Source organism: Helicobacter pylori, from assembly GCF_014498195.1.
GTDB classification, from domain to species: Bacteria; Campylobacterota; Campylobacteria; order Campylobacterales; family Helicobacteraceae; genus Helicobacter; species Helicobacter pylori_DO.
In genome coordinates this window covers 1-57,671 of record NZ_JACTGH010000001.1, presented here as the reverse complement: position 1 = coordinate 57,671, position 57,671 = coordinate 1, and the positions used below count along the sequence as shown (strand labels likewise).

Here is a 57,671-nt window from a genome sequence, read left to right as displayed (position 1 = left end):
TCTTAAATATCAGCAAATTAACAGGGGAATTTAACGTGCAAGGCAACACGCAAGGCGCGCAAATTGGTGCTGTTAATAGTCAGATTGCAAGCATTTTAGCGAGTAACACTACCCCTAAAAATCCTAGCGCTATTGAAGCTTATGCGACGAATCAAATCGCTGTTCCTAGCGTGCCAACAACGGTTGAAATGATGAGCGGTATCTTAGGCAATATTACAAGCGCAGCACCAAAATACGCCCTAGCTCTACAAGAGCAACTGCGTTCTCAAGCAAGCAACAGCTCAATGAATGATACAGCCGATTCCCTTGATAGCTGTACCGCTTTAGGTGCGCTTGTTGGCTCATCAAAAGTGTTTTTCAGTTGCATGCAAATTTCTATGACGCCCATGAGTGTCTCTATGCCCACTGTTTATGCCAAATACCAAGCGTTAGCCACTAATGCCCTAACTTCAGGCGTTAATCCTATGACCACCCCTGCATGCCCTATTGGGGACAAGGTTCTTGCCGTTTATTGCTATGCTGAAAAAGTAGCAGAAATTTTGAGAGAATACTATATAGAATTTGTGAAAAACAATACCAATTTGTTGCAGAACGCTTCTCAAATGATACTTAATCAATCAGGATTAGCTACTAGCACCTATGACACTCAAGCGATTTCTAACATAAGCTCGCTATATAATTACAATATAGTAGCGAATAAATCTTTTTTAAAATCGCATTTGACTTACCTTGATTACATCAAAGACAAGCTTAAGGGGCAAAAAGATAGCTACTTAACAGAAAGGGTGCAAACTAAAATAATCGTGAAGTGAGGAAAGAGATGTGAAATGTTTTTTAAGCATATTTTCTTTCTTGACTTTTTGTGGTTTGTCTCTGAATGGTGCAGGGGCAGTAATAACGCTTGAACCCGCCTTAAAAGCCATTCAGGCGGACGCACAAGCCAAACAAAAAACCGCTCAAGCCGAATTAAAAGCCATAGAAGCTCAATCTAGTGCCAAAGAAAAAGCCATTCAAGCGCAAATAGAGGGAGAATTGAGGACTCAGCTTGCAACCATGAGCGCTATGTTAAAAGGGGCTAATGGCGTTATTAATGGTGTCAATGGCATGACAGGGGGGTTTTTTGCAGGTTCAGACATCTTGCTTGGCGTCATGGAAGGGTATTCAAGTGCGCTTAGCGCATTGGGGGGGAATGTCAAAATGATCGTGGAAAAACAAAAAATTAACACCCAAACAGAAATCCAAAACATGCAAATCGCGCTCCAAAAAAATAACGAAATAATCAAGCTCAAAATGAATCAGCAAAACGCTCTCTTAGAAGCGTTAAAAAACAGCTTTGAACCGAGCGTTACTCTAAAAACACAAATGGAAATGCTTTCTCAAGCTTTAGGAAGTTCTTCTGATAACGCTAAATACATCGCTTACAATACGATTGGTATCAAGGCGTTTGAAGAAACCTTAGAAGGTTTTGAAACATGGTTGAAAGAGGCTATGAAAAAAGCGACCCTTATTGACTATAATTCCCTAACAGGTCAGGCTTTGTTTCAAAGCGCCATCTATGCGCCTGCTCTTAGTTTTTTTTCAAGCATGGGCACACCATTTGGAATCATTGAAACATTCACTCTAGCACCCACAAAATGCCCCTATCTTGATGGGCTAAAAATTTCAGCATGCCTTATGGAACAGGTTATTCAGAATTACAGAATGATTGTAGCCCTTATTCAAAATAAACTGAGTGATGCAGATTTTCAAAATATCGCTTATTTGAATGGGATCAATGGAGAAATCAAAACCTTAAAAGGATCAGTAGATTTGAACGCGCTCATAGAAGCTGCTATCTTAAACGCAGAAAATCATTTAAACTATATAGAGAATCTTGAAAAAAAAGCCGACCTTTGGGAAGAACAACTGAAATTAGAGAGAGAAACGACAGCAAGAAACATTGCTAACTCTAAAGTTATTGTCAAATGAAAACACTCGTGAAAAATACCATATTTTCTTTTTTGCTATTGTCTGTTTTGATGGCAGAAGATATAACAAGCGGCTTAAAGCAACTGGATAGCACCTACCAAGAGACCAACCAACAAGCGCTCAAAAACTTAGATGAGATTTTTTCGACCACTAGCCCTAGCGCTAATGATAAAATGGGTGAAGAAGATGCTCTAAACATCAAAAAAGCGGCCATTGCTTTGAGAGGAGATTTAGCGTTATTGAAAGCCAATTTTGAAGCGAATGAGTTATTTTTCATCTCAGAAGATGTGATTTTTAAGACTTATATGTCTAGCCCTGAACTTTTATTAACCTATATGAAAATCAATCCCTTAGACCAAAAGACTGCTGAACAGCAATGCGGAATATCCGATAAAATTTTAGTTCTTTATTGTGAGGGGAAGCTGAAAATCGAGCAAGAAAAACAAAATATAAGAGAGCGTTTAGAAACTTCCCTAAAGGCGTATCAGAGCAACATTGGAGGTACAGCTTCTTTAATCACTGCTTCACAGACGCTTGTAGAAAGCCTAAAGAATAAAAATTTCATCAAAGGAATCAGAAAGCTTATGTTAGCTCACAACAAGGTCTTTTTAAATTATTTAGAGGAGTTGGACGCATTAGAAAGATCCCTAGAACAAAGCAAGCGACAATACCTACAAGAAAGGCAATCAAGTAAGATCATTGTCAAATGATTTTCTGAGATGACAAGCTATGATTTCTAATTTTTGGGATTTGTTTCTCTAGTTGTTTTTTGAGCTAATAATTTGGATCGCTATTTTTTTCCATGAGCGATGCTTTGTTCTATTTGATTAATGACGCTATTGGGCAGTTCGGATTTAGAGCGATTGTTTGAGAATGTTGCATCTTTTGCTTCATTTTCTTTTGTATCAGTAGCTCCAAACTCGCTTGCATTTGTAGTATCTTGGTAGTTATTTTCTTGCTCCATTTCTTTTTTTCTCTTCTCACAAATAGCGCACGAAGCTATAAGAAAGGTTCTATTGTTGCTGTTATTAAGAGCGAGTTTTAAACCACTCAAGTGTTGTCTAGAAAACTTGTTATTTTCTGTCTCTATTTCTTGAATTTTTTCTAATAAGGGGGCAAGAATTTTTTGATCCTTGATGCCTTTGATCAAACACTTTCTTAACCCATCGTAATCGTTGCTTGAAATAATACACTTATTGATAACGATTTCAATTTCAGGTGTTCTCCACTCATTAGGCACAAGCGGAGCAGCAGGTTTCACAAAAGCTTCATTCACCTTATTGATCATCTCATCAAAGTTATCATCTTTATTAGATTTAGTTTCAGTGGAAGAATTGCTATTAGGGTTGTCATTCAAAGGGTTAGCGTTAATTTCGTTTAATTCTTGTAATCCTCTGTGCTTAGCCGCTTTTTTTTGAATAGAAGAGTTGTTCTTTTTTTCAAACGCTTCAATATTCTTTTGAATTTGCTCTGCTCTCGCCCTATCATTCCGTAATTTTTCTCTCAAAGCGTTAGTGGCGAATTCTTTTTCCTCTTTTGTAACTTCTTCGTCGTCATGTCTTTGATGGAGTGTTTTGATTTTTTTAAAGCCTAAAGCCACCAATTTTTTGTATTCACTCGGTAATAATGCTGTATTGATAGCATTTAAGCCCCCATAAATAACCAAAGAATAAAAAGCGACAGAACCTAATTTTTTGAAGATACTTTTCAAGATTATCTCCTTTCCTATTCAAAGGGGTTATTCTTGGCAACATTGTTCCGGTATGCAGAAACCACTGTTTTAAAGAAATTAAATATCTTGTAGTGTTCTTTTTGCATAGTTGTTTTGTCGCTCATCATAGGATCGCTATCTACGAAGATATTGTATTCATTAGTCTTTTTTAATATAGATTTTTTGGATTGGGTATCAAGATTGAAGCTGTCTAAAACCAACAAACACAATTTTTGTTTTTGTGCGAAACTCAATTTTTGATTGGTGAAGTTTTTAGTCAGAGTATTCAATTCCACATCATCTTTGACATTTTTCAACAAGTTAGAAAAAGCCTCATAGCCCCTTAAGTATTTCTCATTGATCTTATCAATCGCCATGCTAAACGCCAAGCGTTCCGAGTTAAAAATAAGCGTGTTGGTAGCTTTTTGAGCAATATCTTTTGCTTTGGAGTCAAATTTGTTTCTTTCAAGCTGCAAGTAATAATCTATATTATCCAATTCTTTTCTGCTCAACAGATTAGAAATATTATTGGAATATTCTTCAATCGCTTGCTTGTAAGATAAAGCTAATCGGCTCGCTTTTTTGTTTTGTTCTTCATCTAAAGAAAACACACCCATTTGAAGCAAAGCCTGAGCCTTATCTTTAGTGGTAGCGGTAGTTTTTTTAAAAATACTGCTCGTTTTCACCTGGGGGTAGTAATAACTCAAACGCTCCTTATCTTCTTTGGTGAATGTTTCTTGGTTTAAAACATAGGCATAAGGGTTAGGGAGAAGTTTCTTATAGAGAGGGTTATCTTTTAAGGCTTGCTCTAGATCACCATAAGCCTTTGACTTAGCAGTAAGGATTTTACCTCTTGTCTCTTTCTCTAGAGCCTCTTTTTCTTTTTTGTATTTGTTTTCTAAATCTAAAAGAACTTTAGCTCTGTAATCCACAAGCTCTTTGATTTTTTGTTTTCTAAAAACCAAGTCTTCTAAGAAATCATGCGTATTGTTTAAGAGCTTCTTACGAGCCTTAAGAGCGTCTTCTTTTGCAGCCACTTCTTCTTGTTCTTTTTTTATCTCGTTGAAAAATGAACCAAACTGCTCCACATTAGCCGACAAAACTCCAAACGCAACCAACGAGCTAAAAACGATTTTTGCAAGCATCTTATAGTTTTTGTAACCTTAAATTTTCAAAAAATATCAATATATTCTACCACAATTTCCACAAAACTATGGATTAAAATTTTTCCATATTCAAAAGGTAAGTAAAGTCTAGGTCTTATAGTGTTATGTTTTGCTTGCTCATATGTGGCTTGTTGGTATTTTTTAAGTTTTTCTTAAGGTTGTTTTTATACAATGGACTTGTGTTTTTTGGATAGAAATTCCTTTATTCCTTGATAGGTTTTTTCTGTTCTTTGTTTGACATTAAATAAACAAATCGTTGGTTTGTGTTATATCACATGTTAGTGTCAGCGTAGTAGGGTATTCTTTGGGATTTTGAGCTAGATTAAGGTGGTTTTGTAAAATACTTATTATTTCCTATGCTCCTTTGCTCCTTTATAGGTTCACCGCCTTGAACTAGTTCTTTCAAAACCAAAATGAAACGACCGATTAGCAAATTAAAACAAAACTTTTTACAATTCAAACATTCTTTCAACAAACATTTAGATAAGTACAGCCTTTATTATAGGCTGTTCAATATCAGTTCTATCGTCATAGGTTTTTTAATAGCGCTTTTTTCTTATGGGGCAGGGGTGATTTTAGTTTATCCGATATTATTCTTGTTTGCTCTTATAATAAAACCTAGCTTTTTTTATTACACTACTTATCTTTTGCTACTCGTTTCTCTCAGTATAATAAGCAAATACTATCTCTTAAGCCACGCAAAATTCACAATGAAGCTAATCATGCTTATGACTCAATGGCAAAATTGGTTCTTATGATTCGTTCAAAAATTTCTCAAGACTTGATTTAGAGAAATTTCTTTATTTCCACACATTAGTATAAAACCTTACTAACTAAAAACTAAAATCTTTTTAAGCGCATGCGCAAAGCTAGCTTATTTGAAAAAACCAATCGATTTTTGGTATTCAAATCCTAAAACCCCATGATTTTAAATTTAAATGAGCGTTTTTTAAAAATAATTCTGCATCTAGTGTGTTAGTAATTTGTTTTTGATATGGTGGTGGTTTTCCAAATTAATATTGAGAAAAATTTGCTATAATTAGGAGATAAAAACAAAAGGGATATGGCTTGTTTGGTGGCAAAATATTTGATTTGTTTGCGATTGGTGGTTGCTTACCGCTTGATTTCATGAGTAATCTTAGATTCAAGAATTTTCTTATTAGCTTTAGGTATGCTATTGTGAAATGCTTCCTACTAAAACACGCATTAGAGATCCGAACAAGCAATAACTTACACAACCAAAAATAAAAGGACTGAGTATGGGAAAAATTTTAGCTTCTTTGTTGGGTGGTGGAACAAATCTTTTTACAGGTTTATCCAGTGATTTGTTTTCTATGATATTAAGTTTTTTGTTCTTTCTGATGTTAATGATGGGACTTAATGAAATATTAGGGAAAAAATTCAACTTGCCTATGGACAATATCAAAAATTTTATGGCAGAAGTGCTGAAGAATGGATTCGATAGTATCAAAAACATGGGATCTGCTTTGGTTGGTAATGGTTTTGGTAGTAGCAAATCAGACAAAACCACTAATAAAATGAGTGTCTCTCAAGTAAGACTCTAGTGGTGTATTAACTATCTAAAGATGGAATTTTTTCATCTTTCATGCAGAGCTTTGTTTGATCAATAAGGCAATAGATTACTAGCTGAATATTATGATTTTATTACTTAAGACTCCTTTTTGAAAATGAGTTATCTTGACCCTTTATTTTAGTTGTAACGCATTTTTACGACCGATCTTGCTTTTTAAAAATAATATATAATATTAAAACTTTTTAAATCGGTTTTTAGGGCTATTTGTGAAAGCGTTTTTTGTAGGTTTTGAAAAATAGATATAAGAGTGATTGAAACAATATTTTATGGTTAAAAAAATAGTTTTTTGCTCTTTGAATTATGACCGCTCTGAAATTTTCACACAACAGATATTGTATAATTTCAATATAAACCTTTACGATCTGAACAATCTAAAGAGAAACCAAATCCATTGAAGGGATCAAGAGCGATATGAGTAATAACATGCGAAAACTCTTCTTAATGATTGCCAACTCAAAAGATAAGAAAGAAAAACTTATTAAGAGCTTGCAAGAGAACGAACTTTTAGGCACTGATGAAAAAAAGAAAATCATGGATCAAATAAAAACCATGCATGATTTTTTCAAGCAGATGCATACAAACAAGGGAGCGTTAGATAAGGTTCTAAGAAATTACATGAAAGATTATCGCGCTGTTATCAAAAGCATTGGTATTGATAAATTTAAAAAGGTTTATCGTTTGCTTGAGAATGAGACTATGGAACTGTTGCATGCGATTACGGAGAATCCTAATTTCTTATTCTCCAAATTTGATCGATCAATTCTTGGAATATTTCTGCCTTTCTTCAGCAAGCCCATCATGTTTAAGATGAGTATTAGAGAAATGGACTCGCAAATAGAATTGTATGATACTAAGCTCCCACTATTGAAATTGTTTGTGATGACAGATGAAGAAGTGAATTTCTATGCTAATCTAAAAACCATTGAACAATATAACGACTATGTTAGGGATCTGCTGATGAAATTTGATCTTGAAAAATACATGAAAGAAAAAGGAGTGCAAAATGCTTGATGTGGAAAACGAACAAAAAATCTCGGTGTAACTAACAAAATTCAGTTTGAAAAGTATTCGTCTCAGGCAGAGACAGGATTAAAAAATGATGAGTGCTTCAACTTACTTGATCGCCTTACTTATCAAGTAAAGCTAACGCCCGTTGGCGTTTCTCTCTACCCTTATACTCTCTCCCTTTTTTCTTCCAATCACTTACCACTGAGCAAACTCCTGATTTGATTGCGCAAGTATTCATTCTCTCTTTCTTCTTGTAGCTTCTCCCTAACTTCTTCCTCTTTGGCTTGCATGTTCAAGTTGCCATTCTTAAAAATCTCAGAACTAATCACATTCTGCCTCATTTGATAACCTGCACGATTACTCAATGTTTCTAAAATTTCTCGTTGGTTATTTTTCCTAGTGGTATATTCTTGTTCCTTGTCTTGCAAGAGAGTCTTGTAATACTGATTGATTTTTTCTAGCTGAGCTTTTTCTCTTGCCACTTCATTGATCACTTGCTTGTTGTTTGCTCCACTCACATCATAGCCATGCAAGTTTTTTGTGTTAGCTCCTAGCATTGGCTGACTTCCTTGCAACACATCAAAGGTCTGCGGTTTTTCTTTGTTGTTGGGATTATCATTGTAGTTACTCGCTATCATCACCACACCCTTTTGATTCAAAGTGGGTTGCAAGTAAAAATCAATGTCGGATCTTGCCCCGTTAGCTTGGAAGTAATTCTTGTATTGAAGGATCTTATTGGCATCGCCTATGAGCGTAATCTTTTTAGAATGATGAACAAGTTTGAAAGTTAGTACAACTTGTTTATTATCCAACAAATAGTCCTTGTAATTTGGCAACTTCACTTGCACCATGAATGGTGTGTCTTTGAGTTTGTCATTTAAGGGGATCTCACTATACTTTTCTATCAGTTCATTATACACAGGCGTATAAACATGGTTCTTTTGTTTCACCACTTTTTTCGCATAGTTACTGCACGCGCTTAAAATTAAGCACAGAATTGCCGCACCGATTAAAACACTTGCTCTCCGTTTCATTGTTGTTTCTCCTTATTGCTCTCGTTTCACTAGTTTCATTCTGCACCGCCTTGTTTCTTTGAAGTGAAAAGACCATTGATAAAATTTTTTATACCAATAACTTTAATAACTTTATAGATCAAATAGCCCATACCTATGAAGCAAATGTTTTTCAAAACAAAGAGCACCTTGTCGTTAGTGCTACCAATTCCTAAGATATATAGTTCATAAATCGATCTAATTGTCTCTAATCCAAAAAACAAAACCGCACCCACACCAAAGGCATAGTAAAAATACTGAAGTTTTAGTTTTGTTTTTAGACTTTCCACCAAATCCACATTTTTGCTAGTTCTTAAAAATACAAAATAGACTGCAAACAAAACAAATATCCCACCCATACACAATCCTAACAGATGCTCTAGTCCCCCTATATATCCTAAGAATGAATGAGCGTATGCCTCCATTATTTTCTGTTTGGCTTGTCCTATCTGCATCAGAAGTTCATACCTTTTTTCTTGCGGTAGCTTTTCTATTTCTATCAGGATATTTTTCAACTCTTCTTGATTCTTTAAAGCTTCGTGAAATCTTTGCTCCCCTAAACTCCCTTTGGGATATAACGAGTCTAGCAAATTTAAAAGATCATTGCTCTGTGAGTTGCTAGGTGGTGGGGCGTTTAGCGGATTAGGTCCATGATGCTCTGTTGTATCGTTCATGAAACTCCTTTCAAGAATTAAATTGAGAAATTATTTTGATATTATACCATTCTCTCTATGAGTTGCGATTGTCTCATCTCTTTGAATTAGGCGCTTCTAAAATTTCATTATTGAGTTACGACCGCTTGCTCATCGCTCTTACTTTTTGAGTTGCATCGTGTTTCATCTTGCTTCTTGTTTGAAACAAGTCGTTGCTTACATTGATTATCAAGGAATCTTTGCTCAACGCCTTATCCAAAAAGGTTTTTGTTAAAGGTTTTTCAAATATATATTTTTACAGAAATTTTGCTATAATTAGGGTTATTTTAAGGAGTTTTTAATGAAAAGATCTCTCAAATTTTACAACCAACAAACCAATAATTAAACAATAAAGCTGTCGCATGTTAGGGAAAAAAAACGAAGAAGTCTTGATTGATGAAAATTTGGTTGGGGGTGTGATAGCCCTTGATAGATTGGCAAAACTCAATAAGGCCAATAGGACTTTCAAAAGGGCTTTTTATCTCTCTATGGCACTCAATGTCGCTGCTGTAACGAGTATTGTGATGATGATGCCTTTGAAGAAAACGGATATATTTGTTTATGGCATTGATCGATACACAGGAGAATTTAAAATTGTCAAACGCTCCGATGCTAGGCAAATTGTCAATTCTGAAGCTGTTGTGGATAGCGCAACTTCAAAATTTGTCTCATTGCTGTTTGGTTATAGTAAAAATTCTTTGAGGGATCGCAAGGATCAACTGATGCAATATTGCGATGTGAGTTTCCAAACCCAAGCAATGAGAATGTTCAATGAAAATATCAGACAATTCGTAGATAAAGTCCGAGCAGAAGCTATCATTAGCTCTAACATACAAAGAGAAAAAGTCAAAAATAGTCCCTTAACGAGATTAACATTTTTCATTACCATCAAAATCACACCTGATACAATGGAAAATTATGAATATATTACTAAAAAACAAGTAACTATTTATTATGATTTTGCTAGAGGTAACTCTTCTCAAGAAAATCTTATCATCAATCCTTTTGGCTTCAAAGTGTTTGACATTCAAATCACGGATTTACAAAACGAACAGACAGTAAGCGAAATTTTGAGAAAGATTAAAGAAGTGGAAGCGAAAAATAAGGCATTAGAGAAATAAGAGCATGTTTAATCTTAAAAGGACTTTTTTAATAACGATCATGAGTTTTTTTCTCATTGTTCCTAATTGGTTGAAAGCTATTGATTTGCCCATTGTTTCAAATCTCAAAATTTACCAAACAGTTTATTGCATGCTGATACCAAGTTATGTTTTAACCAACAAGAGTTTTGCAGATATTTTGACAGGCTATACATCTATTGGTGCATCAGGGAGTGGAAAGAGTTCAGGGCAGGGTGTGATCGAAGCGCTTAGCACACCATTAGCCACAAGTTTAGCCGCTAGCAATCTGGTGAAATATTTGAATACTTTAGGTCCTTTATGGGGATCGGCATGGGCAAGTGTTGCTACAGCTATACAAGGTTTTGCTCTAACGCCATCAAGTGGCTGTAATTTTGGTTGGAACGCATTGATAAATAAAAACATAGATGTATCCATGGATAGCGTGCTAGACAATTTGAGCAACAAGATTCAGAATTTTACCAAAGGCGGTGTTGAGGACAATGTGAAAGGCAATATTCTTTTACAAATAATTGGCTCAATAACCGCTCAAGCTTCTACGAATATTACAGCTGATGGTTTAATTTGGCTGATTGGTAAAGAATTCACTGCAAATAAACTGCAAAACAACACTACAGCCATGCTTGCTTTTGCCGCATTAGAATCTGTTGTCAAAGGAGCGGACGCTGCTGTTCTTCCTGCATATGGTGTAGTCAATCTGCCTGACATTATCATAGGGCAAGGGTCATATCTTGATTTTGTTTCTTACCTGATTTATATTGTTTTTGGGATTTTTGTTTTTATTTCTTTTATGAAATTGAGAGATATTTCAAGTAACATTCAGATTAACATAGGTTTTGAATACATGCGATTTATTGGGGGGACATTATTCAAAATGGCGATGGTCTCTTTTATCGCCTATGCAGGTTTTGGTTATCTTTATAAAATCTCTTATTCTATTTATTTTGGTTTAGCAGGCGCTTTTGGGCTGAATCAAGTTCTTTTTTGGGCTTTAGATTTAGTGCTGAATTACACTGTTAATTCAATTTTACCTGCAGTAAGAGCTGTTTTTTCTAATGTTGGCAACAACGCTCCTAGTTTGTTACAAGGCTTGCAAGTGGCAGGTATTTCTTTATTCGCCATTTTTATGCAAGTAACTATCATTATGAGAATAAGCACTGTGGTTGTGAAACCTTTGATAGCTGGGGCTTTTAGCGGTATTGTGTTCCCTATTGCAGTATGTTTGATCGTGCTAGATTGGTTCAAAGATTCCATGAAAAACATATTGATATGGTTTATTAATAATTTGTTTATCTTGGTTCTAGCTATTCCTATTTTACTTTTTGGTGTTTTGGCATTATTGGCATTCAATTTGACCATAACGCCCTCTGTTGCTATACAAAACATCAATCAAGGGGGACTGGGTATCGATTCAACTATTGCGAGTTTGATCACTCTATTTATTTTAAAAGGTTTCATAGAGACGATTATTGAGAGTGTCAATGCGATCGTTAATACCATTTTCAGCTCTGTCTCTATGGATGGCAGCAGGATGGATAGAGAAAGAGATGCCTTAATGGTAGGAAGAGTTGGTGGATCTATGTTTAAAGGATAAGCCACTTTATTCTTGTGTTACAATTACAAATATTTTTTAAGAGGAATTGTTGATGGAGCAGGCATTTTTTAAAAAAATTGTTAACTGTTTCTGTCTTGGTTATTTATTTTTATCTAGCGTAATAGAAGCAGCACCTGACATTAAAAATTTTAATCGTGGCAGGGTGAAAGTGGTGAATAAGAAGATTGCTTATTTGGGAGATGAAAAACCCATCACGATTTGGACTTCATTAGACAATGTTACTGTGATCCAACTTGAAAAAGATGAAACTATTTCTTACATCACAACAGGTTTCAATAAAGGTTGGAATATTGTGCCTAATTCTAATCACATATTCATTCAACCTAAATCGGTAAAAAGTAATCTCATGTTTGAAAAAGAAGCAGTGAATTTTGCCCTAATGACAAGAGATTACCAAGAATTTTTAAAAACAAAAAAACTTATCGTAGATGCGCCTGACCCCAAAGAATTAGAAGAACAAAAAAAAGCTCTAGAAAAAGAAAAAGAAGCTAAAGAACAAGCGCAAAAAGCGCAAAAAGATAAAAGAGAAAAAAGAAAGGAGGAGCGTGCAAAAAATAGAGCCAATTTAGAAAATCTCACTAACGCTATGAGTAACCCACAAAATTTGAGCAATAACAAAAATCTTAGCGAATTGATCAAGCAACAGAGAGAAAATGAATTAGACCAAATGGAACGACTAGAGGACATGCAAGAGCAGGCTCAAGCTAACGCGCTCAAACAAATTGAAGAACTCAACAAGAAACAAGCTGAAGAGGCAGTTAGGCAAAGAGCCAAGGATAAAATCAGTATTAAGACAGATAAATCTCAAAAAAGCCCCGAGGATAACTCCATAGAATTATCTCCTAGCGATAGTGCTTGGAGGACTAATCTTGTTGTGCGGACCAATAAAGCCTTGTATCAATTCATTTTGAGGATAGCTCAAAAAGACAATTTTGCTTCAGCGTATCTAACGGTCAAATTAGAATACCCACAAAGACACGAAGTCTCTAGCGTTATTGAAGAGGAATTAAAAAAGAGAGAAGAAGCAAAGAGGCAGAGAGAATTGATCAAGCAAGAAAATCTCAACACCACAGCCTACATTAATAGAGTAATGATGGCGAGCAATGAACAGATTATCAACAAAGAAAAAATAAGAGAAGAAAAACAAAAAATTATACTAGATCAAGCAAAGGCGCTAGAGACCCAATATGTGCATAATGCGTTAAAAAGAAACCCTGTGCCTAGAAACTACAATTACTACCAAGCGCCTGAAAAACGCTCTAAACATATTATGCCCTCTGAAATTTTTGATGATGGCACATTCACTTATTTTGGTTTCAAAAACATCACTCTCCAACCTGCTATTTTTGTGGTTCAACCTGATGGGAAATTGAGCATGACTGATGCCGCCATTGATCCTAACATGACCAATTCAGGATTGAGATGGTATAGAGTTAATGAAATTGCAGAGAAGTTTAAGCTCATTAAAGACAAAGCCCTTGTAACAGTGATCAATAAAGGCTATGGGAAAAATCCATTGACAAAAAATTACAATATCAAAAACTATGGTGAATTGGAGCGTGTGATTAAAAAGCTCCCTCTTGTCAGAGATAAATAAAAAGGCGTTAAGACATGAATGAAGAAAACGATAAACTTGAAACTTCTAAAAAAGCCCAACAAGATTCACCCCAAGATCTATCTAATGAAGAAGCAACGGAAGCCAATCATTTTGAAGATCTTTTAAAAGAAGAAAGTTCAGACAATCATCTTGACAACCCCACAGAAACTAAAACCCATTTTGATGAAGACAAGCCAGAAGAAACCCAAACTCAAATGGATTCTGGAGGTAATGAAACTTCAGAATCTAGCAATGGCAGTCTAGCAGACAAGTTATTCAAGAAAGCCAGAAAATTAGTTGATGATAAAAGACCTTTCACTCAGCAAAAGAGTTTAGATGAAGAAGCCCAAAAACTGAACGAAGAAGACGATCAAGAAAATAATGAGCATCAAGAAGAAACTCAAACGGACTTGATTGATGATGAAACTTCTGAAAAAACCCAACAAGATTCACCCCAAGATCTATCTAATGAAGAAGCAACGGAAGCCAATCATTTTGAAGATCTTTTAAAAGAAGAAAGCTCAGACAATCATCTTGACAACCCCACAGAAAGTTCAGACAATCATCTTGACAACCCCACAGAAACTAAAACCCAAGAAACTAAAACCCATTTTGATGAAGACAAGCTAGAAGAAATAACTGACGACTCTAACGATCAAGAGATTATCAAAGGAAGCAAAAAGAAATACATTATTGGCGGCATTGTAGTCGCTGCTCTTATCGTGATTATTTTATTTTCTAGAAGCATTTTTCACTACTTCATGCCTTTGGAAGATAAAAGCTCTCGTTTTAGCAAAGACAGGAATCTTTATGTCAATGATGAAATCCAAATAAGGCAAGAGTATAACCGATTGCTGAAAGAACGGAATGAAAAAGGCAATATGATCGATAAGAATCTTTTCTTCAATGACGATCCCAATAGAACCTTATACAACTATTTGAATATTGCAGAAATTGAGGACAAAAACCCATTGAGAGCCTTTTATGAGTGTATTAGTAATGGTGGTAACTATGAAGAATGTTTGAAGCTTATCAAAGACAAAAAACTTCAAGATCAAATGAAAAAGACTCTAGAGGCTTATAACGACTGCATCAAAAATGCCAAAACTGAAGAAGAAAGAATCAAGTGTTTAGATTTAATCAAAGATGAAAACCTGAAAAAAAGCTTACTGAACCAACAAAAAGTTCAAGTAGCTCTAGATTGTTTGAAAAACGCTAAAACCGATGAAGAACGGAAAGAGTGCCTAAAACTCATAAATGACCCTGATATTAGAGAGAAATTCCGTAAGGAATTAGAGCTTCAAAAAGAGCTTCAAGAGTATAAGGATTGTGTCAAAAACGCCAAAACAGAAGCTGAAAAAAACGAATGCTTGAAAGGCTTGTCTAAAGAAGCTATAGAAAGATTGAAACAACAAGCGCTAGATTGTTTGAAAAACGCTAAAACCGATGAAGAACGAAACGAGTGCTTGAAAAATATTCCCCAAGACTTGCAAAAAGAACTACTAGCTGATATGAGCGTCAAGGCTTACAAGGACTGCGTTTCAAGAGCTAGGAATGAAAAAGAGAAAAAAGAGTGTGAGAAATTACTCACCCCTGAAGCGAAAAAAAAGTTAGAACAACAAGTGCTAGATTGTTTGAAAAACGCTAAAACCGATGAAGAACGAAAAAAGTGTTTGAAAGATCTCCCTAAAGACTTACAAAGCGATATTTTAGCTAAAGAGAGCGTTAAAGCTTATAAAGACTGCGCATCTCAAGCCAAAACTGAAGTTGAGAAAAAAGAGTGTGAGAAATTACTCACGCCTGAAGCGAGAAAACTTTTAGAAGAAGAAACCAAAGAGAGCGTTAAGGCTTATTTGGATTGCGTATCTCAAGCCAAAACTGAAGCTGAGAAACAAGAATGCGAGAAATTACTCACCCCTGAAGCGAAAAAAAAGTTAGAAGAAGCTAAAAAAAGCGTTAAGGCTTATTTGGATTGCGTATCTCAAGCCAAAACTGAAGATGAGAAAAAAGAGTGTGAGAAATTACTCACCCCTGAAGCGAAAAAACTTTTAGAGCAACAAGCGCTAGATTGTTTGAAAAACGCTAAAACCGAAGCTGAGAAAAAAAGGTGTGTCAAAGATCTCCCTAAAGACTTGCAGAAAAAGGTTTTAGCCAAAGAGAGCGTTAGGGTTTATTTGGATTGCGTATCAAAAGCCAAAAACGAAGCTGAAAGAAAAGAATGCGAGAAGTTACTCACGCCTGAAGCGAGAAAACTATTAGAAGAAGCTAAAGAGAGTGTTAAGGCTTACAAAGACTGCGTTTCAAGAGCTAGGAATGAAAAAGAGAAAAAAGAATGCGAGAAATTGCTCACGCCTGAAGCGAGAAAACTTTTAGAAGAATCTAAAAAAAGCGTTAAGGCTTATTTGGATTGCGTATCAAAAGCCAAAAACGAAGCTGAAAGAAAAGAATGCGAGAAGTTACTCACGCCTGAAGCGAGAAAACTTTTAGAAGAAGCTAAAGAGAGTGTTAAGGCTTACAAGGACTGCGTATCAAGAGCCAGGAATGAAAAAGAGAAACAAGAATGCGAGAAATTACTCACCCCTGAAGCGAGGAAACTTTTAGAGAATCAAGCGCTAGATTGTTTGAAAAACGCTAAAACCGAAGCTGAGAAAAAAAGGTGTGTCAAAGATCTCCCTAAAGACTTACAGAAAAAGGTTTTAGCCAAAGAGAGTGTTAGGGTTTATTTGGATTGCGTATCAAAAGCCAAAAACGAAGCTGAAAGAAAAGAATGCGAGAAATTACTCACCCCTGAAGCGAGGAAACTTTTAGAAGAAGCTAAAGAGAGTGTTAAGGCTTACAAGGACTGCGTATCAAGAGCTAGGAATGAAAAAGAGAAACAAGAATGCGAGAAATTACTCACCCCTGAAGCGAGGAAACTATTAGAGCAAGAAGTTAAAAAGAGCGTTAAGGCTTATTTAGACTGCGTTTCAAGAGCTAGGAATGAAAAAGAGAAACAAGAATGCGAGAAATTACTCACGCCTGAAGCGAGAAAATTTTTAGAGAATCAAGCGCTAGATTGTTTGAAAAACGCTAAAACCGAAGCTGAGAAAAAAAGGTGTGTCAAAGATCTCCCTAAAGACTTACAGAAAAAGGTTTTAGCCAAAGAGAGTGTTAAGGCTTACAAAGACTGCGTTTCAAGAGCTAGGAATGAAAAAGAGAAAAAAGAATGCGAGAAATTGCTCACGCCTGAAGCGAGAAAACTTTTAGAAGAATCTAAAAAAAGCGTTAAGGCTTATTTGGATTGCGTATCAAAAGCCAAAAACGAAGCTGAAAGAAAAGAATGCGAGAAGTTACTCACCCCTGAAGCGAGGAAACTTTTAGAAGAAGCTAAAGAGAGTGTTAAGGCTTACAAGGACTGCGTATCAAGAGCTAGGAATGAAAAAGAGAAACAAGAATGCGAGAAATTACTCACCCCTGAAGCGAGGAAACTATTAGAGCAAGAAGTTAAAAAGAGCGTTAAGGCTTATTTAGACTGCGTTTCAAGAGCTAGGAATGAAAAAGAGAAACAAGAATGCGAGAAATTACTCACGCCTGAAGCGAGAAAATTTTTAGAGAAACAGCGCCAACAAAAAGATAAAGCGATAAAAGATTGCTTGAAAAACGCCGATCCTAACGACAGAGCGGCTATCATGAAGTGTTTGGATGGTTTGAGCGATGAAGAGAAGCTCAAATACCTGCAAGAAGCCAGAGAAAAGGCTGTTTTGGATTGTTTGAAAACGGCTAGGACCGATGAAGAAAAAAGGAAATGCCAAAACCTTTATAGCGATTTGATCCAAGAAATCCAAAATAAAAGGGCGCAGAACAAACAAAATCAATTGAGTAAAACAGAAAGGTTGCATCAAGCAAGCGAGTGCTTGGATAACTTAGATGACCCTACTGATCAAGAAGCCATAGAGCAATGTTTAGAGGGCTTGAGCGATAGCGAAAGGGCGCTAATTCTAGGAATCAAACGACAAGCTGATGAAGTGGATCGGATTTATAGCGATCTAAGAAGCCGCAAAACCTTTGATAACATGGCGGCTAAAGGTTATCCATTGTTGCCAATGGATTTTAAAAATGGTGGCGATATTGCCACTATTAACGCCACTAATGTTGATGCGGACAAAATAGCTAGCGATAATCCTATTTATGCTTCCATAGAGCCTGATATTACTAAACAATACGAAACAGAGAAAACCATTAAGGATAAGAATTTAGAAGCTAAATTAGCTAAGGCTTTAGGTGGCGATAAAAAAGATGACGATAAAGAAAAAAGTAAAAAACCCGCAGTAGAAACTAAAGCAGAAAGCAATAAGATAGACAAAGATGTCGCAGAAACTGCCAAAAATATCAGCGAAATCGCTCTTAAGAACAAAAAAGAAAAGAGTGGGGATTTTGTAGATGAAAATGGTAATCCCATTGACGATAAAAAGAAAGAAGAAAAACAAGATGAAACAAGCCCTGTCAAACAGGCCTTTATAGGCAAGAGTGATCCCACATTTGTTTTAGCGCAATACACTCCCATTGAAATCACTCTGACTTCTAAAGTAGATGCCACTCTCACGGGTATAGTGAGTGGGGTTGTAGCCAAAGATGTATGGAACATGAACGGCACTATGATCTTATTAGACAAAGGCACTAAGGTGTATGGGAATTATCAAAGCGTGAAAGGTGGCACGCCTATTATGACTCGCTTAATGATAGTCTTCACTAAAGCCATTACGCCTGATGGGGTGATTATACCTCTAGCAAACGCTCAAGCAGCAGGCATGCTAGGTGAAGCAGGGGTAGATGGCTATGTGAATAATCACTTCATGAAGCGCATAGGCTTTGCTGTGATAGCAAGCGTGGTTAATAGCTTCTTGCAAACCGCGCCTATCATAGCCCTAGATAAACTCATAGGCCTTGGCAAAGGCAGAAGTGAAAGGACACCTGAATTTAATTACGCTTTGGGTCAAGCTATCAATGGCAGTATGCAAAGTTCAGCTCAGATGTCTAATCAAATTCTAGGGCAACTGATGAATATCCCCCCAAGTTTTTACAAAAACGAGGGCGATAGTATTAAGATTCTCACAATGGACGATATTGATTTTAGTGGCGTGTATGATGTTAAAATTACCAACAAATCTGTGGTAGATGAAATCATCAAACAAAGCACCAAAACTTTGTCTAGAGAACATGAAGAAATCACCACAAGCCCCAAAGGTGGCAATTGATTCAAGAGAAAGGATAAAATATATTCATGTTATTAAACTCGGTTCTTTACCAAATAAAAGACAAAACCAACTAGGCTCTTCTAGAGAATATAGTGGCAGAAAAAACCAAGCAAAAACAATGAAAGGAAACAGCAATGGAACTAGGTTTCAATGAAACAGAAAGACAAAAGATCTTAGATAGCAACAGCTCTCTTATGAGAAATGCGAATGAAGTAAGGGATAAGTTTATTCAAAATTACGCCACTTCTTTAAAAGATAGCAACGATCCGCAAGATTTTTTGAGAAGAGTTCAAGAGTTAAGAATCAATATGCAAAAGAATTTTATTAGTTTTGATACTTATTACAACTATTTAAACAACCTTGTGTTAGCCAGTTACAATCGTTGCAAACAAGAAAAGACTTTTGCAGAAAGCACGATCAAAAATGAACTAACGCTTGGGGAGTTTGTTGCAGAAATTTCTGACAACTTCAATAATTTCATGTGTGATGAAGTGGCAAGAATTTCAGACCTAGTGGCTTCTTATCTGCCAAGAGAGTATTTACCGCCATTCATAGATGGCAATATGATGGGCGTGGCGTTTCAGATTCTAGGGATAGATGATTTTGGGAAAAAGCTCAATGAGATTGTCCAAGATATAGGGACTAAATATATTATTTTGAGCAAAAATAAGACTTATCTCACTTCTTTAGAAAGAGCTAAATTGATAACCCAATTAAAATTAAATTTGGAATAAGAACATGACTGAAGACAGATTGAGTGCAGAAGATAAAAAATTTCTAGAAGTAGAAAGAGCTTTAAAAGAAGCGGCATTAAATCCTCTAAGGCATGCTACTGAAGAACTTTTTGGTGATTTTTTAAAAATGGAAAATATCACTGAGATTTGTTACAATGGGAACAAGGTTGTATGGGTTTTAAAAAATAATGGCGAATGGCAACCATTTGATGTGAGAGACAGGAAAGCCTTTAGTCTGCCTCGTTTAATGCATTTTGCTCGGTGTTGTGCAAGTTTTAAGAAAAAAACAATAGACAACTATGAAAATCCTATTTTGAGTAGCAATTTAGCGAATGGTGAAAGGGTGCAGATTGTCCTTTCCCCTGTTACAGTTAATGATGAAACCATTTCCATATCCATAAGGATACCTAGCAAAACAACCTATCCTCATAGCTTCTTTGAAGAACAAGGTTTTTATAATCTACTAGATAACAAAGAACAAGCGATCAGTGCGATTAAAGATGGTATTGCTATTGGTAAGAATGTCATTGTTTGTGGTGGCACAGGAAGCGGTAAAACGACTTATATCAAAAGCATCATGGAGTTTATCCCCAAAGAAGAAAGGATCATATCCATTGAAGACACCGAAGAGATTGTATTCAAACACCACAAGAACTACACGCAGCTCTTTTTTGGTGGGAATATCACCTCTGCTGATTGCTTAAAGTCATGTTTGAGAATGCGACCTGATAGAATCATTTTAGGGGAACTCAGAAGCAGTGAGGCATACGATTTTTATAATGTGCTTTGTAGCGGTCATAAAGGCACGCTAACCACTCTGCATGCAGGGAGCAGTGAAGAAGCGTTTATTCGTTTAGCCAACATGAGTTCATCTAATAGCGCAGCAAGGAATATCAAGTTTGAAAGTCTCATTGAAGGCTTTAAAGATTTGATTGATATAATTGTTCATATCAACCACCACAAACAGTGTGATGAGTTTTATATCAAACATAGGTAGTAGGCACAATGGAAGACTTTTTGTATAACGCCTTATACTTCATAGAGGATTATAAGTTGGTTGTTATTTTTAGTTTCATAGGGTTAATAGCGTTGTTTTTCCTCTACAAATTCATAAAAACTCAAAAAAAGGTTTTTAAAGATAAAGCTAACCAGCCTCAAAAGAAAAAAAGCTTTAAAGAAATCATTATAGATGGGCTGAAAGAAAGGGTTAAAACCTTTGGCTTTTGGTTGCAAGCGATACTATTACTATCCTATTCTTTTATCACATCAGGGTTATTTTTCTTGATTCTCTTAGGTAATTTTTATGATGATAATAAATTGCCTGAGAGCGATGATGATCTTTTTGATATATGGGTCTATGCGATACAAGATTTTCCTAATTACTATTTTAAGGCGCTCACTTTTAGCTCGCTCAAGATTTATGGGTTCAATATATCCTTAGTCGTATATAGTTCTATTTTATGCTCTTATATCTTCATTACCTTTTTTGTGTGGTTCTTAAAATACTTAACTCGGACTAGAGATATAGGAGCGAATAAAAAAGTTGATGATCTCTTTGGTAGCGCGAGTTGGGAAACTGAAGAAAAAATGATCAAAGCCAAGCTCATCACACCCAACAATAAAAAACGCGCCTTTGACAAACGAGAGGTTATTGTAGGCAGGCGTGGCTTAGGGGATTTTATCGCTTACGCAGGACAGGCGTTCATTGGACTCATTGCCCCTACTAGGAGCGGTAAGGGGGTGGGTTTCATCATGCCCAATATGATCAATTATCCTCAAAATATCGTTGTGTTTGATCCTAAGGCTGACACTATGGAAACTTGCGGGAAAATCAGAGAAAAACGCTTCAACCAAAAAGTGTTCATCTATGAACCTTTCTCCTTAAAAACACACCGATTTAATCCTTTCGCTTATGTGGATTTTGGTAATGATGTGGTTTTGACTGAAGACATACTCTCTCAAATTGACACACGCTTAAAAGGGCATGGCATGGTGGCTAGTGGAGGGGATTTTTCCACTCAAATCTTTGGATTGGCTAAATTAGTGTTCCCTGAAAGACCTAATGAAAAAGATCCTTTTTTTAGCAATCAGGCGCGAAACCTTTTTGTCATCAATTGCAATATTTACAGGGATCTCATGTGGACTAAAAAGGGATTAGAGTTTGTCAAAAGAAAAAAAATCATCATGCCTGAAACCCCTACGATGTTTTTCATAGGTTCTATGGCAAGCGGGATCAACCTGATTGATGAAGACACAAACATGGAAAAAGTCGTGTCTTTAATGGAATTTTTTGGAGGTGAAGAAGATAAGAGTGGCGATAATCTAAGAGCGCTTAGTCCTGCCACTAGAAACATGTGGAATAACTTCAAGACAATGGGTGGCGCTAGAGAAACTTATAGCTCTGTTCAAGGGGTATACACTTCAGCCTTTGCTCCTTATAATAACGCAATGATCAGAAATTTCACGAGCGCTAATGATTTTGATTTCAGGCGTTTAAGGATCGATGCAGTGAGTATTGGTGTGATCGCTAATCCTAAAGAAAGCACTATTGTTGGACCGATATTAGAGCTGTTTTTCAACGTGATGATTTATAGCAACCTTATTCTACCAATCCATGATCCACAATGCAAAAGAAGTTGCTTAATGCTCATGGATGAATTCACTTTGTGTGGCTATTTAGAGACCTTTGTTAAAGCGGTAGGGATCATGGCAGAATACAACATGCGCCCTGCTTTTGTGTTTCAAAGTAAGGCGCAATTAGAAAATGATCCCCCACTTGGTTATGGTAGGAATGGCGCTAAGACTATTTTAGACAACCTTTCTTTGAATATGTATTATGGGATCAACAACGATAACTACTATGAACATTTTGAAAAGCTTTCTAAAGTGTTAGGGAAATACACAAGGCAAGATGTGAGCCGAAGCATTGATGACAATACGGGTAAGACCAACACTTCTATCAGCAACAAGGAGCGGTTTTTGATGACCCCTGATGAATTGATGACTATGGGCGATGAGCTTATTATTTTAGAAAATACGCTCAAACCCATCAAATGCCACAAGGCGCTTTACTACGATGATCCTTTCTTCACCGATGAACTCATTAAGGTGAGTCCAAGCTTGAGCAAGAAATACAAATTGGGGAAAGTGCCTAATCAAGCAACATTTTATGATGACTTGCAAGCCGCTAAAACCAGAGGCGAATTGAGCTATGACAAGTCTTTAGTGCCTGTGGGTTCAAGCGAACTGTGATTTTAGTTTCTAATCATTAGTTTCGTTTTGGAAGTCTTTCAAAATCAGATCAGGTGCTTCTTTGCTAAAAAATATGATCTTTGTCTTGCATGAAGCGTTTGAGTTTTCCTATATCTTTAATGGAATTTTCACTCATCAAAAGCTTGTGTGTTCTTTGTTTTGCCAACCATCGCTCTAGTGATTGTTGCATGCGCTAGGTTAAAATTCATCAAGCCATTCTTACAGCACCCATGCTCAGAGAAAATGGTGCGAATTGGAAGAATTCTTACGCTATATGTTCTTATAAGGAAAGCAAAAGCCTATTCCAAAAAATAAAAAGACAAAATATCTTAACAAAAAGAAGCAAAATATATTTTAAAAAGATTAAAAGATAATGATGCAAATGATATTATTATAAATTTGTAAGATAGTAGGAGTATACCACCAAGATTGCTTGTAAAAATTATAAAGATTCAAAATAAGTTAATTCTAGCATGCTTTATTCGTTGTATCGCACTTGCGAATAAATACAACGAAACTTCTTCACGTAAGCGCCATTAGGGTTGTGTTTCATTCCCCCATTGTAAGCGCCTATGGCCATTTCTACTAATTGATACACGCTTTTGTTGGGGTGTTTTTGGTGGTAATAATCAAAATTTTCTTTTAAAATTTGTTTGGCTAATTGGATCGCAAAACCCACATCGTTTAACAATTTGGTTTTGAGAAGCGTTTTAGAATAGGTAGGGTAGAACTTTTTAGCGGTGTTTAGGGTGATATGAAACATGGAGTAAGAAGTGTCTTTAAGGGATTTTTCTCGCTTGTTGTTCAACCCTAGAGAGCTTTCTAGTAAAGCGATAGAGATGAGCGTTCTGCACACCACTTCATTGTTGCAACCTTTTTGATGGATATGGATAAGATTTTCGTATTGCTTGAAACTAATGCTTACCTTTTGGCATGGATAGCCTAAGGAACTAAGGAGTAAGGTCAGACCAATCCATTTCTCAAACAAAACTTTAACTTACTTTGAATCTTTCAGTAACGCTTTTTGTAACTTCTGCTTGTCGTATTTGAGCTTGTCCCTTAGTGGTGAAAGCAGTTTTTGAACGCTCTCATAACCACACAGCATTCCCTCTTTGTAGGGATCATTTTTGATTTTTACATAGAGGCTAATGCCATTAGCGTAACACAAGCCATTAGACTTGATATAGTAGCTCTTAATTTCTTCTTCTAATCTTCTCAAGTCCTCAAGGTTGATGGGTGTTTTTTTGCTGTAAGAATTTTCACTGATCAAAGTCCCCTCATAGCTTCTTTTGATCGTGGTCTCTTTATCCACTAATAATCCATTATAGTTTTCTTTTTCTTTGATAACTCTCATTGTTTCATCAGAATCACTTGTTTTAGGAGAAATAGGCACTTCCACTACTCTAGGTTTCTTAGCGTTTTTCTTTTTCAACTCTGCTTCTAAAGCTTTTAGTTTTTTTTGATTTTCTAAGTCTTTGAGTTTGTATTTAGCCAATTCAGTCTCTTGTTTTTCTTTTTCTGCTAAGAGTTTCTTTTCCCTCTCTTCTTCATTGGCTATGAGTTGGGAGTTGGCGATTAGCTCTTCTATGAGCTTCTCTTTGCTGTTTTCAGGAGCGGTTTGAGTGGCATAAGGTGATGGTTGGGCTTCATTGGCGTTATTTGCCTCTTTTAGTCTATACAGGCTATAAGGAGCAATGATATTGGGTTTTTGAGTAACGCTATCGTTAGTGGGCATAGCTACCATTTCATCTCTTAGGGGCGAACACACTTCATCGTTGGGTCTGCAGATCACATCGTTGGCGTAGTTGAAATACATTTTCTTTTGTTGTTCAAAAAGCTTGCTTTCATCAATTGACGCTCCCTTATCAAGCGTGTGGGCGTTGGGATCGCTTCTTTTTGGCACTCTCAAAAAAGTCGCTTGAGCATAAGGCAGTTTGTCATTGATTTTTAACACAAACTTGGCGTTGCGTTTGTTGAGCGCTTTTAGAATATTGTAATACCCATTGACTTGTTCTAACGAACCTGTGATGATAATCAGATCCGCATAAGTCCCCATCGCTCTTGTTTTGATAATAGGGTTTTCTATGGATAAGTAGTTGTTATAATCCAATAGATCCATAGCGTAGAGATAAGTTTTGTCTTTCAAAGCGCTATTACCAAACCAATCCCCAAAGCTTTTGTCATTCACGTTCAAGGTGTCGTATATATCAAAAAGCGCTTGAGTTTTTGTGTCATCAACAGAGACATATTGAGGTTTCTTATTATCAGGGATCTGTTGGCGCTGTTTAGCTTCTTTTTTGAGGCGTTTAGCCTCTTTCTTGGTCTCTTTAGTTTCTTTAGTGGCCTTAATGACCTTATCGGCTTCACTTATTTCTTTAGCATAAAGAGCGTTGGAGATTAGTAAGCCCATGAGCGATACAGAGGTTGCTAGTTTTCTAAACATTGGTTTCCTTTTTTTTCAGATTAATATGGAGACAAAATTCTATTGCATTTAAGGTAAGCGATGTAGCTGTAAAAAACTCATTGTTTTTGAAATTCTTTTTTCTTTTCATTAATCTGTTGCATTTGAGACATTTAAGATCTTGTGAATCCATACTAGCAGTCCATTCGCACTTAGGATAATTTTTACATCCTAAGAAAAAAGAATTTTCTTTAATATTAGCTTTTACACCAGCCAAAATGAAACGCTCAAGGCGTTTGATTTTTTGCTTTTCAGTCTTATTAAGCAATTCTTTTTTTTCTTTTTCTAAATCTTTTTTTCGTTCATTTTGTTTTGCAAGATCGATAAAGTAAAACTTCCTGTTGCAATTCTTACAAGCGTAAGCTCCTCCCCTACCACTTTCTACTTTTTCCATTATGGGCGTGTTTTTACAATGCAAGCAGACCATTTTCATTGAGCCATTTATTTCTCGTAAAACGCCCTTACAGTCGCCTTTATTTGCATAATCAGAGCAACCATAAAATGAGATACCATTCAATCCTCTTTGTATCATTTTAGGTGTGTTACAAACAAGACAAATCAAATATCCTCTGACTCTCTTAATATTGAACTTAGAAAAATTATTACTCACATTGTAACTCGTAGCTAGACTCATATTGCAAATAACTACTCTTAAATCTAAAAAAAGAATTTATAGGTTGCTTGTGCAAGTCATGCAGTGAGTAACAAACCACCAAAACACCTAAATTTGTGAGATTTTCCCTTATTCTTTCTTCAGTCAAAATCGTTGTTCTGCCTCAATCTTTAGTCTCTTTAGCTTCAGTTGGTTCGTTGGTAACGCTTGCTGCTTGAGATTTTTGGGTTTCGTTATTGACAGTTGTGGCCGCTTTAGGTTGTTTTTTGGACAATTTTTCAACTAATTTCACTAAGTTGATATTAGAAAAAGACAAAAAGATTCCTATTGCGACAAAGATTATCCCAACAATCCCCATAGCACCGCTCAAGACACAACATAAAACCCCTGCTCCAATGAGACCTAATGAATCATAACGCTTATCAGTCAAACTGTTTTTGAAAAAATTTACAAAAGCGTTTGGCTTCTTTGTTTCATGGGTTGTTTCAGTTGTATTGATTGTGTCAGCCATAGTGTTACCTCCATAAGGTATATTCTCAATTTGTTACTATGAAACAAATTCATGCTATTATAGCAAAAAATATGAAGCCATCTCCCTATTGTTTGTCGCTATTATGCTGTTGTTTGCAATCTAAAAAAGAGATGATTTGATAGAATGAAGCGTTTAAGTTAGATCGATTAAGCTTGCTCTTTTGTTTGACATTTTTAAGTTTAGCTTTGAGTTTAGCTCTTGTCATGTTCTTTGTTTGCAAGTCTTCAACTGCTATCCATTCAAATTGCTTTGAAAGTTCGCTTGTGATCTAGCTAGAAAGACAAGCTAAAGAATGGCTCAAATTGTAAAAGGATCTGACATGTTTGAAGATTTTTATCGCACTACCCTCTCTTTTTTAAAACCTTTCTTGCTTTTATTGGGTTTATTGTTGCCGTTTTCACTTTGTATAGCTGATGAATATATTAGCATAGATAATGATTGGGATGAAAATGCACAAAATCAGTGGCGAAATCCGTGGGATGAAATTGCGCGAAATCATAAGACATATTATTTTGAAAATGGTTTAGACCATTTTAATCAAGGTCAATACAAACAAGCCTTTAAAGATTTTAAATTGGCGCAAGAATACAGCATTGGGCTTGGCAGCGTTTATTTAGCCAAAATGTATTTGGAGGGAAAGGGCGTGAAAGTGGATTACAAAAAAGCGCAATTCTATGCACAAAACGCTATCAAAGGGTATGGGAGCGGGTTGTTAGGGGGCGCTCTTATTTTAGGACGCATGCAAGCGCAAGGCTTAGGGATGAAAAAGGATTTGAAACAAGCGCTTAAGACTTACAGGCATGTGGTTCGCATGTTTTCTAATAAAAGCACAAATTATTTTGCTAACAATTTTAGATTACCAAACCTTGTGTTCACTAGTATGCTTATTGGATCGCGATTCATTGATCTTTCAGGTTTGAGTGCGAATCCTATAAAATTTGGAAAGAAGTTTGGAATACTTGTTAAGAAATCCACTCAAATCAAAGATAGGACACTTCTTTGGGAAGACATTGCTGAAATTTCAAGCAATATTACTTTACTCAAACAACAAATGGGGGAGATCCTTTATAGGATTGGGATCGCTTATAAAGAAGGGCTTGGCACCAAAAAGAAAAAGGACAGGGCTAAAAAATTCCTGCAAAAATCCGCAGAATTTGGCTATGAAAAAGCCATGGAAGCTCTGTAGTTTTTCATCAAACTTGTTTAGGCTTGACTGAATGGATTAGAAAAATCCGCTTAGATTACCCTCATTAAAACAGAGCCTTATTTTTCTTATTTTTCCATTATAATAGACACTTGATTGTTTTCAATCTCTATATAGAGTTCTTTTTGAGAATTGGAGCTATAAGAGAGCTTGTTATGCTGGTAGGCTTTATAATCTTGGTCAAACGCCACATAAAACAAGCGTTTGTTTTGAGAGTTGGGGTAAGGGATCACATTGATAGAAGAAAAAGCGATATTCTTTTTTTCATTTTTTGCAAACACCCTTTTTTTATACTCTTTAAAAGCGTTAAAACTCATGCCGTCATAGCGAGTGAAATCGGGGTTATAAAAACGCATGTAGCGTTCAAAATCGCCCCTAGCCCAAGCTTCTTTCCATTGAAAAAGGGAGCTTAAAATCATGCTCAATTCTTCTTTGGTGCTTGGGAAAAACTTGTCTTCATAGGTGATGAGGAACGCTTTTTCGCCTTTTAACACTTTGTCATAAGAGCTTAAAATAGGGTTTTCAATCGCAATACAGCCCTTGGTGTTCAATTCATTCCGATCGCCATTTAAAGGCATTCCATGCACCCAAATGCCATGCCCGGTGCGTTTTTTCAAGGTATCATACAAATTAGGGTAATTCGTTACAAAAGCCAAAACGCCATAATATTGATCCAAGCGCTCTAATTTCTGCGTGATACGATACACTCCAATGGGCGTGGCCAAATCGCCCTCTAAAGTTTTATCGCCCTTTTTAGAGCCTACAAGAGCTTTAGAGCTGTTGATTTTTTTAAGCATGTTGTTGTCTATTTCATAAAACTCCAAACTGGGCTTGGATTTATCCGCTACAAATAAAAACTGCTTGTTTTGATAATAGCCAAAATCCGTATCTTTATTTTGAAGCTCTTCTGCCCAAAAAGATTTATCCGCTAAATAAGAATCCAACTTTTGACCCACCACTTCCAAGCCTTGTTTTTGATAAAGGTGCATGATTTCTAACAAACGATCACTAGCATTCAATCCCACAAACCCCATTAACAGAGCCGGTAATATTTTTTTCAATCCCTTTTCCTTTGATGGATATAACCCAGTTTTTGCAAGCTCTTTTCTTCCTTACTCCATGATTTTTGAGCGATCACTTGCAAGTTTAAAAAAACCTTTTTTTCGCCCACTTCTTGCATTTTTAATCGCGCGTTAGTCCCGATGCGTTTGATATTCACCCCGTTTTTGCCTATCACGATTTTTTTTTGGCTTTCTTTTTCTACGATAATGTGCGCATACACCTTGTCTATGCGTTCTTCTTCTATAAATTTATCAATCATCACATCGCTTTCATAGGGGATTTCATCGCTCAAAAAATCAAACAAACTCTCCCTAATGATTTCCTTATAAATATCGTGCATTTTTTCATCGCTCATCAAATCCTTTTCAAAAAGCCATGCGCTAGGGCTTAAATGCTTACTGATGCATTCTAAAAGCGCGTTTAAATTTTGAGATTTTTTCGCACTCAAAGGCACTAGAGCTAAAAATTGCGATGAATATTTTTGATACTCTTGTAATTTTTGTAAAACCTGCTTATGCGTGGCTGTGTCAATCTTACTCAAAGCCAAGATATGGGGTTTTTGGCACAAACTAAAAAACTCTTCATACCCTTTCAAATCATCATGCACAGAAGCCAAAAAAACGCACAATTCAGCATCGCCCATCGCTTTTAAAGCCTGTGAGAGCATGCACTGGTTGAGTAATTTTTCTTGATGATGGAGCCCTGGAGTGTCTAAAAAAATGATTTGGCTCTCATACCCTTCTTTGTCTTTAAAAGGCACGATGCATTTCATCAATTTTCTGGTCGCATTAGCCTTATGCGAAACAAGGGCTAAATGAGCGTTTAAAAGAGTGTTTAAAAGAGTGCTTTTTCCAGCGTTTGGTTTGCCTATAAGAGCTACAAAGCCCGCCTTAGTTTTCATTATAAAATATACTTCACTAAATTTTCATCAGCCACTAAATCCTCTAGCTTGGATTGAACCAATTCTTTAGTGATAGTGATACATTGCCCCGAATAATCCTCCGCTTCAAAACTAATGTCTTCTAGCACTTTTTCAATGGTGGTGTGCAACCTTCTAGCGCCTATATCTTCGCTTTTTTGATTGGCGTTATAAGAAAGTTTGGCTAACTCTTTGATCGCATCGTCTTCAAACGCAATTTCTACGCCCTCCACTTTTAAAAGGGCTTGGTATTGCTTGATGATAGAGGTTTTAGTTTGGGTTAAAATCATATACATGATTTCTTCGGTTAAATTCTCTAACTCCACCCTTAAAGGGAAACGGCCTTGCAATTCAGGGATCAAATCGCTCGGCTTAGAAAGATGAAAAGCCCCTGCCGCAATGAATAAAATATGCTCTGTTTTAATAGAACCATACTTCGTATTCACCACACTCCCCTCTACAATCGGCAACAAATCCCTTTGAACCCCCTCCTTACTGGGATCTTGACGGCTTCCTTCTTTAGAGCTGACAGCAATCTTATCAATTTCATCAATAAAAATCACCCCTGAACTTTCCGCGCGCTTCAAACCCTCCATTTTAATGGCTTCGCCATCTAAAAGCGTGTCGCTAATTTCTGCTTTTAGGGCTTCTTTAGCCTCTTTAACGCTTAAAGTTTTTTTGACTTTATCCTGTTCTTTATGGAAAACCTTAATCAAATTTTCTTGAACCCTTAAAATTTCAGGCGGCACATTGGAATCAATCTCTATGCTTTTTTTACGCACTTCAATTTCAATTTCTCTACTATCCAACTCGCCTTGTGCGATCCTTTGTTGCATTTTTAAAAGGCTGTTAGCGTATTCTTGTTTTTTCTCTTCGCTCACGCCACTAGGCAAAGGGGGTAAGAGTTTTTTAGCGATTTTTTCTATAACCGCCTCTTCAATCTTGTCTTTTAATTTTTCTTTATGCTCATTTTCCACTAAAAGCACGCTGTTATTGACTAAATCTCTTACCATAGACTCCACATCGCGCCCCACAAAACCCACTTCTGTGTATTTGCTCGCTTCCACTTTCACAAAGGGGAGTTTCATGATTTTTGCCATTCTTCTTGCGATTTCAGTTTTACCCACGCCAGTAGAGCCAATCATTAAAATGTTTTTAGGCGTGATTTCTTCTTGTAAGGATTTTTCCAGTTGCAAACGCCTGTAACGATTCCTTAAAGCGATAGCGATAGACTTTTTAGCCTCCTTTTGCTCAATGATGTACTCATCTAAATAAGCGACAATTTCTCTTGGGGTCATATTCAATTTAGACATTAAAGCTCCAAAATTTTAATATTCGTGTTGGTGTAAATGCAAAGATCCCCTGCGATTTTTAAGGACTCTTCTACGAGTTTTCTTGGCTCTAAATGAGCGAAATGATCCAAAGCCCTAGCTGCGCTCAAAGCAAAATTCCCCCCACTCCCAATAGCGGCGATCTTATTGTCTTCAGCTTCTAAAACATCGCCCGTGCCGCTCAAAATAAAAACATGATCGAAGTTTAAAACGATCATCATCGCTTCCAGTCGGCGTAAATACTTATCCTTGCGCCATTCTTTGCTGAAATCCACCACGCTTTTAAACAAATCCCCTTTTTTGCTCTCTAAAATGCGTTCAAACATATCAAACAAACTAAAAGCGTCCGCAGTGCTACCGGCAAACCCACTTAAAACCTGGTTGTGATACAAGCTCCTGATTTTTGTCGCATTGGCTTTGACTACGCAATTACCCAAAGTTACCTGCCCATCGCCTCCAATGAGTGCGAACTTCTTATTGTCAAATTCCCCTCTATAGCCCAAAATCGTCGTCGCTTCAAACATTTTCTACTCAGCCACCACATCAATTTTAAACGTGCCCGCAATCCCCGATCCAAGCTTGACTTCAATCTCATAAATCCCTGTGCTTTTAATCGGGTGTTTGAGCTCAATGTCTTTTTTATCTAAATTTAAACTCGCATGCTGTTCTTTCAAACGCTCCGTGATCTCTTCTTTAGTGATCGCTCCAAATAAAGAGCCGTTCGCGCCGACTTTTTTATGGATAGTCAGCGTGATGGTTTGTAAGGTTTCTACCATTTGCAATTTTTGCGCCTTTTCTAGGGCTTCTTTTTCCGCTTTCTTTTTAACTTCAGCTTTATATTTGTTGATCACTTCGTTAGTGGCGAGTTTGGCTTTTTGGTTAGCGATTAAAAAGTTATTCCCATAGCCATCTTTAACCTCACACACTTCACCCGCTTTGCCTAAATTTTTCACATCTTCTAATAATAGAACTTTCATCATATCCCCTTTAAGTTGTAAGTAATTTGTAATTATACTCTTTTTATAATTAAAAAAGGCTCTATTCTCATCAAATGTTGATCGCTAAAACTTTTTTAATTTTTTTGAAAGAAATTGGTTTTTAAGCTTTTTCAATGATGCTTTTATAAAACTTTAAGGGGGTAGTTGGGTATTTTGAAATAATCCCCCTCTCAAAATCCCCCAAAAACCCTAAGAATGCTCTAAGAAGTTATCGCTTGGCTAAATTAAATTCAAACTCTCCGTATATTTAATTTAAATTTTATTATCAAGGCTTGATTGGAGCAGAGCCAAAGTAAAAACTCCATATCCAATAAAAACATTAATTTAAAAACCTTTAAAGGCATTTTTTAACCATAAAAGCTAGTTGCCTTGACTAACTTGCACCCATGTGGATGCAAGAGCGGTTTCCTACCTTTCATTGAAATCTAGGCTAGGAATGTTAAGATTTAAAGCAGGAAGAACACTTCCCAAAATATTCTTTAGATGCTGGATCTCTTTATCTTGATGTTGGATTTTTTTATCTTGTTCATGAATTAGGGAAGCTGAATAATAAACCACTTCTTTAAGTTCTTCATTCTGATCTAAAGCCGGCCTAATACCACCATATTCGTGTTTGGCTCTACAAAGTTGTTCGGCAGCACCATGCAAGCGGTTGCCGTTCCTATCGTAGAAAACGCCATCTAAAACAGTGAAGTTATCTTTAGTTTTTTTCATAATATTTATCCTTTATGAAATTTAAAGTAATACCCCATTTCTAGGATATGGCTAGTTATACCTATATAACTAGTTAATGAATGATACCACAAAAAAGAAACAAAATGCCAAAATTTTAAAAAAGGTGGTTTTTAGTCTCTAAAAATTTAGGGCGTCAATTTTACTTTTTTACCCCATAAATGCTATAATCACCCCTATCAATCAAACTCAATTCATAACAATTAAAGGTGGTTAATGATAGTAAGAACTCAAAATAGTGAAAGCAAAATCAAAGAATTTTTTGAATTTTGCAAAGAAAATGAAGTGGAATTTGTGGATTTTAGATTCAGCGATATTAAAGGCACTTGGAATCACATCGCTTATTCTTTTGGGGCTTTAACGCATGGCATGTTTAAAGAGGGGATTCCTTTTGATGCGAGTTCTTTTAAAGGCTGGCAAGGCATTGAACACTCCGATATGATTTTAACCCCTGATTTGGTGCGTTATTTCATTGACCCTTTTAGCGCGGATGTGAGCGTGGTCGTGTTTTGCGATGTGTATGATGTGTATAAAAACCAGCCTTATGAGAAATGCCCTAGAAGTATCGCTAAAAAAGCCTTACAACATTTAAAAGATTCAGGTTTGGGCGATGTGGCTTATTTTGGCGCAGAGAGCGAATTTTTCATCTTTGATTCCATTAAGATTAAAGACGCTTCCAATTCCCAATACTACGAAGTGGATAGCGAAGAGGGCGAATGGAATAGGGATAAGAGCTTTGAAAATGGCGTGAATTTTGGGCACAGACCGGGCAAGCAAGGGGGCTATATGCCTGTGCCGCCAACGGATACGATGATGGATATTCGCACTGAAATTGTGAAAGTCTTAAACCAAGTGGGGCTAGAAACTTTTGTCGTCCATCATGAAGTCGCGCAAGCACAAGGCGAAGTGGGCGTGAAATTTGGGGATTTAGTGGAAGCCGCTGATAATGTCCAAAAACTCAAATATGTGGTTAAAATGGTCGCTCATTTAAACGGGAAAACCGCCACTTTCATGCCAAAACCCCTATATGGGGATAACGGGAGCGGGATGCACACCCATGTGAGCGTTTGGAAAAACAACGAAAACCTTTTTAGCGGCGAAACTTACAAGGGCTTGAGCGAGTTTGCCTTGCATTTTTTAGGGGGCGTGTTGCGCCACGCTAGAGGGTTGGCCGCTTTCACTAACGCTTCCACTAATTCTTACAAACGCCTAATTCCTGGCTATGAAGCCCCATCTATTTTAACCTATTCGGCTAATAACAGGAGCGCGAGCGTGCGTATCCCTTATGGGATTTCTAAAAACAGCGCGAGGTTTGAATTCAGGTTTCCTGACAGCTCATCAAACCCCTACCTGGCTTTTGGGGCTATTTTAATGGCGGGCATTGATGGCATTAAAAATAAGATTGATCCCGGCGAAGCGATGGATATTAACCTTTTCAAATTGACTTTAGATGAAATTAGGGAAAAAGGTATCAAACAAATGCCCCACACTTTAAGGCGATCGTTAGAAGAAATGCTAGCCGATAAGCAGTATTTAAAAGAGGGTCAGGTCTTTAGCGAAGAATTTATTCAAGCTTATCAGTCTCTTAAATTCAACGCTGAAGTGTTCCCATGGGAGAGCAAACCCCATCCTTTTGAATTTATCACCACTTATTCATGCTAAAACAATGAGCAAATCAATAATCCCATTTTAACAATTTAGAATAGGGCAAAAATGCCTTGTTCTTAAAAAAGTGGTTGGAAAAATTGATTTTCTTTGCTTTTTGGATAAGCCTTACTTAAGGCTCTTTGATCTTTAACAATGGGGTTTTTAACTTTATTTTTTATGCAAAACTCATTTTTTAAGGGGACAGAGAGCATTTGAAATAACACCCCTAAAACCCCCAACTAAACCCGCCTAAAACCCAGTGCCGGTTTAGTCAGTGTGGTAAGGACTACTAAAATCTTTGGGTGTGTGGTGCGCTTCTTTCTCTATAACAGCGTTTTTAACGCAAGCAACACGCAAAGCGTCAAAACGAGTTTCAACGCTAGCACAACCGCCAAGTAAAGACGCTCCAATGAACACGCTATTTCTAATGGTTTTCATTTTATATCCTTTTGTTTTAAAATTTTTAATAACTTACATACTTTAATCATGCGTCTATGATAGTTAAGATTTATTATGAAACAAAAAGTAAATGAAACTCAAAACAATCAAAATAACGCCCTAAATCCCAACCAGAAACGCTACCCTTTGCAATCCTTGATAATTTTTGCTATAATAAAGCCCTAACTAAAATTTCTCCTTTTATTTTAGTTAGGCTCCTTGAATTGAAATTGTAGTAGGGTTTACCACACTTGCCTTGTGTTACTAATCACACAAGGCAAGATTAATTCTTGCAAAATAAACTCTTCCAATACAGCTTAATCGTTAGCAATATCCCTTATAGTATAGTAAAAACCTTTTAGTAAGGCTAAAAAGGGGAAATATTTCATCGTAAAAGCGTGAATTATTTATACAAAAAGAATTAAAACATTCAACCAAACATCTCGTTGATTTCATATTTTTTAGCGGCTTTATCCTTAAGCCACAGGGCCACTTCTAAAGCCCCTTTAGCAAAAATAGATCGGTTAGTCGCCGTATGGCTAAGCTCTATGTATTCACCCTCTAAATAAAACCCTATCGTGTGCTTCCCGGCGACATCGCCCCCCCTTAAAGCGGCTATACCAATGCTTTCTTTAGAGCGCAAACCTTCTCTGTGAGTGATGAGGGCGTTTTTTTCATCATACCCCCTAGCCTTAGCACAAGTTTCATACAAACTCAACGCCGTGCCGCTCGGGGCGTCTTTTTTAAGATTGTGGTGCGTTTCTATAATTTCAATATCCGCATCTTTTAATTTCAAAGAAGTTAAAAAGGCTAATTGATTGAGCATCATAATCCCAAGAGACATGTTGTGCGCGTGCAAAAGCGGCGCTTTTAAAGCTAATTTTTGCATTTTTTCTAGCGTTTCTTTTTCTAAACCGGTCGTGCCAGAAACTAAAATTCTAGGGCATTCTAAAAGAGCCTCTAGCAAATTATCCACGCCTTTAGGTAAAGAAAAATCAATCACGCATTCGCAAGCTCTCACAAACGCTTTTAAATCATTGGTTACTAAAGGGGCGTGTGAAAAAGAGCTGAAATCCGTTTCGCATTTTTGCCTGACAAACACGCTAGATAACTCTAATCCCTTATACCCCCCTTTTAATTCTTCTAAAAGTAATTTCCCTATACGACCGCTCGCCCCATAAACACCAACTTCCATGCGCTTTCCTTGCTTTTAAACTTTACAACCCCATTTTAAAAGGGTTTAAAATATTATTAGGATCAAGAGCTTTTTTAATGTTCCTAAAAAGCTCCATTTCACTAGTATTAAACGCTAAAGGCATGAATTTGGCTTTAGACAAGCCTATACCATGCTCCCCGCTTAAAGTCCCCTCCAAACTGATAGCGACCTGAAAAATCTCTTCCATAGCCTGATGCCCTTTTTCTAAATCCCTTTTAGGATCTTCTAACATGATATTCACATGCACATTGCCATCGCCCGTATGCCCAAAGCAAGGGATTTTAAAGCCGTATTTTTGGCTGATTTTGGCGACTTCTTGTAACAAACTCGGCAAACTCGCTCTAGGAACGGTTACGTCTTCATTCAATTTCTTTTTACCATAAACGCTAATACTTTGAGAAGCGTTACGCCTTGAAAACCATAAATCCTGCTCTTCTTGTTCGTTTTGAGCGATCTTAAAACCCACGCAACCATTGGCTTTAAAATGCTTTTCTATTTCATTGAGTTGCCATGCGATCTGTTCTTTCACCACGCCATCCACTTGAGTGATGAGTATCGCTCCAGCGTCTTTGGGTAAGCCTTTAGAAAATCGCTCTTCAACCGCTTTAATACTCAAATTATCCAAAAATTCCATCGCCACAGGCGTAACGCCGCTGCTCATTGTCTTATAAACAGCGTTCATGGCGTCTTCAATATGATTAAAAACCCCCATCGCGCTTTGTTTTAGGGGCGGTTTGGCTAAAAGTTTTAAAGTGATTTCAGAAATCACGCCCAAACACCCCTCACTAGCGATCATCAGCCCTGCGATATTAAAGCCGGCGACATCTTTGATCGTTTTTTTACCTGCCCTTATGATTTCACCATTCGCTAAAACCACCCTTAAAGCCATGACATAATCTTTAGTGATTCCGTATTTAGCCGCACGCATGCCACCGGCATTTTCAGCGACATTCCCCCCCAAAGTGCTTTGACTCTCACTCGCTGGATCTGGGGGGTAGAAGAGATTCAATTTTTCCACTTCGTTTTGGAAATGCTTATTAATCACGCCCGGCTCAACTCTAGCGATTAAATTTTTAGTGTCAATCTCTAAAATCTTATCCAAATGTTTTTCCACGCTTAAAACTAGCCCCCCACTCACGCTCAACGCCCCCCCTGTAAAACCGCTCCCAGCCCCCCTAGGCACAACAATGATGCGATGCTCGTTGCAATATTTTAAAATCTGGCTGATTTCTTGCTCGTTTCTAGGGAAAATCACACCACTAGGCAAATGCCTTTCTTTAGTAGCATCATAGCAATAAGCGTTCAAATGCGCTAAATCAGTGAAAAAATCCTCTCCCCCTACCAGGTTTTTAAAGTATTGGATGTGTTGCTTCTCTAACATGGGCTTACTTCTTATTCATTTCTAAAGCTTTTCTTCTTTCTTCAAGCTCTTTTTCATCTCTTTCTTGATGTTCTCTCGCTCTTTGTTCAAATTCTCTCGCTCTTTGTTCGGCTTTGGCTTTTTTCTTTTCTTCTTTCAAGCGACGTTTTTCTTCTTTAGAATTTGGTTTATTCTCTTCTTTTTGAGCGTTGTTCTCTTTAGGAGCGTTTTGTTTTTCGCCTTGTTGGGTGGCGTTATTTCCATTATCTGGCTCTTTAATGGCTTCTTGCTTGATTTCTTGCTCATTTTCTTTGGCATTGACTTTTTCATTGCCTTTATCCATTTCTAAAGCTTTTCTTCTTCCTTCAGTCTCTCTCTCGTCTCTTTCATCATGCTCTTTTTCTCTTTCTTCCAATTCCATAGCCTTTTTGGTGGCTTTGGCTTTTTTCCTTTCATCTCTTAAATAGCGCCTTTCTTCTTTAGAATCAAGTTTGCGCTCTGCTTTTTGGTAGTTTTTCTCTTCTAAAGTGGGAGCGTTTTCTGCACCTTGATTGGCTTTTTTAGGCTCTTTAATGGCCTCTTGCTTGATTTCTCGTTTAATTTCTCTAGAATCAATCTTTCCTTCCCTCTTCTTAATCCTCACTTCTTTGCGTTTTTCTTTTTTCACTAAAGCGTCATAGTAAGCGAAGTAATTTTTAGATTGACTGCCTGAAAAAAGTTTCCCTAGCGTGCCTGCATCAATGCCCTCAACCCTAGAAAAAAACGGCGTAGAAGTTTTAGTAACACCGCTTGTATCCAGCTCTCTTTTTTCTAAAATTTCAAAACTCTCACAGCTTAAAATATTGAGCGTGTTCGTGGTTACAATATAAATCACCCCCACGCTATAAACGTTGCACGCTTTTCTTAAATTAGCGATTTTTGGGTCAAACCCGTTCAAAAAAGTAACCAACAAATCAGAACTAATAAAATTAATATCAGTATTAGTCGCTCTGATTTGCTCATAGAGTTCATCATTAGGAGCGATTAAAAACGCTTGGTTGTTGAATTGCCTAAAATAGACTAAATCGCCCTTTCTAGCGACCATTCTTGGAGTGGGTAAATGCCTTTGTTTCATAGATTCAAACGCTCTGAATTTAGCCGTTGCGACTCCATTTTCAACGGCAATAATGACCACTTCAGAATTAACGATTTCATAATCTGAAAGTTTAGTAACGACAAAACCAAACTCCCCCACTTGCAAATCATGAGCTGGAAAACGAATGATTTTTTTAGGCAAATCCACAAATTCTATACTCACTCTTAAGGGTTCTTGCCAAGAGGCTGATTGCAAGCTTATAAAACTCATTAAAAGAAGTCCTATCAAAAGCCTTAACATAAAATTCCTTTTAAACATTTTTAATATTTTTAAATTTTTTTAAATGCCATAAAATGGCTAAAGACAATCCGGTGGTTTTAGCGTATTGAAAATCCATTATAAAATCAAAAGCTTTTGATCGCTCTAAAAACAGCACTTCAATCTTTTCGGCATCAATCCCCCCACCCTTTGAAACTTTCAAATGCGTGCACACTTCAGCGTAATAGAGCGTTTGCAAACTCCCGCTCAACCCAGTCGCACTATAAAATTGGCCTATGGTTTCTAAATTTTTAGGGCTAATTTGATAACCGCATTCTTCTAGCGCTTCTTCGCAAGCGATTTCTTCTAAACTCTTATTAGCTTTATCCACAAGCCCCGCGCACAATTCATAAGTGTATCCGTCAATTTCATGTTTAAAATGAAAATGGCGTGCATAAATGGCTGGGCGGAATTGTTTCACAATCACAAAACAATCGGATTCTTTTTCATAGAGTAAAACCGCCACGCTGTCTAAAGACTTAATGATATCCCATGTTTTCTTAGTATTCTCTTCATTATAATGCATGCGTTTTAATTCTATGAAATTAGAGCCAGAACAAGGCTCTAAATACACACTGGAATCGTCTATTAAAGATTTTTGATTGAAAGCATTCTTAAAATAAGACATTAAAAACCCTCTAAAAGATAAAATGAATTTTTTTCAAAGGAATGGGTTTTCAAAAGTTCTTCTAATTTTTGCTTAGAATGCTGAGCTTTTTCTAAAAAAACCTCTCTTTGCTTGCCGTGCAATTTGCTTTTAGCGGTGCGGATATAGCCTAAAGGATTAATGGGGCGGGAGTTTTTATACACGCCAAAATGCAAATGCGGTCCGGTGCTTAAACCGGTGCTTCCCACTCTTCCTATGATTTGCCCTTTTCTAACGAATGATCCTTTTTTTAACCCCTTAGCAAACATGCTCATGTGAGCATACACCAAGCGCAATTCATTCAAATGGATTTCAACCACCTTCCCATACCCCGCCTTAACCCCTATAAAACCCACACGGCCATCTGAAGCAGAATGAATCAAGCTGCCATGTTTAGCCGCATAATCCACGCCGTAATGAGGCCGTCTGACTTTTAAGACAGGATGGAACCTCCCATACGAAAAAGGCGAAGAAATGCGGGTGTATTTCACCGGGGTTTCCAATAAAAACCCTGCCACTTCTTGCGCTTTTGAGTCATAATAGCGCCCGTTTGAATGGGAAAAAAGATAGTATTGGCTAGAGCGAGAGCTAATCATGGCTATTTTAATAGTCGGCTGGCCAAACGCTTGCCCCACACGATAATCTCTTGTATAAACGATAGCGATTTTATCGTTTTTTGCTAAGCGTTTAAAAGGCACGCTTTTTTTATACGCGTTCATCAATTGGTTGGCTAAAAGGGGGTCATTGGTGGCTTTGACAATATCTTGATAGGGCGAAGTTTGTAAGGAAAGAAGCAAAGTTTTTTCTTTACGAGTGAAAACAATGGGGATAAAGTCTAAAAAATAATCCTCCCCTTTTTTATAGATATGGATTTGCAAATCCTGGCTTATAGGGATAAGGGCTTGAATGAGCGTGTTATTTGCATCTCTTAAAGTGTAGTAGGTCACATTGCTTTGGATTTCAGCGCTCAATTCTTTATCTTGAGAGCTTAGGTTGTAGTAGAGTTTTTGAGGGATACGATTTTTTTCTAAAAACCCTAACAGCGTGAGCTTATCCCACACAAGCCTTTCGCCCACCAATAAAGTTTGCTTTTTAGCCATTCCATCGGCTTTTAAAAGAACCCCATAGGATAAATGGAATAAAAAAGCAATCATTAAAGAATAGATAAAATTTAAAATAATTTTCTTATGAAAAAATACCATGCAGTCGTTTAATGCCTTCAATCAAATCTGTATTTTATTAGTATAACATAAGCCATTAAAGAAAAACGATACAAGTTTAAAGCCTAGCCTTGTTTTTATGGCTTTATGAAGCGCGTTTTTATTGATGAATGGTTATTTCCCATAAACGGGTTTATCTCGCCTAGACCTTATAGCGTTAGATATTCATTCTCTTTTTAACAATTTGTATCGTTAATTAATTTTCAAGTATTTTTTCTAAAATCTTTAACACATCGTTATGGTGCGCTTGGCTTAAAAGTCCAAAAATTTTAAGCATTTCTAAAAACATGGGAGCGTTGGTTTTATGGATAGTTAAAAGAGCGTGTTCTTTGAGGGCAGCGGTCCTATTTAATAAGGGTGTAGCGGTTTTTAACTCCAGAATAGAAAAGCAAAAATACAGCATGGCTTGGGTTTTAGAGTCATATTGTTGTTCCCTAATAACAATTTCGCTCAACTGATTATCATCAAAAGAATGAATGAGTAAAGGATAAGAAATGCGTGAGAGTTCAAAATCCATGTCACCAAATTGATGTAATCTGAATCTTTCTCTTGTAATCGTGAAATTATCTTCTATGAATTGTTTTTGTTTTTCTAAATATTTTAAAATATTTTCTAAATTTTCTAAACTGATTAAACCTAATTGCTTAGCGTAATAGATTATTTCACTCAATTCATAAAGAGTTTTTACTTTATTATTAGCCCCTAAAAAATGATATTTTTCATCTTTTAGGGTAGTGAGTTCAAATTTTTCTTTATCTTTAATGGGGACATCATAGCCGATTTGCCACTCTACATAATGCTTTAAGCTAAAAGGGATTTTTCTGGTCGCTGTTGAAATGCCATAATCGCTAAAGGCATGTCTGATTTTCATACGCGCTTTGCCTGAAATGGAAGTTAAAGGAATAGAAACCTCAATCGCTTTTTTATCATCATCAATCTTAATCAAACTCACAAGGGTGTCCTTGAAACAATTTTTTAAAATATTCTAAACGCACTCTTTTATCTTTTAAAAAAGCGTCTTTAATTTTTAAAAAAGCGAAATTGTCAATAATAATATCCAAATTACCAAAATAATAAGGGATTTTAGGGGCGATTTCCTTAAAATAATGGATATATTGGTAATAAATCAATTTATCTTGACTGATACGCACCGCATTTTCGCTTGGCGCGTTTAAAAAGGTTTTGTTGCGTTTAAGGGCGTTGATGTCTCGCATAGGGAAAAAATAGCCCACGCATGCCCCAACCTTTTTAGCGTTAGGGTATTTATCCACATAATTGGCTATATAGTCAAAATCGTTTAAGCACAGAGTCGTATCGCAATCAGTTGGAAAAATAAAACGCCTAATATTTGCATAGTCCATTCGCCCTCGCTCATATAAAGCTATCACAATAGGAAATTCGTTACTTTTAGTGAAAGATTTAGAAGAAACAATTAAAGCGTCTAAAAGCCTGTAATGATCCTTAAATAGCTTTAATTGCTTAAAATTAGCTTCTTTGATGAGGTAAGATAAAGGGTGTAACACGCAAATAAACGCCGGCTTTAAAATTGCAAAAGATTTTAAAAAACTTATCCCTAAATCCCTAGATTTCAAATCGTTGTCTATCTCAAAAATGAAATCTTTATTTTTAATATCTTGTTTGATAAAAGAAGTTCTATCGTTATAGGGGGGATTTCCCACGACGATTAAAGGCTCATCTTGGCTAATGCCATAATTTTCTCTTTTAGGATTAACTAGAGCGTTTATTATTAAAGCACCACACTTGGGGTCAATATCCGCTCCTATTTTTTTAGGGTGTTTGAGTTTTAAAAACTCTCTATTACCACATGCGGTGTCTAAAAGCGTGTAGTTTTCAATACCAACATGCTTTTTTAAAAGCTTGTAAGCATAATCCACTAAATAAGGGGGCGTGTAGTAAGCCCCTAAATTCACGCTCTCTTGTTTGGTTAAATGCTTGGGGGTTCTAATCAAAACCTTAAACATCTAGTTGCTTCACATCTTTAGCATGCGCTTGGATAAAGGCTCTTCTAGGCTCTACTTCATCGCCCATGCAAAGCGAAAAGATCGCATCGGTTTTTTCCAAATCTTCAATTTTAAGTTTGATGAGACTGCGGTTTTCTTTATGCATGGTCGTTTCCCATAAATCATTAGGGTTCATCTCGCCTAGCCCCTTATAACGCTGGATATTCGCTCCCTTTTTAGCGTGATTTTCCACTTCTTCTAAAAACGCCAAAATATCCTTATTTTCCAAGAAATCTAAATTATATTCCATAAGCTTTTGGTAAGTGTAATTCGCTTCTTCAAACAACACTTCTTTAAAGAGGTTGTCATCTAAATTAAATTCCACCAAACCCTTAGGGGTTTGCGCGTGCAAATGCAAGCTTTCTTCAGTAACAAAAGAGCGTAAGATCTGATAATTCAAGCCCTCTAATTTTTCCAAAATGCTTTTTTCTAAAACTTTCATATCAAGGCTTAAGGCGTCCTTAGTTTCAATCAAAAAGCGTAAAATTTCTAGCAAGTTGTAGCGTTTTTCTAATTCCAAAAGCGCATAGCGGTAATGGCGCGCCACTTTTAACAAATTCATCAAATCGTTCTTGCCAATCCCTTCAATATCCACCGAATTGATGCCATGCTCAATTAAAAAATGATCCAAAGCGACGCTGTCTTTAAGATAAATTTCTGTCTTGCCCTTCTTGTATTTGTAAAGAGGGGCTTGAGCGATATAAACATGCCCTTGTTCAATCAGTGGGCGTAAATAACGATAGAAAAAAGTCATCAGCAAGGTTTGGATATGGCTCCCATCCACATCAGCATCGGTCATGATAATGATTTTATGATAGCGCAATCTTTCTATATCAAAACTCTCTTGAATGCCGCACCCAAAAGCCGTGATCATGTTTTTAATTTCTTCTGATTTTAGGATCTTTGACAAATGGCTTTTTTCCACATTTAAAATCTTACCCTTTAAGGGCAAGATCGCTTGGAAAACCCTATCGCGCCCTTGTTTAGCGCTCCCGCCCGCGCTATCGCCCTCCACTAAAAAGATTTCACTCTCTAAAGGGTCTTTGCTCTGGCAATCGGCTAATTTTCCAGGCAAAGTGCCGACACTCAAATTATCTTTTTTCCTTGTAAGCTCTCTGGCTTTCTTGCTGGCTTCTCTGACTTTTGCGGCTAGTAGGGCTTTATTGGCAATGATTTTGGCTTCGTTAGGGTTTTCTTCTAAAAACTGATGGATTTTATCATAGACTAATTTTGAAACCAACGCGCGCGCATACGAACTGCCGAGTTTGGATTTAGTCTGCCCTTCAAACAAAGGCTCGCTCATTTTCAAGCTCACAACAGCGATCAAACCCTCTTTAATGTCTTCAGAAATGGGGCGCGACTCTTTAGTTTTAATATTATTGTCAATGTATTGTAAAATCGCTTTAGACAAGCCCATTTTAAAGCCCGCCTCATGCGTGCCGCCCTCAGAAGTTTTAATGTTATTCACAAAGCTTAAAGTGTTTTCATTGTAATCATCAGCATACGCTAAAGCGACCTCTATAGAAGTGCGCGTTTCTTCATCCATGCTTTTAAACGAAATAATGGGGGTGAGCAATTCTTTTTTAGCGCTGTCTTTAACGAATTGTTTCAAGCCGTCTTTATAGAAATAAGTCTCTTGCAGTTGGGTTTTTTCTTCTTTGAAAGAAATTTTTAAGCCGTCGTTAAGATACGCCATTTCTTTGAAGCGCTTTTGCAAAATACCCGCTTGAAATTCAACGACTTCCATCACGCTTTCATCAGGGAAAAATTCAATAGTCGTGCCGCTTTCTTTAGCGCTTTTGGTTTTGCCAATGACTTCAAGCTCGCTAATGGGGATACCCTTTTCAAACTCTTGGCGGTAGATTTGACCCTCTTTTTTAATGGTCATAATCAAGCGCTTGCTCAAAGCGTTCACAACCGAAACGCCCACGCCATGCAAACCGCCTGAAACTTTATAAGTATCATTATCAAACTTGCCCCCCGCATGCAAAATCGTTAAAACCACGGTGCAAGCGGGGATTTTTTCCGTGGGGTGGATATCTACAGGAATGCCTCGCCCGTTATCTTCTACGATGCATGAACCCTCATCAGTCAAAGTGATATTAATTGTATCGCAAAAACCCGCCATGCTCTCATCTACAGCGTTATCCACGACTTCATACACCATGTGGTGCAACCCACCCACATTGGTATCGCCAATATACATTCCAGGGCGTTTCCTAACCCCCTCTAAGCCTTTTAAAACCTTAATACTATGGCTCTGGTAATTTTGCATTCAATCAAGCCTTTATAATGTGATTGGCATCATCAAAGTGGAAATTTTAGCATTCAAGTGGCTTTGCTTTTCATCAAGGGGTTCTTGGATCAAAAAAGGCGAAGAAGGCTCATTGCATTTTAAAACAAATTGCGTTGTCCCTAAAGCGTTTAAGGCTTCAAGGAAAAATTTAGCGTTCACGCCCAAATGAAAGGCTTTTTCAATATCCAAACCTTTTTCAATCTCAACAGAGGTTTTAGCGGTTTCGCTATGCTCAGAATCCAAAGATTCAAACAAAGCGTTGTTTTTTTCTAAAGTGAGTTTAATGGTGGAGCTTAAAGAACTGCATAACTTAATGCTCTCTTTAAATTCTTCCTTGCCTAAAGTGAAAGAAGAAATATATTCTTTAGGGAGGATTTTTTGATAATCAGGGTAATTCCCATCAATGAGCTTGGTGAAAAAAGTGTGTGTTTCGTTTTCAACCACCGCTAACATGCCGTCGCTTTTAAAACTGAAATTTTCATAAAAAAGCTTAAGGATTTCTAATAAAGCTCTTTTAGGCAAAATGCAAGAGATGTCTTCTTCGATGGAATGGATAGAGATTTTTTCTAACTGCGTGTAAGAAAGCCGTTTGGTATCCGTGCCTACCACTGAAAGGGTTTGGTGTTTTTGATCAAATTGCATTAAAATACCGGCTAATTCCCTTTTATGGCTAGTTTGCTCAATCACAGGAGCGATCTTTTTAAACGCATCTATTAAAAAGGGGGCATTGACTTCCAAACTCACTTTGGGATCAATAACAGGGAATTCAGGGAACTCATCAGCGTCAAACATGGGGAGTTTAAAAGAGCTTTTATTTTGTTTGATCACCAAGCTGTCATCTTTAGTCTCTAAAATAATGTTAGAGTCTTTTAAACATGAAATAATGTCTAAAAACTTTTTCCCGTTGATCGTGCCTACGCCCTCTTTATCGCTAGATTGCGTAAAAATATAGCTTTTTAACCCAATATCGGAATCGCTGGCTTTCAAAAAAAGCTTTTCTTTAATGACTTCTAAATGGATGTGTGAAGCGATAGAAGAAGCGTCCTTTTTATCCAAAAAAGCTTGCAGGTAGCGCAAAGCATTCTCTAAATCGTTTTTACTAACACTGATTTTCATAATTGAATAATCCCCTTGAATTTTTAGTCTTATTATAGCATAAAAGAACGCTTTTTTAAGGGTTCAAGCGTATTCCTACCCCTATACGATTGGAAAAAACATCGTATTCATACAAGCCATCGCCATAGCCATTAAACCATTGTGCATAAATCCCCACAAAAGGGTTAATGCGATAGGTATAGCCTAAGCGGAAAGCTCCATGCCAGCGATCATAACGCCAGTATTGCGTGAAAATATCATAAAGTTGCAATTCAAAATGATGGCGCCCTCTCCTGTAATCAATTTTAGCGTTACCATACCCCATGTAATCAATCAAATTAGGGTTGGATTGATCATAAGGGACATAGGGCCAATAAGCGACCATGATTTTCAAGCCTCCCTTTTCCCACACCAAACGAAACACAGGGCGTTGCCCCGCGCTCACCGAACGACACCCCCCCCAACGCACATCTTTTTGTCCGTTATAATCTTTAACGATTACAGGTTGTCCTGGAAACTGGTTTTCAGGATTGCCTTCTTTATTAAAAGGTTGGTAACATTGCGCGCCCCCCACGCCATTAGAAATGTGCTGCCAACCTATCCAAATCTCAGAAAATTTCCCTATCTTACCCCCAAAAGGTTCAAAATTGATAGGATAAACATAAATGAGTTCAGGCATGAAATTGATCATTCGCATGGGAGCGGATTGGGGGTCATTGTAAATTTGAAACCAGTTAGTTTGGGTGTAAGCCAGATAAAGCGTGCCTTTAGTCCAAAGAATATGCCTAAATACAGGCACTCTAAAACTAATCTGGAACTTAAACTCATTGCGTTGATAGGGGTTGATATTGGGGTGGTACCATTGAAAAATGGGGGTGAAACTATGATAAAAAGGCAGAAAATAAGTGCCCAGATAATCCATCATGTTTAAATATTTTTTAGCAAAATCCACCCAAGAATGTTCTTTGGGGGCTTTTTGTGGAGGGAGATACCAAGCATTAGACAAATCGTTTTGCGTTTTAATGATGTGCAAATCCTGTTTGCGCAAATAGTAGTTATAATCCACCTTAAAATTATCTTGTGAAAATTTTTTGCCTTCTAACTGACAAACTACAAAAATCATAAAGAGCAAAATGCTTTTCATCAAGCATCCTTATTTCACTTAAATTGCAAGATGAAAATCGCTAAAATCACTACAGGCGCGATAAAACGAACGCTAAAATGCCACGCTTTAAAAGCGTTTGTATTAAAGAAATGCTTCGTGGCTAAAAAAGAGCGCTTTTTATTTAAAATCCATCCTACAAACAAGACTGAAAACAAGCCTCCCAAAGGCATTAAAAATGAAGAAGTGATGAAATCCAGCCACCCAAACACGCTCTTATGAGCAAAACTCAAAAACTTAGCGTATCGTTCATTCATAGAAAGAATGACTAAAACGCCTAAAACATACACAACAATCCCTATCCATAGCGATGCTTGAGTGCGCGAAAAATTAAAACGATTGATTAAATAAAGCGCTAAAGGCTCTATCAAAGAAACCGTAGAAGTGATCCCGGCAAAAACAAGCGCCATAAAGAAAAAAAGCGAAACAATCTGCCCGCTTGTTCCCATTTTAGCGAAAGTCAAAGGTAAGGAAATAAAAACAAGCCCTGGCCCTTGAGAAACATCTGCATGGTATTCAAACACAAAGGTAAAAATCATCACCCCGGCAATCAAAGAGATTAAAATACCGGGCAAGACAATCAATAAAGAGCTTTTGAACAGATTTTCTTTTTTGGGCGTGAAAGCTGAATAAGTAATGATCGTGCCTACCCCCAAACTCAAAGAAAAAAACATCTGCCCTAAAGCGTCCATAACAACCTTAAAATCAATCTTTTGAATCTCAAAATTAAATAAAAAGTGCAAAGCTTTAGGCATGCTTTCTAAAGTCATCGCATAGATTAAAAGCCCTATGAAAATCACAAACAATAAGGGCATAAGCACGACATTTAATTTTTCAATCCCTTCTTCAATCCCCCTAGAAACAAACCATATTGTCGGCAATAAGCATGCGCTAAAGCCAATAACAGGCCAGATTAAACTGCCATTTTGGAGCATGCTAAATTGCATTTTGGCTTGCTCTAAATCTTTAGGCAAATCAAAAGTTACTACAAAAAGATAGTAAAGCACCCAGCCTAACACCACCGCATAAAAGGATAAAATGAGAGGGCCGCCTAAAATAAAAAAAGAAGTGAAAGGGTAATATTTTTTCCTTTTAGGATCTAAGATTTGATAATTAGAAACAACATCTTTTTTACCCAAATTCCCAATCAGCATTTCCACTAAAAGCATAGCAATGCCTAAACTCAAGGTTAGCACCAGATATAAAAGCACAAACGCGCTCCCCCCATTATGGCCTACCATATAAGGAAAGCGCCAAATATGCCCTAAACCGATAGAGCTACCCAAAGTGGCTAAAATAAAGCCTAATTTAGAAAATTTTCCCATGCCAAATATTTTAATAAATCTTGCTCAACCAAATAGAAAACACAATTAAAGGGGTGATATATTTAAGCAAGAAATACCAAGTTGCAAACAATTTAGGGCCTAAAAAGTGCGTGCTCAAAAGACGCAATTTTTCTTTTTTCAAAACCCAACCCATAAAAATAAAGGTTGCCATCCCGCCTAAAGGCATGATAATGGTGCTTGAGGCAAAATCCAACCAATCAAAAAGACTTTTTTCAAAGAAAGTGAGATAATCTTTATAATCCTTATGGAGCGAGAAAATCAACACCACGCCTACGATAAAAATCAACGCTACAAGACCCCAAGTAACCTTAAAACGAGAGTATTGATACTTTTCGGTAAGATACATCACGCTTGGCTCTAATAAAGCCACCGTAGAAGTGATGCCAGCAAAAGCGAGCGCGAGCAAGAAAAGAATTGAAACAAGAACGCCTATCGCTCCCATTTGGCCAAAAACCACCGGTAAAGAAGTGAAAATTAACCCTGTGCCTTGTGAGACATTCGCCCCATATTCAAACACAAAAGTGAAAATCATAAGCCCTGCCACAAGAGAAATTAAAATCCCTGATAAAACCACCCAAATAGTGCTTTTAAGCAAATTCTGCGTTTTATCCGTAACGGCAGCATAAGTGATATTGATCCCTAAACCGATGCTTAAAGAAAAGAAAACCTGCCCCAAGGAATAAGTGAATACCTGAGAAGTCAAATCTTTTGGCTTGAAATCAAACATGAAATGGAAAGCTTTAGAAAAAGAATCCATGCTCATCGCATAAAAAAGCAAACCAAAAAAAGTGGCAAAGAGTAAGGGCATTAAAACCAAATTGAGTTTTTCAATCCCTTCTTTAATCCCTCTAGAAACAATCCATCCGGTTATGAATAAAACGCTAAAAAGCCCTATGGATTGTAACCTAATGGATTGCAAGGTATCATTAAAGATTTGTTCAGATTCTTGGATACTGTTAGGCAAATTAAAACTAATACTCACTAAATAATAAAGCACCCAACCTAAAATCGTGCCATAAAAAGTCAGTATCAAAGGCCCAGAAATAAGCAAAAGCCCTGCGTATTTCCAGCGTTTTTTAGGATTAATGTCAAGCTCTTTAAAAGCTTCTGTTACATTTTTTTGCGTGCTTTGCCCGAGTAACATTTCAGCGATAAACATCGCCGCGCCAACGCTTAAGGATAAAAATAAAAACAATAAAACAAAAGCACCCCCACCGCTCACCCCAGTCATATAGGGGAAGCGCCAGATATGCCCTAAACCTATCGCGCTCCCTAAGGCCGCTAAAACAAATCCTAATTTAGAAAAATGATTACCCATATCCTAACTACCAAACTCCTTGTCAATGATTAAAATTAAGGAGCTATGTCCTTAATCGCCCAACTATTGCTGTATTAGTTTTTTAAAATCTTTAGAGGTCTTAAGATTTAAGAAAAAACCCACTTTAAAAATACCTAAAAAATATAGAGCAACGCCCTTGGATTATACTATAGTTAAGTTACATATTGTATAATTTTAAGAAAAATTCATTATTTAAGTAAGGGGAATTAATGCGCTGTAGGGTATATTACGAAGATACCGACTCTGAAGGCGTGGTCTATCATGCGAATTATTTGAAATATTGCGAAAGGGCTAGGAGCGAGTTTTTTTTTAAACAAAATGTCTTGCCCGAAAATGAAGAAGGCGTGTTTGTCATCCGCTCTATCAAAGCGGATTTTTTCACCCCTGCGAGTTTGGGACAAGTCTTAGAGATAAGAACGCAAATTAAAGAATTAAGAAAGGTTTTTGTGGTGCTTTTTCAAGAAATTTATTGCATCCAAAACGCTTCTTTAGAGCCTATGAAGCCTTTCAAAGTCTTTGCTTCAGAAATCAAGTTTGGCTTTGTCAATCGCTCTACATACAGCCCTATTGCCATTCCTAAATTATTTAAGGAGCTGTTCAATGCCGTCTGATTTAGAAAAACCCACCATTATTTACCCTTGCCTTTGGGATTATAGGGTGATTATGACCACTAAAGATACAAGCGTGTTAAAAGAGCTTTTAGAAACCTACCAACGCCCCTTTAAATTGGAATTCAAAAACACTTCTAAAAACGCTAAATTTTATAGTTTTAATGTTTCTATGGAAGTTTCAAACGAAGAAGAACGGAACGAGATTTTTCAAAAAATTTCACAATTAGAGGTTGTGGCACATGCACTTTAATCTTTTAAAACAAACGCCTTAAATTTTTCACCCCTTTCTTTATACGAAGAGAATTGATCCAAACTGGCTGCGCTGGGTGAAAGCAAAGCGATTTCATTTTGCAATAAAACGCTTTTAATTTTTTGAACCGCTTTTTCTAACTCCAAACAAACCTGACAAGAAACATTAAATTCTAACGCTAAGGCTTGGACGATAGAAGCGCTTGATCCTATGGCATAAAGGCTTACTTCATAATGTTTAAATTCTTCAAAAAGGGGGGTTAAATTGACCCCTTTAATATCGCCCCCTATAATCAAATGGATTTTTTGGTTTTTAAAGGTTTTTAGGGCTTGTAAGGTGGCATCAATATTCGTGGCCTTGCTGTCATCTACCCACAAACGCCCTTCTTTATCCTTAAATTCTTCCATTTTATGCGATCCGATTTTAAAAGCGTTCAGTCTTTTAAGGGCGTTTTCTCTATAGTCTTGCCATTTTAAATTCTTTATTTTTAAAAATTGCTCATAAACTAAAAGGGCTAAAGTAGCGTCTAATAAAAACGCTCCCTTAAAAAAAAGGGCGTTGGAAGGGATTTCTAAACGCTCTAAAACCTCTTCGCTTTTGTCAAAAAAGATTTTTTGCGCTTGCGAGTTTTGAACGCTTGAATGTTCTTTGAATTTTAAAGGGAGGATAGCGAGCGAAGTTTTAGGCATCAACGATAAAACCTTGAGTTTAGCGTTCAAATAATTTTCAAAATTGCAATGCCAAGTCAAATGATCAGCTTCTACATTGATGAGCAAGTAGATTAAAGGGTAAGCCTTATTGGTGTAATGCAAAGAAAAGGAGCTTGTTTCTAACACCCACAAGGGCGATCGTTTTTCAAACAATTCAATCAAAGGCGTGCCGATATTCCCCCCACTCACAGCCTTAAAATCTTCTAAAAGCGCGGTGAGCATTTCTGTCGTGGTGGTTTTACCATTAGTGCCGCTAATGCTTATCATCGTAGGCGTGAAAGAATGATCAAACAAGCTATCAATATAATCGTACTCGCTCACTAAATGCTTGGCTTTTATGACTAAAGGGTGCGTGAAGCTAATGCCAGGGCTGACTATCTCTAGTTGGGAATCATTGGGGTTAAAATCCTTACTGGGATAGCAAAGAAAACCCTCGCTATCCTTATGAAATGAATGGAATTTATCGTCAAAAAATTTGACTTCGTTATGGTTTTTTTTAAAAAAACGCCCCAAAGCTAGAGTGGTTTTGCCATGCCCCAATAAAGAAATTTTCATTTTAACGCACCTTCAAGCTTAAAAGAGCGACTAAATTACTCAGCATGGAAATGATCCAAAAACGCACGATCACCTTATTTTCTGCCCAGCCCTTTTGCTCAAAATGATGATGGATGGGCGCCATTAAAAAAAGGCGTTTTTTACGGGTTTTATAACTCCCTACTTGCAAGATCACCGACAGAGTTTCTACCACAAAAATAGACCCCATTAAAACGAGTAAGATTTCATTATGCGAAACAATAGCGTTATAAGCGATAAACCCTCCTATTGCCAAACTCCCGCTATCGCCCATAAACACGCTCGCCGGGTTGCAGTTATACCACAAAAAGCCAAAGAGCGATCCCACTAACGCTAACGAAATCACAAACAATTCCCCCACATCTATGACTTTAGGATAAAGCAAGTATTTAGAAAATTCCGCATTCCCTGCCACATACACAAAGATAGAAAGGCTTAAGAGGGTGAAAATGCTAGGCACGCTCGCTAAGCCGTCTAAGCCGTCGGTTAAATTCACCGCATTGCTCGTGGATAAAAAAACCAACACCCAAAAACCAACCGCTAACATCGTGGGCATTTCAAACAAAGGGTTTTTCAAAAAAGGTGCGTATAAAAAAGTGTCTAACCCCTTAAGGCTCAACAAAACAGACACCACAAGCGAAAGGATAAAAAGCATGCCAAATTTCATTTTCGCGCTCATACCGGCGTTATTTTGTTGGTTGATTTTAGTGTAATCGTCTCTAAAACCCACAAAACTAAAGCCCACTAACACGATTATCCCTAACAACACATAAAGATTGCCCAAAGACGCGCACAACACGCTCGCAACAATGGTTGCAAAAACAAACACAATCCCCCCCATTGTAGGGGTATCCTTTTTATTCTGGTGGCTTGGCACAAAGCTTGAAATGGGTTGGTTAGCCTTTTTAGCCTTGGCCCATAGAATGAATTTAGGCATTAAAAAAAGCGTGAGAAAAAAAGCTATGAAAAACCCTAACCCTGCTCTAAAGGTCAAATACTGGAAAAGATTGATATTGAAATAGCCATATAGTAAAGAATAGAGCATAAAATCCCCTAAAATCGCCATGCTTGAAATTAGAAAAAAGAAAATTGTAGCGCAAATTGATTTACTTAAAAATAGTATAATTATAGTTTCAATTTTAATTTTTAAGGGTCTTTTATGGAGCGTTCGCTTATTTTTAAAAAAGTTAGAATTTATTCTAAAATGTTAGTGGCTTTAGGGCTTTCAAGCGTGTTGATCGGTTGTGCGATGAATCCAAGCGCTGAGACAAAAACACCAAATAACGCCAAAAACCAACAACCAGTTCAAGCTCATGAAAAAATACAAACAAGCTCTGAATATGTTACGCCGCTAGATTTTAATTATCCGATACATATTGTTCAAGCCCCACAAAACCACCATATTGTAGGTATTTTAGTGCCGCGCATTCAAGTGAGCGATAATCTAAAGCCCTATATTGATAAGTTTCAAGACGCTTTAGCCAATCAAATCCAAACTATTTTTGAAAAAAGAGGCTATCAAGTGTTGCGTTTTCAAGATGAAAAAGCTTTGAATGCGCAAGATAAGAGAAAGATTTTTTGCGTTTTGGATTTGAAAGGGTGGGTAGGGATCTTAGAAGATTTGAAAATGAATTTAAAAGATCCCAATAGTCCTAATTTAGACGCGCTAGTGGATCAAAGCTCAGGCTCTGTATGGTTCAATTTTTATGAGCCAGAAAGCAATCGTGTCGTCCATGATTTTGCTGTGGAAGTAGGAACTTTTCAGGCAATGACCTATACTTACAAACACAGTAATTCTGGAGAGTTTGATTCTTCAAACAGCATTATCCATGAAGATTTGGAAAAGAATAAAGAAGACGCGATACATAAGATCTTAAACAGAATGTATGCGGTTGTCATGAGAAAAGCTGTAACAGAACTTACAGAAGAAAATATCGCCAAATACAGAGACGCTATTGATAGAATGAAAGGCTTTAAAAGTTCTATGCCTCAAAAAAAGTAGTTCTTAAACGAACCATTTAAAAATTAGCCTTAAAATCAGCCTTTTTAAAGGCTAATTTAGGTATAGTGTCAAATTCATTTCAATATTTAAGGATACACAATGGCAAAAAGATGCGCTTTAACTTTTAAAGGGCCTATGATAGGCAATCATGTCAGTCATGCGAACAACAAAAATAAACGCCGCTTACTCCCTAACTTGCGATCGATTAAGATCCAATTAGACGACGGCACGACTAAACGCATTAAGGTGGCTGCTTCCACTTTAAGAACCATGCGTAAAGGGGCTTAGTTTTTAGAATTTCTGTCCGTTTTGATTGTAGGGGTGGTTTTGGTGTTTTTGATAACCTTTTTAAAACTCCCCTTAAAACTAAACTTCTTTTTGAGATTAAAGCACGGCCTAGACTAGGTTTAGCGTTTTAATTAAATTTAGAGGCAAACGCTTTCAAAAGAATTTATTTTGATCTAGGAATTGGTTTTGTTTGAAAAGTTGAAATTTTTTAAAATCAAAAAAGACGATGAAAATCAGCCAGAAGTCAATTTAAATTCTGAAATCTATGAGCAATTTAAGGTCTTTAGACTCCCGCTTATTTTAATTCAATTGCTTGTGCTTTTAGGCACTCTGGGATACTTTGCCCTAGAAAATTATAGCCTTATGCAAGCTTTCTTTCAAACGACTTACACCATGACAGCTACAGGGTTTGGCGCTTTAAATGAAAGCCAGTTCGGGCCTATAAGTATTTTTTTAACTTCCATTTTAATGTTTTTTGGGGCAGGAATTATTGCCTTTAGCGTGGCTATTTTAGTTAGCGTGGTCAATAAAGGCACGCTTACCAGATTGATTAAGGAGAAAGGTATGATTTATAAAATCGCGCGCCTTAAGGATCATTATGTCATTTGTTACCACAATGAATACACCATTGAATTGAGCAAGCAGTTCCGCTCCGCTCAAATCCCTTTTGTGGTCGTGGATAATGACCCTAGTTTTGAAGAAGAAGCCATTAAACACAAATACCCCTACTATATCATAGGCGATCCGCACACCAATTTAGCCATGCTAAAAACCCACTTAAGCAGCGCTAGGGGTGTTGTGGCTTTGTCTAAGATTTTACCGGTGAATGTGGCGTTAATGGTGAGCGTGCGTTTGTTTGAAAAGGAATTAAAGCGCAAACCTTACTACATTATTGCGAGCGCGCATAGCGATGAAGGCTTAGAAAAATTAAAAAAATTAGGGGCTGATATGGTGGTTTCCCCTACAAAACTCATGGCGCAGAGAGTGAGCGCTATGGCGGTGCGTCCGGATATGGAAAATATCTTAGAGCGCTTTATCAATAAAAAAGACACGCTTTTAGATTTAGAGGAAGTGATTGTCCCTAAAACCAGCTGGCTTGTGTTAAGGAAATTAAAAGAAGCCCATTTTAGAGAGATCGCTAAAGCCTTTGTGATTGGCATCACTCAAAAAGATGGCAAATACATCCCCATGCCTGACGGGGAAACGATCATTGCAAGCGAATCCAAGCTATTAATGGTTGGCACTTCAGAAGGCGTTGCGACCTGCAAGCAACTCATCGCTAACCATCAAAGACCCAAAGAAGTGGATTACATTTCATTGTGATTGATACAGCCTTTTTATAAAATAAAAAAAGCTTGGCTCTCATCAAATACGGGTAATAAAATCTAAAAAATGCTAAAAACATTTTTTACAATCAATAGTAAAGGGCTTGAATTTAGTCAAAAAGGTTTTAATTATCCATGCTTGATGAGAACAGAGCCAAGATGTGAAGCACCCAAACGCTAAAGCGATTGGGCTTCCTAGGCTGATGTTGGGGGAGAGTTTGGTTCTCACTCTGTGTCCCTAATCATAGGGATTTTACAGAGTTTGAGCTCCAACGCATTCCCTACAGGTCTCACGCATCATATCTATAAAGGCGTAACTTTGCACACTTCCTACGCTAGATACAAATGTATGGGGGTATTATACTACAAATTAGTGGCATTCATCCCAAACACTAAAGATATTTGTGATTTCTGCTTGGGTGGTTTAAATCCCTCTTTGTTGAAAGGATTTTTAAACCATGTTTTAATTTGTTCTGTGATTTGCTTATCATGCTCATTCTCTTTGCGTTTTTGAAGCGTTACCCTAAATTTCGCACAAAATAAATCTCCATCAATCTCCCAATCTAAAATTTCACTCTCCTTTCTTGCTTTTTTCTAGCGTGTAATCGCTTAAATCCTTGATCTTTTGCTCCCATCCGCCGTTAATATAGATCATGTTATGAATATAATAAGCGCCCACAAACAAGCCGCTAAATTTCGGCTTCAAGGTTTCTAAAAGTTCGTTAAATGCGGTTTTTTTCGCTTCGGTGATCTCGCTTGTGGCTTGGTTTTTTTCTTGCGTGATATTATCTAAAGCTTGCGTTTTGTTGGTGTTAATTTGATTTGTAGCGCTTTCTCTCGATTCGTTAATGTTAGTTATCGCTTGCGGTTTTGTTTTGCGTGATTTCATTGTTAGCGGTTGTTTTCGCTTGCGTTATCGCTTCAAGGCTTTCGGTTTTGTTGGTGTTAATTTGATTTGTAGCGCTTTCTCTGGCTTGGTTTAAAAAGATTTGATAACTCGTTAAAAGCTTTGTAGCGGTTTCTATCAATTGATTTTCTAGCTTTTTAATTTCGCTTTTAATGTTTTCGGTGTTAGCGTTTAAGACGCTTGTTACTTCTTGCTCGTTAGTCTTCATGCTCGTGTTGAAATCGCTAAAAAAGCCCTCGTATTCTTTCATTTTAGTTTTCAAGCTCTCTCCGGCGTTACTCAGCCATTCAATAGAATTTCTTAAACTGCTATCGATCTCGTTGGCGTTTTTGAAAAAATCCAAACTTAAAAGCACCTCTAAAATCCTAACGATGCCTTTAAGGCTTAATTCCACTTGTTCGGTGAAAAGACTATTAGAATTTAAAGCGTTTTGTAATTGCTTTAAAAGTTCGTTAGTGATTTCTTTCACTTCAGGCTGCTCGGTAATCTCTAAATCGCTATTAGGCAAATTAGGGTAATTTATCATCTTATTCCTTTTTTAATTTTTTGTGGTAGGATTAGGTTCTACGGAGTTTAAAGAATTAAATGCCTTTTCTTTAGTGATTGCTTGCGGAGTAGACCGTAACGCTTGCTTCTCTGTATCATACAATTCATAACTACTTATCACCCAATGATTTTCTAATTTTTCATTTTTCCACTCATTATTTAAGCCTACTCTTTTATTTCCATAATTTACAAACACACGCCCTAAATGATCCGTTCCTTTAGTGCCTTTCTCTAACACTTCAGGGATAGATTTAACGATATTTAGGGCGTATTCTTTGGCTTCTGTTTCGTTTAAGCCTTTCTTCATCTCGTTAGATATTCTACGCTCTAATATATGCACTAATCCATAACCGTTGCTATCTTTAGTCTTTGGCGTTCCCCAAACTAAATCAATATCCCCTAAACCTTCCTTATGAAACGCTCCCGCTACAAAACCTTTTTTAGTTTCTAATAGCTTGTTAATCGCTCCTAATCCATCATTTTTAAACTCGCTATAATTGTGTCCCCATTCGCTAGGCGCTTCAAGTTTTTGTTTTATCCCTTTCTCGCTCTCTTTTTGCATGTCTTTAATAGCTTCTATCAAGCGCTTTAAGGTAGGGTTATTTTCGTTTGGCTCTCTATTGACCATTAAAAGGTAATGCGTGAAATCGTAAATATCAATGTCCT

The 57,671-nt window shown here is 37.0% G+C and carries 53 protein-coding genes and 1 pseudogene (1 of these 54 running past the window's edge); 21 read left to right on the top strand and 33 right to left on the bottom strand.

What is annotated here, in order from left to right; all coding sequences use genetic code 11:
• The 3 genes in view from H7N67_RS00265 to cagL are tightly spaced (at most 10 nt apart) and all read left to right on the top strand, a layout consistent with a single transcriptional unit that may run on beyond the window.
• Positions 1–812 carry the 3' portion of a sodium:calcium antiporter gene (locus H7N67_RS00265; RefSeq protein WP_232262974.1) on the top strand. It extends 133 nt beyond the left edge of the window, so 812 of the gene's 945 nt are visible here — the last part of the coding sequence; the start codon falls outside the window, past its left edge; the stop codon is at positions 810–812.
• A gap of 10 nt (positions 813–822) precedes the next feature.
• A complete protein-coding gene (gene cagI / locus H7N67_RS00260; protein ID WP_000649579.1) occupies positions 823–1,968 on the top strand; it encodes a cag pathogenicity island type IV secretion system translocation protein CagI in 1,146 nt (381 codons plus the stop codon).
• A complete protein-coding gene (gene cagL / locus H7N67_RS00255; protein ID WP_079301049.1) occupies positions 1,965–2,678 on the top strand; it encodes a cag pathogenicity island VirB5 family T4SS-associated adhesin CagL in 714 nt (237 codons plus the stop codon). Before cagI ends, cagL begins: the two co-directional genes overlap by 4 nt.
• A gap of 80 nt (positions 2,679–2,758) precedes the next feature.
• Here cagL and cagN read toward each other — a convergent pair whose 3' ends face one another.
• Together cagN and cagM are read right to left on the bottom strand one after the other, a co-directional pair.
• On the bottom strand, positions 2,759–3,679 hold the full coding sequence (gene cagN / locus H7N67_RS00250) for a cag pathogenicity island type IV secretion system protein CagN (protein ID WP_187938667.1): 921 nt from the start codon (positions 3,677–3,679) through the stop codon (positions 2,759–2,761).
• 14 nt (positions 3,680–3,693) lie between these two features.
• Positions 3,694–4,824 (bottom strand): type IV secretion system apparatus protein CagM, encoded by a 1,131-nt coding sequence (cagM, locus tag H7N67_RS00245; RefSeq protein ID WP_187938666.1) that lies wholly within the window; start codon positions 4,822–4,824, stop codon positions 3,694–3,696.
• Between the two features lie 434 nt (positions 4,825–5,258).
• Here cagM and cagP point away from each other — a divergent pair, with 434 nt between their 5' ends.
• From cagP to cagS, 4 genes are all read left to right on the top strand, one after another.
• A complete protein-coding gene (gene cagP, locus H7N67_RS00240) occupies positions 5,259–5,603 on the top strand; it encodes a cag pathogenicity island protein CagP (RefSeq protein WP_187938665.1) in 345 nt (114 codons plus the stop codon).
• A 310-nt stretch (positions 5,604–5,913) separates the two neighbouring features.
• Complete coding sequence (locus tag H7N67_RS07900; RefSeq protein ID WP_232262973.1) at positions 5,914–6,093, top strand: hypothetical protein; 180 nt, start codon at positions 5,914–5,916, stop codon at positions 6,091–6,093.
• Positions 6,090–6,410: a cag pathogenicity island protein gene (locus tag H7N67_RS00235; protein WP_332258175.1), complete on the top strand. Its 321-nt coding sequence runs from the start codon at positions 6,090–6,092 to the stop codon at positions 6,408–6,410. The genes H7N67_RS07900 and H7N67_RS00235 overlap by 4 nt, the downstream gene beginning before the upstream one ends.
• A 440-nt stretch (positions 6,411–6,850) precedes the next feature.
• A complete protein-coding gene (gene cagS / locus H7N67_RS00230) occupies positions 6,851–7,450 on the top strand; it encodes a cag pathogenicity island protein CagS (RefSeq protein ID WP_187938663.1) in 600 nt (199 codons plus the stop codon).
• 188 nt (positions 7,451–7,638) lie between these two features.
• On the opposite strand, the gene cagT is transcribed toward cagS, so the two are convergent.
• Both cagT and cagU read right to left on the bottom strand, forming a co-directional pair.
• Positions 7,639–8,481 (bottom strand): type IV secretion system apparatus protein CagT, encoded by an 843-nt coding sequence (gene cagT, locus H7N67_RS00225; RefSeq protein WP_187938662.1) that lies wholly within the window; start codon positions 8,479–8,481, stop codon positions 7,639–7,641.
• Positions 8,482–8,516: 35 nt separating this feature from the next.
• Positions 8,517–9,173, bottom strand: coding sequence for a cag pathogenicity island translocation protein CagU (cagU, locus tag H7N67_RS00220; protein WP_187938661.1), 657 nt, complete (start codon positions 9,171–9,173; stop codon positions 8,517–8,519).
• 380 nt (positions 9,174–9,553) lie between these two features.
• Here cagU and cagV point away from each other — a divergent pair, with 380 nt between their 5' ends.
• The 7 genes from cagV (at position 9,554) to cag5 (ending at position 22,762) form a co-directional block, all read left to right on the top strand.
• Positions 9,554–10,312: a cag pathogenicity island type IV secretion system protein CagV gene (cagV, locus tag H7N67_RS00215; RefSeq protein ID WP_108337582.1), complete on the top strand. Its 759-nt coding sequence runs from the start codon at positions 9,554–9,556 to the stop codon at positions 10,310–10,312.
• 4 nt (positions 10,313–10,316) lie between these two features.
• Complete coding sequence (gene cagW, locus H7N67_RS00210) at positions 10,317–11,924, top strand: cag pathogenicity island VirB6 family T4SS protein CagW (RefSeq protein ID WP_079359048.1); 1,608 nt, start codon at positions 10,317–10,319, stop codon at positions 11,922–11,924.
• 52 nt (positions 11,925–11,976) lie between these two features.
• On the top strand, positions 11,977–13,542 hold the full coding sequence (gene cagX, locus H7N67_RS00205) for a type IV secretion system apparatus protein CagX (RefSeq protein WP_000434006.1): 1,566 nt from the start codon (positions 11,977–11,979) through the stop codon (positions 13,540–13,542).
• Positions 13,543–13,556: 14 nt separating this feature from the next.
• On the top strand, positions 13,557–18,776 hold the full coding sequence (locus H7N67_RS00200; RefSeq protein WP_187938660.1) for a CagY family CD-EC repeat-containing protein: 5,220 nt from the start codon (positions 13,557–13,559) through the stop codon (positions 18,774–18,776).
• Between the two features lie 134 nt (positions 18,777–18,910).
• Entirely contained in the window at positions 18,911–19,510 is a 600-nt protein-coding gene (gene cagZ / locus H7N67_RS00195; RefSeq protein ID WP_000418837.1) for a cag pathogenicity island translocation protein CagZ, read from the top strand.
• 4 nt (positions 19,511–19,514) lie between these two features.
• Positions 19,515–20,507 (top strand): cag pathogenicity island type IV secretion system ATPase VirB11, encoded by a 993-nt coding sequence (virB11, locus tag H7N67_RS00190; RefSeq protein WP_187938659.1) that lies wholly within the window; start codon positions 19,515–19,517, stop codon positions 20,505–20,507.
• 8 nt (positions 20,508–20,515) lie between these two features.
• Positions 20,516–22,762: a VirD4 family type IV secretion system ATPase Cag5 gene (gene cag5, locus H7N67_RS00185; RefSeq protein WP_187938658.1), complete on the top strand. Its 2,247-nt coding sequence runs from the start codon at positions 20,516–20,518 to the stop codon at positions 22,760–22,762.
• A gap of 478 nt (positions 22,763–23,240) precedes the next feature.
• Here cag5 and cag4 read toward each other — a convergent pair whose 3' ends face one another.
• The 6 genes from cag4 to H7N67_RS00160 form a co-directional block, all read right to left on the bottom strand.
• On the bottom strand, positions 23,241–23,750 hold the full coding sequence (cag4, locus tag H7N67_RS00180) for a VirB1 family T4SS lytic transglycosylase Cag4 (RefSeq protein ID WP_000462206.1): 510 nt from the start codon (positions 23,748–23,750) through the stop codon (positions 23,241–23,243).
• Positions 23,751–23,759: 9 nt separating this feature from the next.
• Complete coding sequence (gene cag3 / locus H7N67_RS00175) at positions 23,760–25,205, bottom strand: type IV secretion system outer membrane cap subunit Cag3 (protein WP_187938657.1); 1,446 nt, start codon at positions 25,203–25,205, stop codon at positions 23,760–23,762.
• Entirely contained in the window at positions 25,198–25,857 is a 660-nt protein-coding gene (locus H7N67_RS00170) for a topoisomerase DNA-binding C4 zinc finger domain-containing protein (protein WP_187938656.1), read from the bottom strand. Before H7N67_RS00170 ends, cag3 begins: the two co-directional genes overlap by 8 nt.
• Positions 25,826–25,984: a cag pathogenicity island protein gene (locus tag H7N67_RS08105; RefSeq protein WP_077644408.1), complete on the bottom strand. Its 159-nt coding sequence runs from the start codon at positions 25,982–25,984 to the stop codon at positions 25,826–25,828. Before H7N67_RS08105 ends, H7N67_RS00170 begins: the two co-directional genes overlap by 32 nt.
• Positions 25,985–25,999: 15 nt before the next feature.
• Positions 26,000–26,347 carry a cag pathogenicity island protein Cag1 gene (gene cag1, locus H7N67_RS00165; RefSeq protein WP_001925654.1) on the bottom strand — a complete coding sequence of 116 codons (348 nt, stop codon included), beginning with the start codon at positions 26,345–26,347 and terminating at the stop codon, positions 26,000–26,002.
• A gap of 85 nt (positions 26,348–26,432) precedes the next feature.
• Positions 26,433–26,588, bottom strand: a complete 156-nt coding sequence (locus H7N67_RS00160) for a hypothetical protein (RefSeq protein ID WP_232256501.1) — start codon at positions 26,586–26,588, stop codon at positions 26,433–26,435.
• A gap of 99 nt (positions 26,589–26,687) precedes the next feature.
• Between H7N67_RS00160 and H7N67_RS00155 the strand changes: the two genes are divergently transcribed.
• Positions 26,688–27,554, top strand: coding sequence for an SEL1-like repeat protein (locus tag H7N67_RS00155; protein WP_187938655.1), 867 nt, complete (start codon positions 26,688–26,690; stop codon positions 27,552–27,554).
• An 86-nt stretch (positions 27,555–27,640) separates the two neighbouring features.
• Here H7N67_RS00155 and csd6 read toward each other — a convergent pair whose 3' ends face one another.
• From csd6 to H7N67_RS00125, 6 genes are all read right to left on the bottom strand, one after another.
• The gene (gene csd6 / locus H7N67_RS00150; protein WP_187938654.1) at positions 27,641–28,633 is read right to left on the bottom strand and encodes a cell shape-determining L,D-carboxypeptidase Csd6; all 993 of its coding nucleotides are present in this window, start codon (positions 28,631–28,633) and stop codon (positions 27,641–27,643) included.
• Positions 28,630–29,535 carry a GTPase Era gene (era, locus tag H7N67_RS00145; RefSeq protein WP_187938653.1) on the bottom strand — a complete coding sequence of 302 codons (906 nt, stop codon included), beginning with the start codon at positions 29,533–29,535 and terminating at the stop codon, positions 28,630–28,632. Before era ends, csd6 begins: the two co-directional genes overlap by 4 nt.
• Complete coding sequence (gene hslU, locus H7N67_RS00140) at positions 29,535–30,866, bottom strand: HslU--HslV peptidase ATPase subunit (protein WP_187938652.1); 1,332 nt, start codon at positions 30,864–30,866, stop codon at positions 29,535–29,537. Before hslU ends, era begins: the two co-directional genes overlap by 1 nt.
• A complete protein-coding gene (gene hslV / locus H7N67_RS00135) occupies positions 30,866–31,408 on the bottom strand; it encodes an ATP-dependent protease subunit HslV (protein ID WP_000461011.1) in 543 nt (180 codons plus the stop codon). The genes hslU and hslV overlap by 1 nt, the downstream gene beginning before the upstream one ends.
• A 3-nt stretch (positions 31,409–31,411) precedes the next feature.
• Positions 31,412–31,861 (bottom strand): 50S ribosomal protein L9, encoded by a 450-nt coding sequence (rplI, locus tag H7N67_RS00130; RefSeq protein WP_001922295.1) that lies wholly within the window; start codon positions 31,859–31,861, stop codon positions 31,412–31,414.
• A 429-nt stretch (positions 31,862–32,290) separates the two neighbouring features.
• Positions 32,291–32,596, bottom strand: a complete 306-nt coding sequence (locus H7N67_RS00125; protein ID WP_042636874.1) for a hypothetical protein — start codon at positions 32,594–32,596, stop codon at positions 32,291–32,293.
• A 234-nt stretch (positions 32,597–32,830) separates the two neighbouring features.
• Between H7N67_RS00125 and glnA the strand changes: the two genes are divergently transcribed.
• Positions 32,831–34,276, top strand: a complete 1,446-nt coding sequence (gene glnA / locus H7N67_RS00120) for a type I glutamate--ammonia ligase (RefSeq protein ID WP_187938651.1) — start codon at positions 32,831–32,833, stop codon at positions 34,274–34,276.
• Positions 34,277–34,528: 252 nt separating this feature from the next.
• Here glnA and H7N67_RS00115 read toward each other — a convergent pair whose 3' ends face one another.
• The 13 genes from H7N67_RS00115 to H7N67_RS00055 form a co-directional block, all read right to left on the bottom strand.
• On the bottom strand, positions 34,529–34,699 hold the full coding sequence (locus H7N67_RS00115) for a hypothetical protein (protein WP_000849513.1): 171 nt from the start codon (positions 34,697–34,699) through the stop codon (positions 34,529–34,531).
• A gap of 430 nt (positions 34,700–35,129) precedes the next feature.
• Complete coding sequence (gene dapB / locus H7N67_RS00110) at positions 35,130–35,894, bottom strand: 4-hydroxy-tetrahydrodipicolinate reductase (RefSeq protein ID WP_187938650.1); 765 nt, start codon at positions 35,892–35,894, stop codon at positions 35,130–35,132.
• A gap of 22 nt (positions 35,895–35,916) precedes the next feature.
• Positions 35,917–37,296, bottom strand: coding sequence for a glycolate oxidase subunit GlcD (gene glcD / locus H7N67_RS00105; RefSeq protein ID WP_187938649.1), 1,380 nt, complete (start codon positions 37,294–37,296; stop codon positions 35,917–35,919).
• A gap of 4 nt (positions 37,297–37,300) precedes the next feature.
• Positions 37,301–38,650, bottom strand: coding sequence for a plasminogen-binding protein PgbA (gene pgbA, locus H7N67_RS00100; protein WP_187938648.1), 1,350 nt, complete (start codon positions 38,648–38,650; stop codon positions 37,301–37,303).
• Between the two features lie 10 nt (positions 38,651–38,660).
• Positions 38,661–39,296 (bottom strand): NUDIX hydrolase, encoded by a 636-nt coding sequence (locus H7N67_RS00095; protein ID WP_187938647.1) that lies wholly within the window; start codon positions 39,294–39,296, stop codon positions 38,661–38,663.
• Entirely contained in the window at positions 39,296–40,516 is a 1,221-nt protein-coding gene (gene csd3 / locus H7N67_RS00090) for a peptidoglycan DD-metalloendopeptidase Csd3 (RefSeq protein WP_187938646.1), read from the bottom strand. Before csd3 ends, H7N67_RS00095 begins: the two co-directional genes overlap by 1 nt.
• 214 nt (positions 40,517–40,730) lie before the next feature.
• Positions 40,731–41,486 carry a R.Pab1 family restriction endonuclease gene (locus H7N67_RS00085; RefSeq protein WP_187938645.1) on the bottom strand — a complete coding sequence of 252 codons (756 nt, stop codon included), beginning with the start codon at positions 41,484–41,486 and terminating at the stop codon, positions 40,731–40,733.
• Positions 41,473–42,465, bottom strand: coding sequence for an adenine methyltransferase (locus tag H7N67_RS00080; RefSeq protein ID WP_187938775.1), 993 nt, complete (start codon positions 42,463–42,465; stop codon positions 41,473–41,475). Before H7N67_RS00080 ends, H7N67_RS00085 begins: the two co-directional genes overlap by 14 nt.
• 43 nt (positions 42,466–42,508) lie before the next feature.
• A complete protein-coding gene (gene gyrB, locus H7N67_RS00075; protein ID WP_187938644.1) occupies positions 42,509–44,830 on the bottom strand; it encodes a DNA topoisomerase (ATP-hydrolyzing) subunit B in 2,322 nt (773 codons plus the stop codon).
• 12 nt (positions 44,831–44,842) lie between these two features.
• Entirely contained in the window at positions 44,843–45,967 is a 1,125-nt protein-coding gene (gene dnaN, locus H7N67_RS00070) for a DNA polymerase III subunit beta (protein WP_187938643.1), read from the bottom strand.
• Between the two features lie 55 nt (positions 45,968–46,022).
• On the bottom strand, positions 46,023–47,090 hold the full coding sequence (locus tag H7N67_RS00065; protein WP_187938642.1) for a phospholipase A: 1,068 nt from the start codon (positions 47,088–47,090) through the stop codon (positions 46,023–46,025).
• A gap of 14 nt (positions 47,091–47,104) precedes the next feature.
• On the bottom strand, positions 47,105–48,433 hold the full coding sequence (locus H7N67_RS00060) for a sodium-dependent transporter (RefSeq protein WP_187938641.1): 1,329 nt from the start codon (positions 48,431–48,433) through the stop codon (positions 47,105–47,107).
• Positions 48,434–48,443: 10 nt separating this feature from the next.
• Entirely contained in the window at positions 48,444–49,772 is a 1,329-nt protein-coding gene (locus tag H7N67_RS00055; RefSeq protein WP_165520152.1) for a sodium-dependent transporter, read from the bottom strand.
• A gap of 230 nt (positions 49,773–50,002) precedes the next feature.
• Here H7N67_RS00055 and ybgC point away from each other — a divergent pair, with 230 nt between their 5' ends.
• A complete protein-coding gene (ybgC, locus tag H7N67_RS00050) occupies positions 50,003–50,404 on the top strand; it encodes an acyl-CoA thioesterase YbgC (protein ID WP_001203796.1) in 402 nt (133 codons plus the stop codon).
• The gene (locus H7N67_RS00045; protein ID WP_001138679.1) at positions 50,394–50,654 is read left to right on the top strand and encodes an HP0495 family protein; all 261 of its coding nucleotides are present in this window, start codon (positions 50,394–50,396) and stop codon (positions 50,652–50,654) included. The genes ybgC and H7N67_RS00045 overlap by 11 nt, the downstream gene beginning before the upstream one ends.
• Here H7N67_RS00045 and murD read toward each other — a convergent pair.
• A complete protein-coding gene (murD, locus tag H7N67_RS00040; RefSeq protein WP_187938640.1) occupies positions 50,651–51,919 on the bottom strand; it encodes a UDP-N-acetylmuramoyl-L-alanine--D-glutamate ligase in 1,269 nt (422 codons plus the stop codon). The genes H7N67_RS00045 and murD overlap by 4 nt on opposite strands.
• 1 nt (position 51,920) lies before the next feature.
• Positions 51,921–52,982, bottom strand: a complete 1,062-nt coding sequence (mraY, locus tag H7N67_RS00035; RefSeq protein ID WP_001946464.1) for a phospho-N-acetylmuramoyl-pentapeptide-transferase — start codon at positions 52,980–52,982, stop codon at positions 51,921–51,923.
• Positions 52,983–53,096: 114 nt separating this feature from the next.
• Between mraY and H7N67_RS00030 the strand changes: the two genes are divergently transcribed.
• From H7N67_RS00030 to H7N67_RS00020, 3 genes are all read left to right on the top strand, one after another.
• The gene (locus H7N67_RS00030) at positions 53,097–53,939 is read left to right on the top strand and encodes an HpaA family protein (protein WP_187938639.1); all 843 of its coding nucleotides are present in this window, start codon (positions 53,097–53,099) and stop codon (positions 53,937–53,939) included.
• A 99-nt stretch (positions 53,940–54,038) separates the two neighbouring features.
• The gene (rpmB, locus tag H7N67_RS00025) at positions 54,039–54,227 is read left to right on the top strand and encodes a 50S ribosomal protein L28 (protein WP_001118998.1); all 189 of its coding nucleotides are present in this window, start codon (positions 54,039–54,041) and stop codon (positions 54,225–54,227) included.
• A 186-nt stretch (positions 54,228–54,413) separates the two neighbouring features.
• Positions 54,414–55,550, top strand: a complete 1,137-nt coding sequence (locus tag H7N67_RS00020) for a potassium channel family protein (RefSeq protein ID WP_000462009.1) — start codon at positions 54,414–54,416, stop codon at positions 55,548–55,550.
• Positions 55,551–56,123: 573 nt separating this feature from the next.
• On the opposite strand, the pseudogene H7N67_RS00010 reads toward H7N67_RS00020, so the two are convergent.
• Positions 56,124–56,985 (bottom strand): annotated as a pseudogene (locus H7N67_RS00010) (ATPase).
• Positions 56,986–56,997: 12 nt separating this feature from the next.
• Positions 56,998–57,671, bottom strand: a 674-nt coding sequence (locus H7N67_RS00005) for a putative barnase/colicin E5 family endoribonuclease (protein WP_187938636.1), incomplete at its 5' end; no start/stop codon positions are given.

Bases quoted from the DNA above. Each gene is read 5' to 3' on its own strand.
- cagL (WP_079301049.1), top strand. From the start codon at position 1,965: ATGAAAACACTCGTGAAAAATACCATATTTTCTTTTTTGCTATTGTCT.
- cagM (WP_187938666.1), bottom strand. From the start codon at position 4,824: ATGCTTGCAAAAATCGTTTTTAGCTCGTTGGTTGCGTTTGGAGTTTTG.
- cagP (WP_187938665.1), top strand. From the start codon at position 5,259: ATGAAACGACCGATTAGCAAATTAAAACAAAACTTTTTACAATTCAAA.
- cagS (WP_187938663.1), top strand. From the start codon at position 6,851: ATGAGTAATAACATGCGAAAACTCTTCTTAATGATTGCCAACTCAAAA.
- cagT (WP_187938662.1), bottom strand. From the start codon at position 8,481: ATGAAACGGAGAGCAAGTGTTTTAATCGGTGCGGCAATTCTGTGCTTA.
- cagU (WP_187938661.1), bottom strand. From the start codon at position 9,173: ATGAACGATACAACAGAGCATCATGGACCTAATCCGCTAAACGCCCCA.
- cagV (WP_108337582.1), top strand. From the start codon at position 9,554: ATGTTAGGGAAAAAAAACGAAGAAGTCTTGATTGATGAAAATTTGGTT.
- cagW (WP_079359048.1), top strand. From the start codon at position 10,317: ATGTTTAATCTTAAAAGGACTTTTTTAATAACGATCATGAGTTTTTTT.
- cagX (WP_000434006.1), top strand. From the start codon at position 11,977: ATGGAGCAGGCATTTTTTAAAAAAATTGTTAACTGTTTCTGTCTTGGT.
- H7N67_RS00200 (WP_187938660.1), top strand. From the start codon at position 13,557: ATGAATGAAGAAAACGATAAACTTGAAACTTCTAAAAAAGCCCAACAA.
- cagZ (WP_000418837.1), top strand. From the start codon at position 18,911: ATGGAACTAGGTTTCAATGAAACAGAAAGACAAAAGATCTTAGATAGC.
- virB11 (WP_187938659.1), top strand. From the start codon at position 19,515: ATGACTGAAGACAGATTGAGTGCAGAAGATAAAAAATTTCTAGAAGTA.
- cag5 (WP_187938658.1), top strand. From the start codon at position 20,516: ATGGAAGACTTTTTGTATAACGCCTTATACTTCATAGAGGATTATAAG.
- cag3 (WP_187938657.1), bottom strand. From the start codon at position 25,205: ATGTTTAGAAAACTAGCAACCTCTGTATCGCTCATGGGCTTACTAATC.
- H7N67_RS00170 (WP_187938656.1), bottom strand. From the start codon at position 25,857: ATGAGTCTAGCTACGAGTTACAATGTGAGTAATAATTTTTCTAAGTTC.
- cag1 (WP_001925654.1), bottom strand. From the start codon at position 26,347: ATGGCTGACACAATCAATACAACTGAAACAACCCATGAAACAAAGAAG.
- H7N67_RS00155 (WP_187938655.1), top strand. From the start codon at position 26,688: ATGTTTGAAGATTTTTATCGCACTACCCTCTCTTTTTTAAAACCTTTC.
- era (WP_187938653.1), bottom strand. From the start codon at position 29,535: ATGAAAACTAAGGCGGGCTTTGTAGCTCTTATAGGCAAACCAAACGCT.
- hslU (WP_187938652.1), bottom strand. From the start codon at position 30,866: ATGTCTAAATTGAATATGACCCCAAGAGAAATTGTCGCTTATTTAGAT.
- hslV (WP_000461011.1), bottom strand. From the start codon at position 31,408: ATGTTTGAAGCGACGACGATTTTGGGCTATAGAGGGGAATTTGACAAT.
- rplI (WP_001922295.1), bottom strand. From the start codon at position 31,861: ATGAAAGTTCTATTATTAGAAGATGTGAAAAATTTAGGCAAAGCGGGT.
- H7N67_RS00125 (WP_042636874.1), bottom strand. From the start codon at position 32,596: ATGAAAAAAACTAAAGATAACTTCACTGTTTTAGATGGCGTTTTCTAC.
- glnA (WP_187938651.1), top strand. From the start codon at position 32,831: ATGATAGTAAGAACTCAAAATAGTGAAAGCAAAATCAAAGAATTTTTT.
- H7N67_RS00115 (WP_000849513.1), bottom strand. From the start codon at position 34,699: ATGAAAACCATTAGAAATAGCGTGTTCATTGGAGCGTCTTTACTTGGC.
- dapB (WP_187938650.1), bottom strand. From the start codon at position 35,894: ATGGAAGTTGGTGTTTATGGGGCGAGCGGTCGTATAGGGAAATTACTT.
- glcD (WP_187938649.1), bottom strand. From the start codon at position 37,296: ATGTTAGAGAAGCAACACATCCAATACTTTAAAAACCTGGTAGGGGGA.
- pgbA (WP_187938648.1), bottom strand. From the start codon at position 38,650: ATGTTAAGGCTTTTGATAGGACTTCTTTTAATGAGTTTTATAAGCTTG.
- H7N67_RS00095 (WP_187938647.1), bottom strand. From the start codon at position 39,296: ATGTCTTATTTTAAGAATGCTTTCAATCAAAAATCTTTAATAGACGAT.
- csd3 (WP_187938646.1), bottom strand. From the start codon at position 40,516: ATGGTATTTTTTCATAAGAAAATTATTTTAAATTTTATCTATTCTTTA.
- gyrB (WP_187938644.1), bottom strand. From the start codon at position 44,830: ATGCAAAATTACCAGAGCCATAGTATTAAGGTTTTAAAAGGCTTAGAG.
- dnaN (WP_187938643.1), bottom strand. From the start codon at position 45,967: ATGAAAATCAGTGTTAGTAAAAACGATTTAGAGAATGCTTTGCGCTAC.
- H7N67_RS00065 (WP_187938642.1), bottom strand. From the start codon at position 47,090: ATGAAAAGCATTTTGCTCTTTATGATTTTTGTAGTTTGTCAGTTAGAA.
- H7N67_RS00060 (WP_187938641.1), bottom strand. From the start codon at position 48,433: ATGGGAAAATTTTCTAAATTAGGCTTTATTTTAGCCACTTTGGGTAGC.
- H7N67_RS00055 (WP_165520152.1), bottom strand. From the start codon at position 49,772: ATGGGTAATCATTTTTCTAAATTAGGATTTGTTTTAGCGGCCTTAGGG.
- ybgC (WP_001203796.1), top strand. From the start codon at position 50,003: ATGCGCTGTAGGGTATATTACGAAGATACCGACTCTGAAGGCGTGGTC.
- H7N67_RS00045 (WP_001138679.1), top strand. From the start codon at position 50,394: ATGCCGTCTGATTTAGAAAAACCCACCATTATTTACCCTTGCCTTTGG.
- murD (WP_187938640.1), bottom strand. From the start codon at position 51,919: ATGAAAATTTCTTTATTGGGGCATGGCAAAACCACTCTAGCTTTGGGG.
- mraY (WP_001946464.1), bottom strand. From the start codon at position 52,982: ATGCTCTATTCTTTACTATATGGCTATTTCAATATCAATCTTTTCCAG.
- H7N67_RS00030 (WP_187938639.1), top strand. From the start codon at position 53,097: ATGGAGCGTTCGCTTATTTTTAAAAAAGTTAGAATTTATTCTAAAATG.
- rpmB (WP_001118998.1), top strand. From the start codon at position 54,039: ATGGCAAAAAGATGCGCTTTAACTTTTAAAGGGCCTATGATAGGCAAT.